General features: G+C 61.5%; 58 protein-coding genes, 1 tRNA gene and 1 pseudogene (1 of these 60 cut by a window edge). 21 read left to right on the plus strand and 39 right to left on the minus strand.

Going from position 1 to position 56,233, the window contains the following annotated elements:
- Positions 1-85 precede the first annotated feature (85 nt).
- On the minus strand, positions 86-1,594 hold the full coding sequence (locus NKI97_RS19475; protein ID WP_352836066.1) for a KAP family P-loop NTPase fold protein: 1,509 nt from the start codon (positions 1,592-1,594) through the stop codon (positions 86-88).
- A gap of 77 nt (positions 1,595-1,671) precedes the next feature.
- On the opposite strand from NKI97_RS19475, the pseudogene NKI97_RS35515 reads away from it, so the two are divergent.
- Positions 1,672-1,893 (plus strand): annotated as a pseudogene (locus NKI97_RS35515) (IS481 family transposase); the annotation flags it as partial.
- Positions 1,894-1,930: 37 nt separating this feature from the next.
- Here the strand turns inward: NKI97_RS35515 and NKI97_RS19480 are convergent.
- Positions 1,931-2,006 (minus strand) — tRNA-Lys (locus NKI97_RS19480).
- 308 nt (positions 2,007-2,314) lie between these two features.
- Here NKI97_RS19480 and NKI97_RS19485 point away from each other — a divergent pair.
- Complete coding sequence (locus tag NKI97_RS19485) at positions 2,315-2,788, plus strand: BA14K family protein (RefSeq protein ID WP_352744256.1); 474 nt, start codon at positions 2,315-2,317, stop codon at positions 2,786-2,788.
- Between the two features lie 85 nt (positions 2,789-2,873).
- Here the strand turns inward: NKI97_RS19485 and glpK are convergent, their stop codons facing one another.
- The 15 genes from glpK to NKI97_RS19560 all read right to left on the minus strand — a co-directional run bounded on the left by glpK (position 2,874) and on the right by NKI97_RS19560 (position 19,307).
- Complete coding sequence (glpK, locus tag NKI97_RS19490) at positions 2,874-4,367, minus strand: glycerol kinase GlpK (protein ID WP_352836069.1); 1,494 nt, start codon at positions 4,365-4,367, stop codon at positions 2,874-2,876.
- Positions 4,368-4,512: 145 nt separating this feature from the next.
- Entirely contained in the window at positions 4,513-6,240 is a 1,728-nt protein-coding gene (locus tag NKI97_RS19495) for an ABC transporter substrate-binding protein (protein ID WP_352682868.1), read from the minus strand.
- Positions 6,241-6,318: 78 nt separating this feature from the next.
- Positions 6,319-6,585, minus strand: a complete 267-nt coding sequence (locus NKI97_RS19500) for a DUF2160 domain-containing protein (RefSeq protein ID WP_031193610.1) — start codon at positions 6,583-6,585, stop codon at positions 6,319-6,321.
- Between the two features lie 173 nt (positions 6,586-6,758).
- The gene (locus NKI97_RS19505) at positions 6,759-7,673 is read right to left on the minus strand and encodes a carbohydrate ABC transporter permease (RefSeq protein ID WP_352448784.1); all 915 of its coding nucleotides are present in this window, start codon (positions 7,671-7,673) and stop codon (positions 6,759-6,761) included.
- Between the two features lies 1 nt (position 7,674).
- The gene (locus NKI97_RS19510) at positions 7,675-8,541 is read right to left on the minus strand and encodes a carbohydrate ABC transporter permease (RefSeq protein ID WP_023674893.1); all 867 of its coding nucleotides are present in this window, start codon (positions 8,539-8,541) and stop codon (positions 7,675-7,677) included.
- Between the two features lies 1 nt (position 8,542).
- The gene (locus tag NKI97_RS19515; protein ID WP_352455722.1) at positions 8,543-9,610 is read right to left on the minus strand and encodes an ABC transporter ATP-binding protein; all 1,068 of its coding nucleotides are present in this window, start codon (positions 9,608-9,610) and stop codon (positions 8,543-8,545) included.
- Between the two features lie 9 nt (positions 9,611-9,619).
- A complete protein-coding gene (locus NKI97_RS19520) occupies positions 9,620-10,699 on the minus strand; it encodes an ABC transporter ATP-binding protein (RefSeq protein WP_352448782.1) in 1,080 nt (359 codons plus the stop codon).
- A gap of 39 nt (positions 10,700-10,738) precedes the next feature.
- A complete protein-coding gene (glpD, locus tag NKI97_RS19525) occupies positions 10,739-12,265 on the minus strand; it encodes a glycerol-3-phosphate dehydrogenase (RefSeq protein ID WP_352836072.1) in 1,527 nt (508 codons plus the stop codon).
- 125 nt (positions 12,266-12,390) lie between these two features.
- A complete protein-coding gene (locus NKI97_RS19530) occupies positions 12,391-13,158 on the minus strand; it encodes a DeoR/GlpR family DNA-binding transcription regulator (RefSeq protein ID WP_023674889.1) in 768 nt (255 codons plus the stop codon).
- 128 nt (positions 13,159-13,286) lie between these two features.
- Positions 13,287-14,699 (minus strand): pyridoxal phosphate-dependent decarboxylase family protein, encoded by a 1,413-nt coding sequence (locus tag NKI97_RS19535; RefSeq protein ID WP_352836075.1) that lies wholly within the window; start codon positions 14,697-14,699, stop codon positions 13,287-13,289.
- 61 nt (positions 14,700-14,760) lie between these two features.
- The gene (locus NKI97_RS19540) at positions 14,761-15,492 is read right to left on the minus strand and encodes a proteasome-type protease (protein WP_352448780.1); all 732 of its coding nucleotides are present in this window, start codon (positions 15,490-15,492) and stop codon (positions 14,761-14,763) included.
- Between the two features lie 31 nt (positions 15,493-15,523).
- Positions 15,524-16,318, minus strand: a complete 795-nt coding sequence (locus NKI97_RS19545; protein ID WP_352448779.1) for a transglutaminase family protein — start codon at positions 16,316-16,318, stop codon at positions 15,524-15,526.
- Between the two features lie 61 nt (positions 16,319-16,379).
- A complete protein-coding gene (locus NKI97_RS19550) occupies positions 16,380-17,321 on the minus strand; it encodes an alpha-E domain-containing protein (RefSeq protein ID WP_352448778.1) in 942 nt (313 codons plus the stop codon).
- Between the two features lie 164 nt (positions 17,322-17,485).
- Positions 17,486-18,898 carry a circularly permuted type 2 ATP-grasp protein gene (locus NKI97_RS19555; protein WP_352448777.1) on the minus strand — a complete coding sequence of 471 codons (1,413 nt, stop codon included), beginning with the start codon at positions 18,896-18,898 and terminating at the stop codon, positions 17,486-17,488.
- Positions 18,899-19,070: 172 nt separating this feature from the next.
- Positions 19,071-19,307, minus strand: coding sequence for an Lrp/AsnC ligand binding domain-containing protein (locus NKI97_RS19560; protein ID WP_023674883.1), 237 nt, complete (start codon positions 19,305-19,307; stop codon positions 19,071-19,073).
- Positions 19,308-19,548: 241 nt separating this feature from the next.
- Between NKI97_RS19560 and NKI97_RS19565 the strand changes: the two genes are divergently transcribed.
- The gene (locus NKI97_RS19565; RefSeq protein WP_352836162.1) at positions 19,549-19,968 is read left to right on the plus strand and encodes a DUF4864 domain-containing protein; all 420 of its coding nucleotides are present in this window, start codon (positions 19,549-19,551) and stop codon (positions 19,966-19,968) included.
- A gap of 9 nt (positions 19,969-19,977) precedes the next feature.
- Here the strand turns inward: NKI97_RS19565 and NKI97_RS19570 are convergent, their stop codons facing one another.
- The 9 genes from NKI97_RS19570 to coaD form a co-directional block, all read right to left on the minus strand.
- On the minus strand, positions 19,978-20,910 hold the full coding sequence (locus NKI97_RS19570) for a hypothetical protein (protein WP_352836079.1): 933 nt from the start codon (positions 20,908-20,910) through the stop codon (positions 19,978-19,980).
- Entirely contained in the window at positions 20,865-21,356 is a 492-nt protein-coding gene (locus NKI97_RS19575; RefSeq protein WP_352836081.1) for a hypothetical protein, read from the minus strand. Before NKI97_RS19575 ends, NKI97_RS19570 begins: the two co-directional genes overlap by 46 nt.
- Before the next feature lie 215 nt (positions 21,357-21,571).
- Positions 21,572-22,702: a tRNA guanosine(34) transglycosylase Tgt gene (gene tgt, locus NKI97_RS19580; protein ID WP_352448774.1), complete on the minus strand. Its 1,131-nt coding sequence runs from the start codon at positions 22,700-22,702 to the stop codon at positions 21,572-21,574.
- 8 nt (positions 22,703-22,710) lie between these two features.
- Entirely contained in the window at positions 22,711-22,980 is a 270-nt protein-coding gene (locus tag NKI97_RS19585; protein ID WP_352448773.1) for a hypothetical protein, read from the minus strand.
- Positions 22,970-24,055 carry a tRNA preQ1(34) S-adenosylmethionine ribosyltransferase-isomerase QueA gene (gene queA, locus NKI97_RS19590; protein WP_352448772.1) on the minus strand — a complete coding sequence of 362 codons (1,086 nt, stop codon included), beginning with the start codon at positions 24,053-24,055 and terminating at the stop codon, positions 22,970-22,972. Before queA ends, NKI97_RS19585 begins: the two co-directional genes overlap by 11 nt.
- Before the next feature lie 12 nt (positions 24,056-24,067).
- Positions 24,068-24,466, minus strand: coding sequence for a hypothetical protein (locus tag NKI97_RS19595; protein ID WP_352705728.1), 399 nt, complete (start codon positions 24,464-24,466; stop codon positions 24,068-24,070).
- Positions 24,463-24,975 carry a peptidylprolyl isomerase gene (locus tag NKI97_RS19600; RefSeq protein ID WP_352448770.1) on the minus strand — a complete coding sequence of 171 codons (513 nt, stop codon included), beginning with the start codon at positions 24,973-24,975 and terminating at the stop codon, positions 24,463-24,465. The genes NKI97_RS19595 and NKI97_RS19600 overlap by 4 nt, the downstream gene beginning before the upstream one ends.
- 29 nt (positions 24,976-25,004) lie before the next feature.
- On the minus strand, positions 25,005-25,595 hold the full coding sequence (locus tag NKI97_RS19605) for a peptidylprolyl isomerase (RefSeq protein ID WP_352448769.1): 591 nt from the start codon (positions 25,593-25,595) through the stop codon (positions 25,005-25,007).
- 75 nt (positions 25,596-25,670) lie between these two features.
- Positions 25,671-26,171, minus strand: a complete 501-nt coding sequence (gene coaD, locus NKI97_RS19610) for a pantetheine-phosphate adenylyltransferase (protein WP_352448768.1) — start codon at positions 26,169-26,171, stop codon at positions 25,671-25,673.
- A 194-nt stretch (positions 26,172-26,365) separates the two neighbouring features.
- Here coaD and NKI97_RS19615 point away from each other — a divergent pair, with 194 nt between their 5' ends.
- Entirely contained in the window at positions 26,366-26,518 is a 153-nt protein-coding gene (locus NKI97_RS19615; RefSeq protein ID WP_352448767.1) for a hypothetical protein, read from the plus strand.
- A gap of 53 nt (positions 26,519-26,571) precedes the next feature.
- On the opposite strand, the gene gyrA is transcribed toward NKI97_RS19615, so the two are convergent.
- Together gyrA and NKI97_RS19625 are read right to left on the minus strand one after the other, a co-directional pair.
- Entirely contained in the window at positions 26,572-29,382 is a 2,811-nt protein-coding gene (gene gyrA / locus NKI97_RS19620; RefSeq protein WP_352836086.1) for a DNA gyrase subunit A, read from the minus strand.
- Positions 29,383-29,530: 148 nt separating this feature from the next.
- Positions 29,531-30,358, minus strand: a complete 828-nt coding sequence (locus NKI97_RS19625) for a helix-turn-helix transcriptional regulator (RefSeq protein ID WP_352448765.1) — start codon at positions 30,356-30,358, stop codon at positions 29,531-29,533.
- Positions 30,359-30,444: 86 nt separating this feature from the next.
- Here NKI97_RS19625 and NKI97_RS19630 point away from each other — a divergent pair, with 86 nt between their 5' ends.
- Both NKI97_RS19630 and NKI97_RS19635 read left to right on the plus strand, forming a co-directional pair.
- On the plus strand, positions 30,445-30,975 hold the full coding sequence (locus NKI97_RS19630) for a hypothetical protein (RefSeq protein WP_352448764.1): 531 nt from the start codon (positions 30,445-30,447) through the stop codon (positions 30,973-30,975).
- A gap of 74 nt (positions 30,976-31,049) precedes the next feature.
- Complete coding sequence (locus NKI97_RS19635) at positions 31,050-31,679, plus strand: MarC family protein (RefSeq protein ID WP_023674869.1); 630 nt, start codon at positions 31,050-31,052, stop codon at positions 31,677-31,679.
- A gap of 8 nt (positions 31,680-31,687) precedes the next feature.
- Here the strand turns inward: NKI97_RS19635 and NKI97_RS19640 are convergent, their stop codons facing one another.
- Together NKI97_RS19640 and NKI97_RS19645 are read right to left on the minus strand one after the other, a co-directional pair.
- A complete protein-coding gene (locus NKI97_RS19640) occupies positions 31,688-32,113 on the minus strand; it encodes an OsmC family protein (protein WP_352448762.1) in 426 nt (141 codons plus the stop codon).
- Between the two features lie 123 nt (positions 32,114-32,236).
- Positions 32,237-32,749: a single-stranded DNA-binding protein gene (locus tag NKI97_RS19645; RefSeq protein WP_352448761.1), complete on the minus strand. Its 513-nt coding sequence runs from the start codon at positions 32,747-32,749 to the stop codon at positions 32,237-32,239.
- A gap of 208 nt (positions 32,750-32,957) precedes the next feature.
- Between NKI97_RS19645 and NKI97_RS19650 the strand changes: the two genes are divergently transcribed.
- From NKI97_RS19650 to NKI97_RS19690, 9 genes are all read left to right on the plus strand, one after another.
- Positions 32,958-33,347, plus strand: a complete 390-nt coding sequence (locus NKI97_RS19650; protein ID WP_352448760.1) for a cupin domain-containing protein — start codon at positions 32,958-32,960, stop codon at positions 33,345-33,347.
- Between the two features lie 82 nt (positions 33,348-33,429).
- The gene (locus tag NKI97_RS19655) at positions 33,430-33,744 is read left to right on the plus strand and encodes an ArsR/SmtB family transcription factor (protein ID WP_352448759.1); all 315 of its coding nucleotides are present in this window, start codon (positions 33,430-33,432) and stop codon (positions 33,742-33,744) included.
- Positions 33,741-34,265: an SRPBCC family protein gene (locus tag NKI97_RS19660; RefSeq protein ID WP_352448758.1), complete on the plus strand. Its 525-nt coding sequence runs from the start codon at positions 33,741-33,743 to the stop codon at positions 34,263-34,265. The genes NKI97_RS19655 and NKI97_RS19660 overlap by 4 nt, the downstream gene beginning before the upstream one ends.
- Before the next feature lie 26 nt (positions 34,266-34,291).
- Entirely contained in the window at positions 34,292-34,897 is a 606-nt protein-coding gene (locus tag NKI97_RS19665) for an ATP-dependent Clp protease proteolytic subunit (protein WP_352448757.1), read from the plus strand.
- A 93-nt stretch (positions 34,898-34,990) separates the two neighbouring features.
- Entirely contained in the window at positions 34,991-35,287 is a 297-nt protein-coding gene (locus NKI97_RS19670) for a hypothetical protein (protein WP_352448962.1), read from the plus strand.
- 694 nt (positions 35,288-35,981) lie between these two features.
- Positions 35,982-38,903, plus strand: coding sequence for an excinuclease ABC subunit UvrA (gene uvrA / locus NKI97_RS19675; RefSeq protein ID WP_352836090.1), 2,922 nt, complete (start codon positions 35,982-35,984; stop codon positions 38,901-38,903).
- Entirely contained in the window at positions 38,903-39,313 is a 411-nt protein-coding gene (locus NKI97_RS19680) for a DUF302 domain-containing protein (RefSeq protein ID WP_352448755.1), read from the plus strand. Before uvrA ends, NKI97_RS19680 begins: the two co-directional genes overlap by 1 nt.
- Positions 39,310-39,780, plus strand: a complete 471-nt coding sequence (locus NKI97_RS19685; RefSeq protein ID WP_352836093.1) for a GNAT family N-acetyltransferase — start codon at positions 39,310-39,312, stop codon at positions 39,778-39,780. The genes NKI97_RS19680 and NKI97_RS19685 overlap by 4 nt, the downstream gene beginning before the upstream one ends.
- A gap of 28 nt (positions 39,781-39,808) precedes the next feature.
- Entirely contained in the window at positions 39,809-40,615 is an 807-nt protein-coding gene (locus NKI97_RS19690) for a DUF72 domain-containing protein (protein WP_352448753.1), read from the plus strand.
- Positions 40,616-40,660: 45 nt separating this feature from the next.
- On the opposite strand, the gene NKI97_RS19695 is transcribed toward NKI97_RS19690, so the two are convergent.
- The 6 genes from NKI97_RS19695 to urtA form a co-directional block, all read right to left on the minus strand.
- Positions 40,661-40,861: a hypothetical protein gene (locus NKI97_RS19695; RefSeq protein WP_023674857.1), complete on the minus strand. Its 201-nt coding sequence runs from the start codon at positions 40,859-40,861 to the stop codon at positions 40,661-40,663.
- Positions 40,862-41,071: 210 nt separating this feature from the next.
- The gene (gene urtE, locus NKI97_RS19700) at positions 41,072-41,767 is read right to left on the minus strand and encodes an urea ABC transporter ATP-binding subunit UrtE (protein WP_126041867.1); all 696 of its coding nucleotides are present in this window, start codon (positions 41,765-41,767) and stop codon (positions 41,072-41,074) included.
- A 70-nt stretch (positions 41,768-41,837) separates the two neighbouring features.
- The gene (gene urtD / locus NKI97_RS19705; protein WP_352836096.1) at positions 41,838-42,584 is read right to left on the minus strand and encodes an urea ABC transporter ATP-binding protein UrtD; all 747 of its coding nucleotides are present in this window, start codon (positions 42,582-42,584) and stop codon (positions 41,838-41,840) included.
- Positions 42,585-42,591: 7 nt separating this feature from the next.
- Positions 42,592-43,824 carry an urea ABC transporter permease subunit UrtC gene (urtC, locus tag NKI97_RS19710; protein WP_352448751.1) on the minus strand — a complete coding sequence of 411 codons (1,233 nt, stop codon included), beginning with the start codon at positions 43,822-43,824 and terminating at the stop codon, positions 42,592-42,594.
- Positions 43,821-45,437 carry an urea ABC transporter permease subunit UrtB gene (gene urtB, locus NKI97_RS19715; protein WP_352836099.1) on the minus strand — a complete coding sequence of 539 codons (1,617 nt, stop codon included), beginning with the start codon at positions 45,435-45,437 and terminating at the stop codon, positions 43,821-43,823. The genes urtC and urtB overlap by 4 nt, the downstream gene beginning before the upstream one ends.
- Positions 45,438-45,537: 100 nt before the next feature.
- On the minus strand, positions 45,538-46,848 hold the full coding sequence (urtA, locus tag NKI97_RS19720) for an urea ABC transporter substrate-binding protein (protein WP_352455694.1): 1,311 nt from the start codon (positions 46,846-46,848) through the stop codon (positions 45,538-45,540).
- Positions 46,849-47,149: 301 nt separating this feature from the next.
- Here urtA and NKI97_RS19725 point away from each other — a divergent pair, with 301 nt between their 5' ends.
- Positions 47,150-47,545, plus strand: a complete 396-nt coding sequence (locus tag NKI97_RS19725; RefSeq protein ID WP_352836102.1) for a hypothetical protein — start codon at positions 47,150-47,152, stop codon at positions 47,543-47,545.
- A gap of 46 nt (positions 47,546-47,591) precedes the next feature.
- Here NKI97_RS19725 and NKI97_RS19730 read toward each other — a convergent pair whose 3' ends face one another.
- Together NKI97_RS19730 and cckA are read right to left on the minus strand one after the other, a co-directional pair.
- Positions 47,592-48,302, minus strand: coding sequence for a purine-nucleoside phosphorylase (locus NKI97_RS19730; protein WP_352836105.1), 711 nt, complete (start codon positions 48,300-48,302; stop codon positions 47,592-47,594).
- A gap of 84 nt (positions 48,303-48,386) precedes the next feature.
- Positions 48,387-50,960 (minus strand): cell cycle histidine kinase CckA, encoded by a 2,574-nt coding sequence (cckA, locus tag NKI97_RS19735; RefSeq protein WP_352540608.1) that lies wholly within the window; start codon positions 50,958-50,960, stop codon positions 48,387-48,389.
- A 203-nt stretch (positions 50,961-51,163) separates the two neighbouring features.
- Here cckA and NKI97_RS19740 point away from each other — a divergent pair, with 203 nt between their 5' ends.
- Positions 51,164-51,916, plus strand: a complete 753-nt coding sequence (locus tag NKI97_RS19740; RefSeq protein WP_352502494.1) for a hypothetical protein — start codon at positions 51,164-51,166, stop codon at positions 51,914-51,916.
- A gap of 83 nt (positions 51,917-51,999) precedes the next feature.
- Here NKI97_RS19740 and dksA read toward each other — a convergent pair whose 3' ends face one another.
- Complete coding sequence (gene dksA / locus NKI97_RS19745; protein WP_023674847.1) at positions 52,000-52,416, minus strand: RNA polymerase-binding protein DksA; 417 nt, start codon at positions 52,414-52,416, stop codon at positions 52,000-52,002.
- Between the two features lie 260 nt (positions 52,417-52,676).
- Between dksA and NKI97_RS19750 the strand changes: the two genes are divergently transcribed.
- The 4 genes from NKI97_RS19750 to NKI97_RS19765 all read left to right on the plus strand — a co-directional run.
- Positions 52,677-53,180 (plus strand): SixA phosphatase family protein, encoded by a 504-nt coding sequence (locus NKI97_RS19750; protein ID WP_352448743.1) that lies wholly within the window; start codon positions 52,677-52,679, stop codon positions 53,178-53,180.
- Between the two features lie 62 nt (positions 53,181-53,242).
- Positions 53,243-54,721 carry a YcjX family GTP-binding protein gene (locus tag NKI97_RS19755; RefSeq protein ID WP_352836109.1) on the plus strand — a complete coding sequence of 493 codons (1,479 nt, stop codon included), beginning with the start codon at positions 53,243-53,245 and terminating at the stop codon, positions 54,719-54,721.
- Positions 54,718-55,812 (plus strand): YcjF family protein, encoded by a 1,095-nt coding sequence (locus NKI97_RS19760; protein ID WP_352448741.1) that lies wholly within the window; start codon positions 54,718-54,720, stop codon positions 55,810-55,812. Before NKI97_RS19755 ends, NKI97_RS19760 begins: the two co-directional genes overlap by 4 nt.
- 86 nt (positions 55,813-55,898) lie before the next feature.
- On the plus strand, positions 55,899-56,233 hold the 5' portion of the coding sequence (locus tag NKI97_RS19765) for a hypothetical protein (RefSeq protein WP_352448740.1). It continues 220 nt past the right edge of the window; only the first 335 of its 555 coding nucleotides appear in the window; its start codon is at positions 55,899-55,901; its stop codon lies off the right edge, out of view.

Raw genomic sequence — 56,233 nt, forward strand, 5'->3', positions numbered from 1 at the left:
GCAAGCTCGAAAGCGCTTGACCTCAACATGCCGAATAGAGAAGTGCTTCAGGACTGCTGCAACCCGGACTTTTTCAACACTATCGTTACGAAGCTTCCTTTAGGCCGAACTCGACCTGCGCCAGCCTACCCGCACTGCGAACAAATCCAGCGAGTTGTCGCTGTATGCTGGGGGCGTCGCGCATGACGCGCACCCCATTCCATTCCGGCGTAAAAGTCATTCTGACGTAATCCGCAGTTGGCGATATTGAATCTGAGTTTCCAAAGTCCATCATCTTTTGCATAGAATCAAATATCTCTGTCGACAATTTGAACGCTTCCGAGATAGAGAACTCACGGGGGGCGAGTTCTCTTTCGTATCTTGGGGAAAGCCCGCGAGCATACCGCATGCCCAGCGCGATTGTGGAGTTGTCTGGCATTTTGACAGAGTCCCACTCGACATTTCCAGTGCGGTAAAATGTGGTTGCAAGGGGGAACAGAAGCACCAGATCGATAGGGATCGTACTACTCCAAATGGTGGTCACGGTTCGAACAATGTCCAGAACATGCTGCACCTCACGAAGCTCCATGCCATACCGATCGGATGCGATTACAAGGAAATCGGATGGGCTTTGTATTGGAGACCTGAGTTTCTTGACGTCTACGTCAGCTAGTAGGGTCTTAATGAACTCGTCCAGAGAGGGCCTTTCAAACACATAGGTTCTATCGAAGAATCTCTTTAGATAGCGGAACCCGTCAAAGTATTCGCCATACGCGCCCGAAATAGTGTGCTTGAGTTGCTCGCTGTTGTTAGCGAAAACGAAAACGACATTATCAACGTCGAACAGGTGTTTCACCCGCTCCAGAAGAGCGATCGCGTATGATGGTCGGCAACGGTCCAACTCGTCGATCAAGACGAACAATGGAAGCTTGACTTCCGAAAGAGCAACAAGGGCCGTTTCTAACTTGATACGAAAATCCAGGATTGCCTCGTTTTTCCGCTGAAAGATTTCGATTAGCTGTTCGGCGCTTTGATCGATTATACGTTCGATCTCGATTGAGGCAACTTCAGCTGCAGACGAGACAACATCATCTATCAGAGATCCCGCCTTTTCAGCTTTCACGATACCCTCTCTGGTCTCATCGGCTCCAGTAACGTGCTCAAGCAACGCATCCACGCTTTCGCCAGTGTATCGTTTGACTAGCGTCTTCGCCGCGCCTGCAACAACTCGTCCAATTATAGGAGTGGCGCTCTTTTTAACTGCGCTCCAAGTCACTGACGCTTTGTCGGACTTTTTCTTTGTGAACGGAGCAAGCGCAGCATCAATCGAAGCTAGTATAGCCACAAATGGATCATCCATATGATCATCCCGCCAAGCATTCACTGTTGCCACGAGGTGTCCAGATTTTTTTAATTGAGTGGCAAATCGGTCGACAAAGAACGATTTTCCAGCGCCCCACTGAGCGTCGATATCGATGACATACGACCCGGTCTTTCCTGCTGCTTGGCGTTCGGTAACTCGAGCTACCAAAAACTGCTGTAAGAATGATGCATCTTGTTTGCGGCCTAGCAGATCGTCGGCCCAAATTGCTTCAAGTTCTTCTTCATTTATCATATGTTCCCCCAACATTTCAGCGCGGACAATTGTCATCCGTGAGCAAGTGTGTCCAGCCAGAATCCCTGACCGGTGTTATTCTCGTCACCGCCTGCGGCCGCATCTGCATTGCATCGAAAGAAAAACAACGTCTCCACCGTGCTCGCCGGTGAAGGCTCGGCATCAAGGAAGTGACGACGGTCATTTGGCTCGTCTCCTTCATGCATCATGATTTGGGATACTTTGATGATAAGACATGCAGGCTCGAACCACTCCAAAACCCCTTCGGGCCAAAAGTGTTACCCATGTCTCCGGTATAAAATGTAACCTATGTGTCCAGAATAGACCATCGGATTTTGGTGAGCGCGATGGGATTCGAACCCATGACCTACTGATTAAAAGTCAGTTGCTCTACCGGCTGAGCTACGCGCTCCCGCGGGCTCAGAAAGGCCGCCCTCGAAATTGCGCGGAACATAGGGAGAGTGCCTCTGCCGGTCAACCAGAAAAAGACGGCTCGCACACCGGGCTTTCCAGCAGTGTCGTCATGCCTTGCGAAGCGCCTCGGCGTCGAGGGAACGGCCTCCCTCCCGCGCAAGGCCGAAGCTCGCGCTTTTGCGGGACAAGCACAAGCAACGAATCGGAAGAACCTTTGCGGATCAGCAACTTGGGATTTTTGGCGGAACAATTTGCGCAACCTGCCCGTTTCCCGCGATAAGGGACATGCGTTTCAAGGAGAAGACCATGAATAGGATCATGTCGGGCCTGCTGGCGACCACTCTTTCGATCTCATTCGCTGCCGCGGAGATCGTGCCAGTCAACGCTCAGCCCAGCTATGCGCCCCCGGCCCAGGGGCTCACCTCGAATATCCAGACCGTCCAGTACGAGCCGTGGCGGAGGCACCGGAATTTCAATCGCGATTTCTCGCGTCGCGATTTCCGTCGCAATTTTGCGCGTGACGACGGCATGTACTGGCGTGGCCATCGCGGCTATCGCGAATATCGTCGCGGCTATCGCCGTCACGGCGACTTCTGGTTCCCGCTGGCTGCGTTTGCTACCGGAGCGCTGATTACCGGCGCGATCGTCAACCAGAATCGTGTCTATCGTGGCGATGCCCACGTGCAGTGGTGCTATGACCGTTATCGGAGCTATCGCGCTTCTGACAACACTTACCAGCCCAATTACGGTCCGCGCCGGCAGTGCCGGTCGCCTTACTGAGTCCCAGATTAGAGGCTGCAAGCCCGCGCCCGAAACGGCGCGGGTTTTTCATTAGTGCGAATCCCGGGCATCGGGGCATCCCTGCCTATTGCGTACTTAGCGTCCTGCGCACAGCGTGGCGCCAACCGGCCAGCTTGGCCGCACGTGTCGAAGCATCCATGTCCGGCTTGAACCGGCGCTCGAGCGCCCAACTCCTGGCGAATTCCCGCGCCTTCGGCCAGACACCGGCCTTCGAGCCGGCCAGCCATGCCGCACCAAGCGCGGTCGTCTCGAGAATTGTCGGCCGGTCTACCGGCGCATCGAGAATGTCGGCCAGCCGCTGCATGGTCCAGTCCGACGCCACCATGCCGCCATCGACCCTGAGGACGGTCTTGGCCGAGGCGGCCTTCCAGTCCTTGCGCATGGCGTCAAGCAGGTCGCGTGTTTGGAACGCAACGGATTCCAGTGCCGCGCGGGCAAATTCCGCCGGCCCCGAATTGCGGGTCAGCCCGAAGATGGCGCCGCGCGCCTCGGCATCCCAGTGCGGTGCGCCGAGCCCGACGAAAGCCGGCACCAGATAGACGTTCTGCGTTGGATCGGCTTCCGCCGCCAATTTGCCGCTCTGCTCGGCCTTGCCGATCACTTTGATGCCGTCCCGCAGCCATTGCACGGCGGCGCCGGCGATAAAGATCGAGCCCTCCAGCGCATAGGTGGTCTTGCCGTTCAGCCTGTAGGCGATGGTGGTCAAAAGCCGGTTCCTAGAACGCACCAGATCGCTTCCGGTGTTGAGCAGCGCGAAGCAACCGGTGCCGTAGGTGGATTTCATCATGCCCGGTTCGAAACAGGCCTGGCCGATCGCCGCCGCATGCTGGTCGCCGGCCACACCGAGGATTCTGATCTCTGCACCAAACAGGCTTTTGTCGGTGATTCCAAAATCATCGGCACAATCCTTCACCTGCGGCAGCATTCTTGCAGGTATGCCGAAAATGGCCAGCAGCTCGTTGTCCCAAGCGTTTTGTTCGATGTTGTAGACCAGTGTGCGTGAGGCATTGGTGGCGTCAGTGGCGTGGACCCTGCCGCCAGTCAGGCGCCAAATCAGGAAACTGTCGATGGTGCCAGCCAGCAGTTCGCCCTTCTCGGCGCGTTTTCTGGCGCCCTTCACCTTGTCCAGCATCCAGGCGATCTTGGTGCCGGAGAAATAGGGATCGAGCAGCAGGCCGGTCTTTTTCGTGAATTTCTTCTCCAGCCCCAGCTTCTTCAGTTTCTGGCATAGCGGCGCGGTGCGGCGGTCCTGCCAGACAATCGCGTTGTGGATCGGCTTGCCGGTCTCCTTGTCCCAGATGACGACGGTTTCGCGCTGGTTGGTGATGCCGATCGCGGCGACTTCCGCTGCGTTGCGGCCGGCTGTCTTCAGCGCGGCGTTCACCGTTTCCACGACGCTTGCCCATATCTCCTCGGGATTGTGCTCGACCCAGCCGGAGGCCGGATAATATTGGGTGAATTCCTTTTGCCCGCTGCCGACGACCATCATCTTGTCGTCGAACAGGATCGCCCGGCTCGATGTCGTCCCCTGGTCGATTGCAAGGATATATCCGGTCATTCTCTCTCCCGTCGAAGCGACTTCAAGGTGCAACGATGTCTCGACGCCGGATGGCGCGGAGCCGTTCACGCAAACAGGGGAGACGGCAACATGCCGCCTCCCCTGAGCATGGCGATGCGGGCGCGGACGCCCGCATCAAACGGTCCTATTGCTGCCAGCTCTTCACCAGCTCGTCGTAGTTGATGGTGACCGGCTTTTCCTTCTCGTTCTCGATCTTGAGCTGAGGAGCGAGATTGCCCTTCTTGACCGCGTCCGCATTCCAGTAGGCGAGGTCATGCTCTTCGGCCATCTTCGGGCCAATATCGCCCTGGACGCCCGACTTCTCGATGCGGCTCATCACCTTTTCCTGCTCGGCGCAGAGCGAGTCCATTGCTTCTTGCGCGCTCTTGGCGCCCGACGAAGCATCGCCGATCGCCTGCCACCAGAGCTGTGCCAGCTTCGGATAGTCCGGCACGTTGGTGCCGGTCGGCGACCACTGGACGCGTGCCGGCGAGCGGTAGAACTCGATCAAGCCGCCGAGCTTTGGCGCACGTTCGGTGAAGCTCTTGTCGTGGATCGTGCTCTCGCGGATGAAGGTCAGGCCGACATGGCTCTTCTTCACATCGACCGTCTTCGAGGTGACGAACTGCGCGTAGAGCCAGGCGGCCTTGGCGCGGTCGGTCGGCGTCGACTTCATCAGCGTCCAGGAACCGACGTCCTGATAGCCGAGCTTCATGCCGTCCTTCCAGTAGACGCCATGCGGCGACGGCGCCATGCGCCACTTCGGCGTGCCGTCGTCGTTCAGCACCGCCTTGGCGCTGGCGTCGACCATGCTGGCGGTGAAGGCGGTGTACCAGAAGATCTGCTGGGCAACCGCGCCCTGCGCCGGAACTGGCCCCGATTCGGAGAAGGTCATGCCTTGGGCTTCCGCCGGTGCATAGGCCTTCAGCCAATCGAGGTACTTCTGGATGGCATAGACGGAAGCCGGACCATTGGTGTCGCCGCCGCGCGCCGTGCAGGAACCGACCGGACGCGAATTCTCGTCGACCTTGATGCCCCATTCGTCGACGGGCAGACCGTTCGGAATGCCCTTGTCGCCATTGCCGGCCATCGACAGCCAGGCGTCGGTGAACCGCCAGCCGAGCGAGGGGTCCTTCTTGCCATAGTCCATATGGCCGTAGACCTTCTTGCCGTCGATCTCACGCCCGGTGAAGAACGCTGCAATGTCCTCATAGGCCGACCAGTTCACCGGCACGCCAAGGTCGTAGCCGTATTTGGCCTTGAAGTCCGCCTTGTTCTTCTCGTCGTTGAACCAGTCGTAACGGAACCAGTAGAGGTTGGCGAACTGCTGGTCGGGAAGTTGGTAGAGTTTCTTGTCGGGCGCGGTGGTGAACGAAGTGCCGATGAAATCCTTCAGGTCGAGATTCGGGTTGGTGACATCCTTGCCGTCGCCTGCCATCCAGTCGGTCAGGTTGCGCACCTGCTGGTAGCGCCAGTGCGTGCCGATCAGATCGGAATCGTTGACCCAGCCGTCATAGAGGTTCTGGCCGGTCTGCATCTGGGTCTGGATCTTCTCGACGACGTCGCCTTCCTGGATGACGTCATGCGTAACCTTGATGCCGGTGATGGCCGTAAAGGCCGGCGCCAGCACCTGCGATTCATACTGATGCGTGGCGATGGTTTCGGAAACCACCTTGATATCCATGCCGGCGAAAGGTTTCGCGGCATCGATGAACCATTGCATCTCGGCTTCCTGGTCGGCGCGCGAAAGCGTCGAAAGGGGCCCGATTTCCTTATCGAGGAAGGCCTTGGCCTCGTCCATTCCGGCATAGGCATTGCTTGCCCCGAGCAATAGGACAAGCGCAGTTGTTGATGTCAAGAATTGCCGTCGCATGTATTTCCTCCACTGTTAAAGTTCAAAGTGCGATCTGGATCGGCGGCCGGCACGCCGCCGTTCCAACAGTTTCCCCCTCTATACGTAGCGGAACACGCCGACGGCGTAGACCACGGAGAGAGCGAGAGCCCACCACAGATTGGGTCCGACTAGACCCAGCCAAGCGAGATGGATAAAGGCGCTGCCAAGCAGCGACAGGAACAGGCGGTCGCCACGCGTCGTTTCGAACCGCAGCACGCCGACGCGCGGATTGCCGCCCGGCGAGACGTATTCCCACACCGCCATGCCGCAAAGCAGCAGAAAGATGGTTCCAAAGAAGGCCGCGGTCGGCCACGTCCAAGCCATCCACGAAAAATCGACGTTGGACGAGAGGTTAAATCCCCACAGGCGGATATTAGCCGGATCGCTGAAGCCTACCGTTATTGCCACGAAATCGATTTGAAGTGCCACCCAGGCCACGACGACTATGGCGAGAAGCAGCACGGCCCACCACCATGGGCTTCTGTCGACCTGCTCCATCATACCCTCCCCAGGGCAAAGCCCTTGGCGATGTAGTTGCGCACAAACCAGATGACGAGCGCGCCAGGAATCAGCGTCAGCACGCCGGCTGCGGCGAGCAGCCCCCAATCCATGCCGGCGGCCGAAACGGTGCGGGTCATGGTCGCGGCGATCGGCTTGGCATCGGTTGTCGTCAGCGTACGGGCGATCAAGAGCTCCACCCACGAGAACATGAAGCAGAAGAAGCACGCCACGCCGATGCCGCTCGCAATCAGCGGCATGAAGATCTTGATGAAGAAGCGCGGGAACGAATAGCCGTCGATATAGGCGGTCTCGTCGATCTCCTTGGGTACGCCCGACATGAAGCCTTCGAGGATCCACACCGCCAGCGGCACGTTGAACAGGCAATGCGCCAGAGCCACGGCGATGTGGGTGTCGATAAGGCCGAAGGCCGAATAAAGCTGGAAGAATGGCAGCGCGAACACCGCCGGCGGCGCCATGCGGTTGGTCAGCAGCCAGAAGAACAGATGCTTGTCGCCGAGGAAGCGATAGCGCGAAAAGGCATAGGCAGCAGGCAGTGCCGCAGCCACCGAAATCACCATGTTCATAACCACATAGGTGATCGAGTTGATGTAGCCCGAATACCAGGACGCGTCGGTGAAGATGGTGCGGTAATTCGCCAATGTCGGTGCGTGCGGGTAGAGCGTCAGCGACGAGACGATCTCGCCATTGGTCTTGAAGCTCATATTGATGAGCCAGTAGATCGGCAAAAGCAGAACGATGATGTAGAGCGTCGGCACGATCCACCACCAACGCGACTCCTCGCCGCGACGGCGCATCAGCCGTGCGATCTCGTCCTGCCGTAGCGTGCTGGCGAGCCCTTCCGAAGCTGTCGTCTCGCTCACCCTATCGGCTCTCTCTTCGGTGCGGCTCATCTCAGCGCTCCGCGTCGTAATTGGTCATCACGGTGTAGAACACCCATGACAACAACAGGACGATAAGGAAGTAGACCAGCGACATCGCCGCCGCCGGGCCGAGGTCGAACTGGCCGAGCGCGGTCTTGACGAGATCGATCGAAAGAAAGGTCGTCGAGTTGCCGGGTCCGCCGCCGGTCACCACGAACGGTTCGGTGTAGATCATGAAGCTATCCATAAAGCGCAGCAGCACGGCGATCAGCAGCACGCGGTTCATCTTCGGCAGCTGGATGTAACGGAACACCGCCCAGCGCGAGGCACCGTCGATCTTGGCCGCCTGATAAAAGGCATCCGGGATCGAGACCAGGCCGGCGTAGCAGAGCAGAACGACGAGGCTGGTCCAATGCCAGACGTCCATGATGATGACCGTGACCCAGGCGTCATATGGGTCTTGCACATAATTATAGTCGATGCCGAGCGCGTTGACGTAATAGCCGAGCAGGCCAATGTCGTTGCGCCCGAACACCTGCCAGATGGTGCCGACGACGTTCCACGGGATCAGCAGCGGCAACGCCATCAAAACAAGGCAAACAGGCACGCCCCAACCCTTCTTCGGCATATTGAGCGCAATGAAGATGCCGAGCGGCACTTCGATCGCCAGGATGATGAAGGAGAAGACAAGGTTGCGGATCATCGCCTGCCAGAAGCGGCTGGAGGAAAGCAGTTCCTCGAACCATTCCGTGCCGGCCCAGAAGAAGACGTTATTGCCGAAAGTGTCCTGCACCGAATAATTGACGACCGTCATCAGCGGTATGACCGCCGAGAACGCCACCAGCAGCAGCACCGGCAGCACCAGGAACCAGGCTCTGTTGTTCCAGGTCTTTTCCACTTCAGGCTCCCATCTCGACGCGCCAGGAATCGGCATAGATGTTGATGCCGGCCGGGTCGAACCGCACCTTCGGATCAGCCGGAACTGTCTCGTCCTCGCCGATGACGGCGGCGATCTCGCGTCCTTCGAGATTGGCACGGACCACCTTATGGCGGCCGACGTCCTCGACCTTGCTGACCCGGACGGCCATGCCCTGGCTGCCCAGGCGCACATATTCGGGACGGATGCCGAGCTCGATGGCGCCGCCGCCCGCCTTGGGCACGCCCGGCAGTTCGATCTGCTGCGAGCCCAGCTTCGCTGTCTTGCCGTCGATCGCCACCGGCATGACATTCATGCCGGGCGAGCCGATGAAATAGCCGACAAAAGTGTGGCGCGGGCGCTCGAACAGCTCCGCCGGTGTGCCGATCTGCACGATTTCGCCGTCATACATGACGACCACCCTGTCGGCGAAGGTCAAGGCCTCGGTCTGGTCGTGCGTGACGTAGACCATGGTGTAACCGAAGCGGCGGTGAAGCTGCTTCAACTGCGAGCGCAGCACCCATTTCATATGCGGGTCGATGACGGTCAAAGGCTCGTCGAACAGGATGGCATTGACGTCGGAGCGCACCAGCCCGCGTCCGAGCGAGATTTTCTGCTTCTGGTCGGCGGTCAGTCCGCGCGCCTTTCGTTTGGCCATATCGGCCAGCCCGGTCATCTCCAGCGTCTCGCGCACCTTACGGTCGACGTCGGCCTCCGGCACGCCGCGATTGCGCAGCGGGAACGCCAGATTGTCGTAGACGGTCATCGTGTCGTAGATCACCGGGAACTGGAAGACCTGGGCAATGTTGCGCTCTTGGGTCGACAGATTGGTCACGTCCCTGCCGTTGAACAGCAGCTGGCCGTGCGAGGGATGCAGCAATCCCGAAATGATGTTGAGCAGCGTGGTCTTGCCGCAGCCGGATGGGCCGAGCAGCGCATAAGCGCCGCCATCCTCGAAGGTGTGGTGCACTTCCTTCAGCGCGAAATCGGCATCCGTGCGCGGGTTCTGCAGATAGGAGTGGCGGATATGATTGACGTCGATGCGCGCCATCGCTTCCTCCTAAGCCGCCAGCTTCGGCGCGGCCATCGCGCGGCCGTGCTCGTCGAAGACCATGATGTGGCGCGGGTCGATGAACACCTCGACCTCCTCGTCCGGCTCGAAGTCGCGAATGCCGTGGGTCAGCATGACCCAGCGCGCATCGGCAAAATCGAGATGGATGAAGCTTTCCGATCCGGTGATCTCGGTGATCGTCACCTTTGCGCGCACCGGCACTGCGGCGGCGTTGGGCCGATCGAGGGACAGATGATGCGGCTGGAAGCCGATCGTATAGATCGCATCGGCGACGCCGAAGAGTTCCGCCGGCACCGGCAATTTCACGCCGCCCTCGAGCAGGAAATCCAGGCCCTTCTTGGCAAGCACGATGGTGTTGAGCGGCGGATCGGCGAAGGTTCTCGCCGTCACCAGATCGACCGGTTTGCGGAACACTTCGATGGTCGGCCCGAACTGGGTGATGCTGCCCTCGGAAAGCGTTGCCGTGTTGCCGCCGAGCAGCAAGGCCTCGTGCGGCTCGGTCGTGGCATAAACAAAGATTGTACCGGCGGCCGCGAAGACTTTCGGCAGTTCCGCGCGTAATTCTTCACGCAGCTTATAGTCGAGATTGGCGAGCGGCTCGTCGAGCAGCACGAGGCTGGCATTCTTGACGATGGCGCGGGCCAGCGCGGTGCGCTGCTGCTGGCCGCCCGACAGACTGAGAGGCGTCCGGTCGAGATAGGGCGTTAGTTTGAGAAGGGCGGCGGCATTGCGCACCTCCCTGTCGATCGTTGCCTGATCCGTGCCGGCCACCCGCAGCGGTGAGGCGATGTTTTCGTAGACCGTCATCGCCGGATAATTGATGAATTGCTGGTAGACCATGGCGACGTTGCGCTTTTGCACCGGCATGCCGGTGACATCCTTGCCATCGAACCAGACCGAGCCCGAGGTCGGCACGTCGAGGCCCGCCATCAGCCGCATCAGGCTGGTCTTGCCGGAGAGCGTCGGCCCGAGCAGGACGTTGAGCGAGCCGTGCTGAAGCGTCAGCGAGACGTCGCGGATATGTTCCGCCGCACCCACCGTCTTCGTCACGTTTCTCAGTTCAAGCATGATGCCTCCTCCCAGGCTTTCTGCATCGGTCGGCCGTTCCTATTCGGCAGCCGCTACGTGCTGCCGGCTTATTCCGCGCATGAACTCGTCGAGCACTGCCGCCTGCTCACAGCTGAGACGCAGGCCGCGCTTGGTCCGGCGCCACAATACATCCTCGGCAGTCATCGCCCATTCGTTTTCGACGAGGTAGCGCACCTCGGCTTCGTAGAGATCGGCGCCGAAGTTACGGCCAAGATCGACGTTCGACTTGGCGAGGCCCAGCAGCTTCCTTGCGCGGGTGCCGTAAAGCTGGGTCAACCGGCGGGCCAGCCGGGCGTCGAGGAACGGGTACGCCGTTTTCAGTTTCGCCACCTCGGCATCGAAGCCGGTGACGGGAAAGTCACCGCCGGGCAGCGGCGCGTTTGCCGTCCATGGTTTGCCGCGCTTGCCGAGAAAACCCTCGATCTTCTCGAGCATCGATTCCGACAATCGGCGGTAGGTCGTGATCTTGCCGCCAAAGGCGTTGACGATCGGGGCGGCACCCTCGCCTCCATCGGCCTTCAGCACATAGTCTCGGGTGGCTTCCTGCGCCTTTGAGGCGCCATCGTCGTAGAGCGGTCGCACCGCGGAATAGGTCCAGACGATATCCGACGGCTTGACCGGCTGCGCGAAATATTCGCTTGCCGCAGCGCAGAGATAGTCGATCTCGGCGTCATTGATCCTGACGTTGTGCGGATCGCCGGGATAGTCACGATCGGTCGTGCCGATGAGCGTGAATTCGTCCTCGTAAGGGATGGCGAAAATGATGCGCCCGTCCTTGTTCTGAAAGAAATAGGCGCGTGGGTCGTCGAATTTCTTGCCCACGACGATATGGCTGCCTTGTACGAGGCGGACATTGTGCACGTCGTTCAAGCCGACGGTGGCCGACAGCACCTGATCGACCCACGGGCCGGCGGCATTGACCAGCAGCCGCGCCTTGACCTCCTCGGTATCGCCGGTCCGCACATTTTCAAGCCTGACCATCCAGAGATCGCCTTCGCGGCGTGCGCTGACGACCTTTGTTCGGGTTCGAATGGTTGCGCCGCGCTCGGCAGCGTCGCGGGCGTTCAACACAACCAGCCGGGCATCGTTGACCCAACCGTCCGAATATTCGAACGCCTTTCGAAACAGCGGCTTCAGCGGCTTGCCGGCCGGATCCTTGGCCATGTCCAGCGTTTTCGTCGGCGGCAGCAATTTGCGCCCGCCAATATGGTCGTAGAGGAAAAGCCCGAGCCGGATGAGCCAGGCCGGACGCAGTCCCTTGGCGTATGGCAGCACGAAGCGCATCGGCCAGATGATATGCGGCGCGTTCCTCCACAGGACCTCGCGTTCCATCAACGCTTCGCGCACCAGACGGAATTCGTAGAATTCGAGATAGCGCAAGCCACCATGGATCAGTTTGGTCGAGCCGGAAGAGGTCCCGCTGGCCAGATCGTTCATCTCGGCAAGAAAAACCGAAAAGCCACGTCCAACGGCATCGCGGGCGATGCCGCAGCCATTGATGCCGCCACCGATGACGAAAATGTCATGAATCGGTGATGCGCTCAAAGAATCCTCCCTCGATTTCGCATTGCAGCATTTTTGGGTTCTTGCGAAACCGTAGAGGAATTATTTCGAAATGATAACGAATGTCAAACGAAATATGACAGGCGGAAGATGCCGCAACGGCATCTCTAGGATAGCGACGTTTCGATCAGCTGAACTTCTGCCTCCTGGCAGATCTTACGCACCGACGGGATGTCGCAACGATCGGTGATAAAGGTGTTGACCTGCGACAGATGGCCGATGCGGACGGGCGCGGTGCGCTCGAATTTGGTCTGGTCCGACACCAGGATCACATGTCGGGCGTTGGCGATGATCGCCTGAGCCACCTTCACCTCGCGAAAATCGAAGTCGAGCAGTGCGCCGTCATGGTCGATGGCCGAGGCGCCGATCACCGCAAAATCGACCTTGAACTGCCTGATGAAATCGACCGCGGCCTCGCCGACCACACCGCCGTCGGAACCGCGCACGACACCGCCGGCGATCACCACCTCGATCGAAGGATATATGCGCATCCTGTTGGCAACATTGATGTTATTGGTGATGACCATCAGGCCGCTGTGATCGAGCAGCGACTTGCTGACAGCTTCCGTCGTTGTCCCGATATTGATGAACAGAGACGCGTTGTCGGGGATCAGCCGGGCTGCTGCGCGGCCGATCGCCTCCTTCTCCTCGGCGGCGATCTTGCGCCGAGCCTCATATTCCATGTTCTCGATGCCGGAGGGGAACAATGCCCCGCCATGGATGCGGGACAAAAGCCGCTGGTCGCAGAGATCGTTGAGATCCTTGCGGATCGTCTGCGGCGTCACGTTGAAATGCGTCGCCAGCTCCTCGACCAGTACGCGGCCATGGTCCTTGGCCATCTGGATGATTTCGGAATGACGCGGCGACAGATACATCTAGCAACCTCTCATTTTCGTTTTCCTCGTCTATAGCTGAAAACGAAAGCCATGAACAGGTATGGGCCGGCTAATGAAAATCGGGCGACTGCAGAGAGAAAAGCTCCGGCGCAATCTCGACGAGGGTATCAACTCAGCCCCCGCGCGATCTCAGTGACGACCTCGAAAGCAGTATCGACGTCCGCCGCAGTCGTTTCGAACTGCCCGACCTGAAAGCGGATCGCCACCTGCCCGTCCACCCGGGTCTGCGTCAGGTAAATGCGGCCGTCATCGTTGATCGCGTTGACCAACCGCAAATTGTGCTCGTCAGAGTCGATGGCCGCAGCTGCGAGATGGCGGAATGAGAATAGCGACAGCATCGGTTCCGTGACGATCTCGAAATCCGGTTCCCGAGCCAGCCGCGCGGCGAGGCTCTCGCTCCAGGCGACATGGTTGCGGATCATGTTCCGCAGATTTTCCAAGCCATGCGCACGCAGCAGGAACCAAAGTTTCAGAGCGCGGAACCTCCGTCCGAGCGGCACCGACCATTCGGAGTAGTTGATGACCCCGTCGCGGCCATGCGTTTTCAGGAATTCGGGCTTGATCGCCAGCGTGCGGACCAGGTCTTTCGGCTGGCGAATGAACTGCATCGAGCAATCGAACTGTGCCCCCAACCATTTATGCGGGTTGAAGACGATGGAATCGGCATTTTCGGCGCCGGTCCAGAAATGCCGGAACTCGGGGCAGATCATGGCGGAGCCGGCCCATGCGGCATCGACATGCAGGTAGAGCCCATGCCGCTTCGCCACCTCGGCAACAGCCGCCACATTGTCGGTGCCGCCGGTACTTGTGCCGCCGACGCTGGCGATGATGCCCGCCGGCAGCATGCCGTTTTCGCGGTCGGTAACGATCGCGGCTTCCAGAGCCGCCGTCTGCATGGCGCGGAAGCGTCCGGCGACCGGAATGCGCACGAGGTTCGCCTCGCCGATGCCCGACACCCAGATCGCCCGGTCGATAGAAGTATGGACTTGGTCGGAAGAATAGATCCGCACGACCGGCTGCCCTTGCAAGCCGTTCTTGTTGCCTTGCCAGTCGAGCGCGCGCTCGCGCATGGTCAGTACGGCGGCAAGCGTCGCCGATGAAGCCGAATCCTGCATGACGCCGGAAAATCCCTCCGGCAAACCAAGCGCCTGCCGCATCCAATCGACGACCCGCGTCTCGAGCTCGGTTGCCGCCGGCGAGGTCTGCCAGAGCATGCATTGCGCGGCCATCGCGGAAACCAGATACTCGGCCACGACGGAGACCGGTGCCGCATTGGCCGGGAAATAGGCGAAGAAACGCGGATGCTGCCAGTGCGTCATGCCAGGCAGGATCTTTTGTTCGAAATCGGCGAAGATTGCCTGCATCGTTTCACCGTCTTCCGGCGGCGCGGCATCGACGCTTTTGAAGATTTCGCCCGGCTCGACAAGCGGCCGCACCGGTCTCTCGCGAAGGCTGTTTCTGTAGTCGACGCCCCATTCAGCCGCTCGTAGCGACCACTCGCGGAATTCGTTGCTATTCATCTTCTTCGCCTCCGTGGCGCCTCATCGAGCCGCGATCAAAGAGCACGAAAAACGAAGGTTTTCATTCGGGAAAATCAGGCAGACTGGCAAAGGCGGTCTTCAGCGCGTTCGACCAGCTATCCGAGATCGTACGATAATATTGATCGTCCTGGGTTATTCGCTTTTTGAGGCCGACCTTGAAAGTGTCCTTTTCATAGAACAGCAGGTCGAGCGGCAGGCCGACCGACAGGTTCGACTTCAGCGTCGAGTCGAACGACACCAGCAGCAATTTCACCGTCTCGGCGAAACTCATCGTCTTTTCATAAGCGCGGATAATGATCGGCTTGCCGTATTTGGTCTCACCGATCTGGAAGAACGGCGTGTCGTCGGTCGATTCGATGAAATTGCCTTCCGGATAGATCATGAACAGGCGCGGCGCGCTGCCCTTGATCTGACCGCCGAGGATGAAGGAGGCGTTGAAGTAGGAATCCGCCTTTTCGCCAGCCGGCGACGAACTGGCGATGACCTCCTTGACGGTGTCTCCGACCAACCGGACTGTCTGGTACATGGAGGGCGTTTCGAGCAGCGTGGCACGGCGCTCCGCCACTGCCTTGGTGCGTTCGTCGAGCAGGCTGACCACGGCCTGGGTCGTCGCCAGATTGCCGGCCGACATCAAAACGATGACGCGCTCGCCCGGCTCTTCCCAGACATGCATCTTCCTGAAGGTCGAAATTGAATCCATGCCGGCGTTGGTGCGCGTGTCCGACATGAACACGAGCCCGCGATCGATCTTCAGGCCGACGCAATAGGTCATCGAATCTCTTTGGCAACAATCTTGCCGGGGATTACTGCTCCACGGTGACGGTGACCGCAAGCTGTTCTTCCGCCTGTCCCAGCCGAATTCCAGATACCGGCGTGGCGTCGCGATAATCGCGGCCGGTCGCCACCTTCACATAGCGCTCATCCGGAGAAATGCCGTTGGCGACATCGAAGGCGACCCAGCCGAGGCCCGAGACATGCGCCTCGGCCCAAGCGTGGCTTGCCGCCTGCTCGATGGCCGCATCCATCATCAGGTAGCCGCTGATATAGCGGGCTGGAAAATCCATGGCACGCGCCGCGGCAACGAAGATGTGGCTGTGGTCCTGGCAAACGCCGGTCTTGAGCGCCAGGGCCTCTTCGGCCGGCGTCGTCACGTTGGTGGTGTCCGGCGTATAAGCGACGCGCTCGCCGATCACCGCCATCAACCGGTGCAGCCTTTCGATGTCGGTACCCTTGCCGACCGAGGCAGCAAGCTCGCGAATGCCGCTTCCGATCGTCGTCAGCGGCGTTTCCTGGCCGAACAGCCAGAGCGGCGCGAAACCCTGGTGCGGTCCGCAGACGCCAGCGGTGTCGCGCGTCACCACTTCGCCGGCTGCTTCGACGGTGATGAAGTCGCGCTCGCCCTCGACGCTCAACAGCCGGGTATCATTGCCGAAATGGTCGGTGAAGCGCACTTCCTCGCGTGCGCCTTCGATCCTCAGCGCCCAGGACAGCACCGTCTGGGTGCGCCCGTTCACCGGGAGCAGCCGCAAACGCTGCAACAGATAGTGCACCGGCGCATCGTAGCGGTATTCCGTCAGGTGGGTGATCTTCAGCCGCATCGCACTCGTCCCTGGAGCATGAGCTTTTCCGAAAACCGGTCTCCGCTTTTTGGGGTCATGCTCAATAGAACCTGTAATCCTGCGCGATCTCGTCGCCGAGCCTGGTGTTGTCGCGGATGAAATTGGCCAGGAATTCGTGCAGGCCGGCGTCGAAAATATCCTTGATCGACCCGGCCGTCAGCATGGCCTGGGTCTTGGCAGCCGTCGCATGGCAGGCGTGGCGCTCCCCATAGTCGTCACCCAGGAATTTGAGATGCTCCGTCAGGAAGCGGTAGCAAAAGGTCAGCGAGCGCGGCATGCGGACGTTGAGGATCAGATAATCGGCGATGTTGCTCGGCTTGTAGTCGGCATCATAGACCCAGCGATAGGAACGGTGCGCCGACACCGAGCGCAGGATCGATTCCCATTGGTAGTTGTCGAGCGTCGAGCCGACCCAGGAGATCGACGGCAACAGCACGTAGTATTTCACATCCAGGATACGCGCGGTGTTGTCGGCGCGTTCGACATAAGTGCCGAGCTGCGAGAAATCGAAAATCTCGTTGCGCAGCATCGTGCCGTAGAACGAGCCGCGGATCAGCGCCGTCTCGCGCTTAATTGCGTCGAGCGCGTTGGGCAGGTCGCGCTCGTCGATCGGCTTGGCCAGCATCCGCTTCAGCGACATCCAGGCTTCGTTGATGCTTTCCCAGGTTTCACGCGTCAGTGCGGTACGCACCATGCGGGCATTGTTACGGGCCGTGTCGATAGACGACATCGTGCTGGACGGGTTCGATGTGTCGCGCAGCAGATAGTCGGCGACATTGGCGGCGGTGTAGTCGGAATATTTCTGCGTGAAGCTGGCGTCCGAACCGGCGCTGAGCAGCACCGAATTCCACTCCTCCGAAGCGTTCTGAGTACGAGTCAGCGCCATGCGCAAGCCGGCATCCACCAGCCGCGCCATGTTTTCCGCCCGCTCGATGTAGCGGTTCATCCAGTAAAGCCCGTTGGCGGTGCGGCCGAGAAGCATGTCAGGCGGTCCTGTGGTGAATAGTGAAAGGTGAATGGTGAATGGTGACTATCCAGATTCCAGGGCACGATTCCGCGCGCTTCACTTCAGGGCATTTCACCAACATTAACGACGCATATCCTTATCTATTCACTATTCACTATTCACTACTCGCTACTTCCACTCTAATCATCCAACACCCACGTATCCTTCGTGCCCCCGCCTTGCGAGGAATTGACGACCAGCGAGCCTTCCTTGAGCGCTACTCGGGTCAGCCCGCCGGGCACGATCTGGATACGGTCGGAAACCAGCACATAGGGGCGCAGATCGACATGGCGCGGCGCCAGCCCCTTGTCCGTCAGGATCGGACAGGTCGACAGTGCCAGCGTCGGCTGAGCAATGTAGTTCGACGGTTTTGCCGCGAGCTTTTTGGAAAAATCCTCGCATTCCTTCTTGGTCGCCGCCGGACCGACCAGCATGCCGTAACCGCCGGACCCGTGGACCTCTTTGATAACCAATTCATCGATGTGCTCGAGCACGTATTTCAGGCTGTCCGGCTCCGAGCAGCGCCAGGTCGGGATGTTGCCGAGCATCGCCTTGCGGCCGGTGTAGAATTCGACGATCTCGGGCATGTACGAATAGATCGCCTTGTCGTCGGCGATGCCGGTTCCCGGCGCATTGGCGATCGTGATGTTGCCGGCGCGGTAGACGTCCATAATGCCCGGCACGCCAAGTGCCGAGTCGGGGCGGAAGGTCAGCGGATCGAGGAACGAGTCGTCGACACGCCGGTAAAGCACGTCGATCTGCTTGTAGCCCTCGGTGGTGCGCATCGCGACATGGCCATCGACGACGCGCAGATCCTGCCCCTCGACAAGCTGCACGCCCATCTGGTCGGCAAGGAAAGCATGTTCGAAATACGCCGAGTTGAAGCTACCCGGCGTCAGCACGGCAATGGTCGGCGCGCCCTTGGTGCTTTGCGGCCGCACTGCCGCCAGCGACTGGCGCAAGAGCTGCGGGTAATTCTCAACCGGCCGCACCTTGATCTGCTGGAACAGCTCGGGAAAGAGCTGCATCATCGTCTCGCGGTTCTCCAGCATGTAGGAGACGCCGGACGGCGTGCGCGCGTTGTCCTCCAGCACGTAGAACTCGTTCTCGCTAATGCGTACGATGTCGACGCCGATGATGTGGGTATAGACGCCGGCCGGCGGCCGCACCCCGATCATCTCGGGCAGGAACGCCTCGTTCTTGGCGATCAACTCCTTCGGCACCCGGCCGGCGCGCAAGATCTCCTGGCGATGGTAGATGTCGTCGAGAAAGGCGTTCAGCGCCTGGACGCGCTGCTCGATGCCTTGCGTCAGCCGTCGCCATTCATTGCCCGAAATGATGCGCGGAACGATATCGAAGGGTATCAGCCGCTCCGATGCTTCCTGCTCGCCGTAGACGGCGAAAGTGATGCCTGTCTTACGAAAGACGCGTTCGGCGTCCTGCATCTTCTCGGTAAGTCTGGCCGGGTCCTGTTCCTTCAGCCAGCGATCGTAAGCCGAATACGGTTTTCTCAGCCCGGAAACTTCCGGAAGCATTTCATCGAACGCTGCCAATCGCATACTCCCCTGTGGCGCCATTTCACTGGCCTCGCTGGAGAAAATCAAGCGCAATCGGTGATTTGTTGGGCGCCGGCGATCAGTATATCGCACTTGCCTAAAATTAAGGCAGCACCAATAGGGCCTTGATCAGGCTTTGCCTGGTGTCCGGGCAGATGCCGGATGGGGATCAAAACGCGCGAAAGGTGACGACCGTGAACGTGTCCTTGATGCCGGGAAGAATCTGCACTTTCTCGTTGACGAAGTGGCCGATGTCTTCCTCGTCGTCGACATAGAATTTGGCGAGCAGGTCGTAGTTTCCGGCTGTCGAGTAGATTTCCGAAGCAATCTCGGCATCGGCCAGGGCGCTGGCAACGTCGTAGGCCTTGCCCAGATCGCACTTTATCTGCACGAAAAATGCCTTCATTGCCTGGTCCTGCTCACATCGCACGCTCTAGGTATAATCGAGCGGCCCTTGTGGCAGACTGCCGTTCGCCTTTCAAGCATCGGCAATCGCTCAGGCTGTTCTCGCCTCGACAATGCATCTCGGTCTGGACACGGACTGCCACGCCGAATGTTTGCGCTCGGCTGAAACCCTGAAGCACTGCAAAGCGTATGGTATCATGTACCTTCAGGCAGCGATTTCTCAGGGACAACGGAGACAGGCCATGCGCCGCGCGTTTTTCGCATTCGCAGTCGTTCCATTCATTTTCGCATCCCAGGCCTTTGCTGGCGACGCCGAAGTCAAAGCGGCGCAGACGGTCATCGATGGGCAGTTGAGGGCCTTCATCGCCAATGACGGAATGACGGCCTACAGCTTTGCCGCACCGAATGTGAAACGCGTCTTTCCGACCGTCGATACCTTCATGAACATGGTGACAAAAGGCTATCCGCCGGTGCGCCAACCGCAGACCTACTCCTTCGGCAAGGTTCGCGAGACGAGCCCGACCTCGATCATCCAGCAAGTGCTGATCGTCGGCCCGGATGGCAAGGACTACGGGGCGGTCTACACGCTCGAACTACAGCCTGACGGCAGCTTTCGGATCACCGGCTGCAGCCTGCGTGCGTCCACGTCGCTCAGCACCTAAAGGGTTGTTTCAATCCTGTCGCCGATAGAGCGTCCAACTCAGGCCTGAAAACCCCCAATGCCTCGACGCATCGGCCCGTTCATACGCCAGAGCGCATGCGGCCGTCGGTTGGACATGTTCGGCTTGTTTGTCCACGTCCCCCTCGAGGACCAGCCAGGCGGGCCGTTCGGTGCACATCCCGTCGTCTGGAACCAGCAATGCCCGACGATCCATTCGCGCCGCAAAATAGTCGACGACAATGGGGGTGCGGAAATTGCCGTCGCTGGCATAGGTGGTTGCGCCGTTCCTGGTCATTTCATCGACGATAGCGGCGTAGGAGCCGCGTCCATATTGATAGAGCTGGAGCAGCGACGAAATGCTTCCACTCACCACGATCGCAAGCGCTCCCATCGCAAGTAGCCTTGCAGTCCCGCGAGCATCCAGGCCGCGGCCAATCATCTCGCCGGCCCAGAGCAGCAGCAATGTTCCGCTGATGATGAAATAGCGTGGGAACTCGAGGTTGGGCAGATGCGCCGCCGCCATGAGCAAAGGCAGTCCGATAATCCCGATCGCATGAAGGCTGGCTCGGCGACCGCGCCAGACACCGGCGGAGAGGCCGACAAGACAGCAGGCGGCAACGATGTAGGGCCCGTCGCCGAACCAGGGTGGCAGCCCGAACAGAGAGCGGATCATCCCGCCATAGCACTGCGCGAAGGCGGCAATCGAGAACGGCGAAACACCACCGACACTGAAGCCGAACAGCCTGCAGCCGACAAACACGCCGACAGCCAGCGGCAGCACGGCAAGCAAGCCCGGCAGGAAGATCGACGCCAGGTCCGCAACGACACGGCCGACCTTCGCCGTACGCTGCCAGGCGAGCCAAGCGGTCCAGATTGCGAGGACCGCCACCATTCCGATCATGGTGAGATGGCACAGGAAGCCGAAAAGGATCGCCGCTGCCAAGGCCGCGCCAGACCACCGTCTATTGTCGAGCCGGCGCTCCAGAAAACCACCGAAAGCAGCGTGAACAGCACAAGGCCGGCATAGCCGCGCGCCTCCGAGCCGTAATGGACCATTGGGTAGCTCACGGCAAACAACAGGCTTGTGGCGATCATCGCCTGTCGTCCGCGCGATGCGGCGCTCGCTGCCGCCGCAGCGATCGTGGCAACACCTAATGCTATCGACAGACCTCGCTGCATCAGCGGCGAAGCATCGGGGCCAATGAGATAGAGATAGACCGAGTTGAGGAAATGATTGTTGTCGTGATTGACGCGCCAGAATATCTGGTCGATCGAGGTCAGCGGCTCGATCAGCGCAAAGCTCCAGATCTCGTCCAGCCAAAGGTCGCCGCGCGCGCCAAGCGAGCGCAAGACCAGGCCGGTCACGGCGATCATCAGAGCGGCAAGCAACGACCCCGCCGTCCATTGCTGGACAGCCACGGAGGGCGAAGGTGCAGCGATGCCGTTCGTCCGCACCGGCGTGCCAGGAACTGAAACTTGCCCCGAAACGAACAGGTTCTTGATCCTCGCCCGATGTCGTCCGGCAATGCTTATTAGGCAGTCGTTTCAAAACAGTTCATGGCAGGGGCAACTCCTCCCTGGAGCCGGATTCCTGGCGGGCATGCCTACCGGACGGCGAGGTCACCGTTTGCCCATTGCTGCGTGATGATCTCGGCTTGTTCGGCGAACCTGCCAGCCTCGATCGCTTCACGAATGTCGCGCATCAGCTGCTGGTAATAGGACAGATTGTTCCAGGTCAGGAGCATCGCCCCAAGCGCCTCTTGCGAGCGCACCAGATGGTGCAAATAGGCCCGCGAATAGTCGCGTGCGGCCGGGCAGTCGCTTTCCTCGTCGAGCGGACGCGGATCGTCGGCATGGCGGGCGTTGCGCAGATTGACCTTGCCGCGCCGTGTGTATGCAAGGCCGTGGCGCCCTGCCCGCGTCGGCATCACGCAGTCGAACATGTCGATGCCGCGCGCCACCGACTTCAAAATGTCGTCCGGGGTGCCGACGCCCATCAGGTAGCGCGGCCGGTCAGCCGGCAGCTCCGGGCAAGTGATGTCGAGCATCTCCAGCATCACCGCTTGCGGCTCGCCGACAGCCAGCCCGCCGATCGCATAGCCCTTCAGCTCCATTGCCTTCAGCGCCTGCGCCGAGCGCAGCCGCAGATCCGGCACGTCGCCGCCTTGCACAATGCCGAACATCGCCTTGCCGGGCTGCTCGCCGAATGCCGTCTTGCAACGCTCGGCCCAGCGCAACGACAACTCCATGGCACGCTCGATCTCGTTCTGCTTGGCCGGCAGCGCCGTGCATTCGTCGAGCTGCATCTGGATGTCGGAATCGAGCAGCCCCTGGATCTCTATCGAACGCTCCGGCGACATCTCGTAGGCGCCGCCGTCGATATGCGAACGGAAGGTAACGCCGTTCTCGGTCAGTTTCCGCAGCTTCGACAGCGACATCACCTGGAAGCCGCCGCTGTCGGTCAGGATTGGATGCGGCCAGCGGGCGAATTCATGCAGGCCGCCGAGCCGCGCCACGCGCTCGGCGCCGGGTCTTAGCATCAGGTGGTAGGTGTTGCCGAGGATAATGTCCGAGCCGACGCCGCGCACCTGATCCATATACATGGCCTTCACCGTGCCGCCGGTACCGACCGGCATGAAGGCAGGCGTGCGGATTTCCCCGCGCGGCATGGTGATTGCACCACGCCGCGCCCTGCCGTCGGTCGCCAGCACCTTGAAGGTGAATGCGTCAGTCATTGAATTCCCTAGCCATCGAACTCCTTGTCGAATACCGGCGCGTCCGGGGCTTGCTTGTCGAGTGATTGCCGGTAGCGGATGCAGCCGCGCATGAATTTCGGCCACGGCGGCACGGCAATCGCCGGCTCGGTCTTTTCGGGCAAAAGTGACCAGAGGTCGGGATGATGCCAGCACAGATCATGGCCGGTGGCGTCGCGGTGTTGGCGGATGCCGGCGCGCAGTTTCCTGACCTCGGCGATCAAGGCTTCCCGGTCGAAGGTTTCCAGGTCATCGTCCATTACTATCCTCCCTGAACAGAAGACTTGCGTCTCCATAGGAATAAAACCTGTAGCGGTTCTCGATGGCATGCGCATAAGCCGCCCGCATCGTCTGCAAACCGCAGAAGGCCGAAACCAGCATGAACAGCGTCGAACGCGGCAGATGGAAATTGGTCATCAGCATGTCTGCGGTCTTGAAACGATAGCCGGGCGTGATGAAGATGTCTGTCGGGCCTGACCATGCGGCCAGCCAGCCGTCCTCGCCGGCCGCGCTCTCCAATAAGCGCAGCGATGTCGTGCCGACAGCGATAATGCGCCCTCCTTTTGCTTTCGCCGCATTCAGCGCCTCGGCGGTTTCCGGGCTGACCGAACCGGTTTCGGCGTGCATCTTGTGGTCGGCGGTGTCGTCCGCCTTCACCGGCAGGAACGTACCGGCGCCGACATGCAGCGTGACGAAACGGCGCTCTATGCCCTTGGCGTCGAGCCTCGCAAACAGCTCCGGCGTGAAATGCAGCCCTGCCGTCGGCGCGGCGATCGCGCCCTCCTCCCTCGCATAAATGGTCTGATAATCGCTGCGGTCGCGTTCGTCGTCGTCACGCTTCGAGGCGATGTAGGGCGGCAGCGGGATGTGGCCGACAGCGTGCAGCACCTCGTCGAGGAACGGACCTGACAGGTCGAAGCCGAGCAGCACCTCGCCGCCTTCCCCCTTCTCGATCACTGTCGCATCGAGCTGGCCGAGAAAGCAGGAATTGGCGTCATGACCGAAATGGATGCGATCGCCGGCGGCGATGCGCTTGCCCGGACGCATGAAGGCTAGCCACCGGTCGGGCGCCATCCGCATATGCAGCGTGGCTTCGACCTGCGCTGCTGCTTCGCCGCGCCGCCTGATGCCTTTCAGCTGCGCCGGAATGACCTTGGTGTCGTTGAAGACCAGCACATCACCGGCCTTGAGCAGGGACGGCAGGTCGCGCACCGTCCGGTCCTCGAGCCCCTCAGCCGGCCTGACCACCAGCATTCTGGCGCTGTCGCGCGGTTCGGCTGGGCGAAGCGCGACGCGCTCTTCCGGCAGATCGAAATCGAAAAGATCGACGCGCAAGAAATCCCCGCCTCAAGGTTCCGGGCAGGTCACCGCCCAGGCGCCGACACTGTCTATGCTCAGCGTACCGCCCATTGCGAAGCTGGACTGCTCGCTGGCCTTGACCAGCCGCAATTTGGCCACGATCGAGCTGAGGCCCTCATCAGTGAGATCGATCAGCATGCGCTCGTCGTCTTCGAATGCCTGTCCCACGATGACTTTCGTTGAGCCTGGCTGTCCGTCCGTGGTCCATGTCTTGCCGCCGGCATCCAGCCACACACGCGCCACCGCAATGACGGCCGTGTGTCCCATCAAAACATCAATCGATGCCGCGCCGCCGTCGGCGCTGCAGACGATCGATTCCGTCGCCAGCGCCGGAGTGGCCGCCGCGACGAGCACAAATGCGATGGCCGCGACAGCCCGGCCGGTCATTTCACGTCGGCCGCGACCTTGAGCGACACGATCTTGTCAGGATCCTGCACCGGTTCGCCGCGCTTGATCTTGTCGACGTTGTCCATGCCTTCGATGACCTGGCCCCATACCGTGTACTGGCGGTTGAGGAAGGCGGCATCGTCGAAGCAGATGAAGAACTGCGAATTGGCCGAGTTCGGGTTCTGCGAGCGCGCCATCGAGCAGGTGCCGCGGCCGTGGTTGGCGTTGGAGAACTCGGCCTTCAGATCGGGTTTGTCGGAACCGCCAGTGCCGGCGCGCGATGGCGCGAAAGACGGCTTGTTGGAATTGCCGAACTTCACGTCGCCGGTCTGCGCCATGAAGCCGTCGATGACGCGGTGGAAGACCACGCCGTCATAGGCGCCTTCGCGGGCCAGCTCCTTGATACGGCCGACATGGCCGGGCGCCAGATCTGGATACAATTCGATGACGACCTTGCCCTTGGTCGTGTCCATGATAAGCGCGTTCTCGCGGTCCTTGATTTCGGCCATGTCAGAAATATCCTTTTGAACAATTGGGGTTACTTGCCGTCCGCGGCGATGCGCACCTTGATCATGCGATCGGGGTCGGTCACCGTCCCGTTCTGCGCCTCGTCGCCTTTCTTGATGTGGTCCACCAGCTCCATGCCGCTGACGACATTGCCAACGATGGTGTACTGGCCATCGAGCGGCGGTGCCGGGGCGAACATGATGAAGAATTGCGAATTGGCGGAATTCGGATCGTCGGAGCGGGCCATGCCGACCACGCCGCGCTGGTAGTGCTCGGTGCTGGAGAATTCGGCCGGCAGGTCGGGAAGATCGGAGCCGCCGGTGCCGACAGCGTCGGCATTGAAGCCGCGCTTCATGTTGCCGAACTTGACGTCGCCGGTCTGCGCCATGAAGCCGTCGATGACGCGGTGAAAGGCGACGTTGTCGTAGGCGCCCTGGCGCACCAGCTTTTTGATCTGCGCGACGTGCTTCGGCGCAAGGTCGGGCCTCAGCGCGATGGTCACGTCGCCGTCCTTCAGCGTTACGATCATGGTGTTTTCCGGATCGGCGGCAAAGGCCGACACGGATGCGGTCACAAGACCGGCAAGCACGGCAAGCAAGAAGGCAAGCTTTTTCAGCTGCATGGGATCCTTCTCCGAATATCTTCGTTCATGCATGTCGTTACCCAAAGCCGGGTTCCACTTTTGGGTGACATGCATTTATTTCGCGAATTTGGCGGTGAGCGCACCGGCCACGGCCGCCGGCACGAAGGGGCGGATGTCGCCTCCCATCGAAGCTATCTGGCGCACAAGTGTGGCGGTAATGGTGCGCACTGAAGGGCTGGCGGGCAGGAACACCGTCTGCAGCTCCGGCGCCATGGTCTCGTTCATGCCGGCCATCTGCATCTCATAGTCAAGATCGGTGCCGTCGCGCAGGCCGCGGATCATGATCGAGGCGCCATGCTTCCTGGCCGCATCGATGACCAACCCGTCGAAGGCGACTACTTTGATACGCGCACCGTCGCTGCCGAATTCCGCCTTCGCGGCCGTTTCGATCAGGCCAACCCGTTCCTCGAAGGAAAACAACGGCTTCTTCCCGGGATGGATGCCGATCGCCGCATAGATTGTATCCGCCACGGCCAGCGACGCCTTCAGCACGTCGAGATGGCCGTTGGTCAGCGGGTCGAAAGAGCCGGCATAAAGGGCGATGCGTTCGGTCATGGCAGGTGCTTCTAGCGAGCCTCTCCCCTAAAGGCAAATCCGATCGCCAGCCCGCCCCATGAACCTTTGGCCGACGTGAACGACAGATGAATGTGCCGCTCACAACAGTTTCACGCAGTGTTCACTAAGTTGCAGCTGCAGGAGATGAAACCAAACACCCATCTAATCGTTGTTAGGCGCAGGAGAACACGCACATGCTGATCTACATGCTCGCCACCGCAATGACCGCCGCCATGCTGATCGCTACCGTATTCGGGTTGCATCAGGAAGCACAGCGCGTCCGCGCCAAGGCCAATACCAAGCGGTTCGAAGGCTTCGGCAACCGCAAGCCTTATCGCCACCTCTAGATTGCGGGTGTCTTCACACGCCGGCCCATAGGGCTGGCGTCGTCGTGCCAAACTCACTCGACGGATGTATCGGGCTCCCTACCTTCGGCATCGGCAACAGCGCCGCTTTCAGCATCGACACTCTCTTCGATCTCTTCATCCGCTTGCGGTTCTGAAATTCGCTCCACCGAAACGACCTTCTCGCCCTCTGCGGTATTGAAGATGGTAACGCCCTTGGTGGCGCGGCTGGCGAAACGAATGCCGTTCACTGGAACACGGATAACGGTGCCGCCATCCGAAACCAGCATGATCTGATCGTCATTGCCGACCGGGAAGGTCGCCACCAGGCGGCCGATTTCGGCCGTTTTCGAGACGTCGGTGGCGCGAATACCCTTGCCGCCACGGCCAGTCAGGCGGAAATCGTAGGACGATGAACGCTTGCCGTAGCCATATTCCGTCACCGTCAACACGAACTGCTCGTGCGCCTTGAGGAATTCATAGCGGTCGTCGGAAAGCTCCGCCTCTTCGCCGACCTCTTCATTGGTGAGCTGGATTTCTTCCTCCTCGCCGGCCGCGATGTCAGCAGCGAGCCGGCGTTCGGCCACCACCCGCTTGAGGTAGGCGGCACGTTCCGCCGGCGGCGCATCGACATGCTCGATCACCGCCATCGAGATCACCCGGTCGCCATCGGCCATCGCAATGCCGCGCACGCCGACCGAATTGCGGCTCTGGAAGACGCGTACGTCGCTGACCGGAAAGCGGATGCACTGGCCGGAACTTGCCGTCAAAAGCACGTCGTCATTGTCGGTGCAGGTCTCGACGCCGAGGATCTCGTCGCCCTCCTCGTCCAGCTTCATGGCGATCTTGCCGTTGCGGTTGACCTGGACGAAGTCTGACAGCTTGTTGCGACGCACGGTGCCGCGCGTGGTGGCAAACATGACGTCGAGTTCGCCCCAACTCATCTCATCCTCCGGCAGCGGCATGATCGTGGTGATGCGCTCGCCCTGTTCGAGCGGCAGCATATTGATCAGCGCCTTGCCGCGCGATTGCGGGTTGCCGATCGGCAGGCGCCAGACCTTTTCCTTGTAGACGATGCCGCGCGAGGAGAAGAACAGCACCGGCGTGTGCGTGTTGGCGACGAACAGCCGGGTGACGAAATCCTCTTCCTTGGTCGACATGCCGGAGCGGCCCTTGCCGCCGCGGCGCTGCGCCCGGTACAGCGACAGCGGCACGCGCTTGATGTAGCCGGAATGGCTGACCGTGACGACCATGTCCTCGCGCTGGATCAGGTCCTCGTCTTCCATGTCCGCCCCGCCCTCGGCGAGTTCGGTGCGGCGCGGCGTGCCGAACTCGTCGCGCACTGCCATGAGCTCGTCCTTGACGATCTGCTGGACGCGGGCGCGGGACGAGAGGATGTCTAGGTAGTCCTTGATCTCGTCGCCGATCGTGTTCAGCTCGTCGGCGATCTCGTCGCGGCCGAGCGCGGTCAGGCGCAGCAGGCGCAGTTCGAGGATGGCGCGCGCCTGCTCCTCGGAGAGATTGTAGGTACCGTCCTCGTTGATGCGATGGCGCGGGTCGTCGATCAGAAGAATCAGCGATTCCACGTCGCCCGAAGGCCAGCGCCGCTCCATCAACTGCTCGCGCGCCGTCTGCGGGTCCGGAGCGCTGCGGATCAGCTTGATGACTTCATCGATGTTGGCAACAGCGATGGCAAGGCCGACCAGCACATGGGCGCGGTCGCGCGCCTTGCGCAGCAGGAATTTCGTGCGCCGGCTGATCACCTCCTCACGGAAGGCGACGAACGCCTTCAGCATGTCGGTCAGAGTCAGCAATTCCGGCTTGCCGCCGTTCAGTGCCACCATGTTGGCGCCGAAGGACGTCTGCAGCGGGGTGAAGCGGTAAAGCTGGTTGAGGATGACATCGGCGACCGCGTCGCGCTTCAGTTCGATGACGACGCGGTAGCCCTGGCGGTCGCTCTCGTCGCGAATGTCGGAAATGCCTTCGATGCGCTTGTCGCGCACCAGCTCGGCCATCTTCTCGATCATCGACGCCTTGTTCACCTGATAGGGAACCTCGGTGATGACGATCGATTCACGATCGTTGCCGCGCGCCTCGACGTTGACGCGGCCGCGCATGACGATGGAGCCGCGGCCGGTCGAATAGGCGCTGTAGATACCGGAGCGGCCGAGCACGATGCCGCCGGTCGGGAAATCCGGCCCCGGAATGATCTCCATCAGCGCCGGAAGGTCGATGGCCGGATTATCGATGAGGGCAATGGCGCCGTTGCAGACCTCGCCCAGATTGTGCGGCGGGATGTTGGTGGCCATGCCGACGGCGATACCGCCGGAGCCGTTGACCAACAGGTTCGGGAAGCGCGCCGGCAGGACTTTCGGTTCGCTGCCCGACGCATCGTAAGTGTCCTGGAAATCGACGGTGTCCTTGTCGATGTCTTCCAGCAACTCATGCGCGACCTTGGTCAGCCGCGATTCCGTGTAGCGCATCGCCGCCGGCGGATCGCCGTCGATCGAGCCGAAATTGCCCTGCCCGTCGATCAGCGGCACGCGCAGCGACCAATCCTGCGCCATGCGCACCAAAGCGTCGTAGATCGAGGCGTCGCCATGCGGATGGTATTTACCCATCACGTCGGCGACCGGGCGTGCCGATTTCACATATTTGCGGTTCCAGTGATAGCCGCTCTCATAGGCGGCGTAGAGGATGCGGCGATGCACCGGCTTGAGGCCATCGCGCACGTCCGGCAGCGCGCGGCTGACGATCACGCTCATGGCGTAATCGAGATAGGAGCGCTGCATCTCCTCGATGATGGATATCGGCTCGATGCCGGTGGGGCCGCCGTCGGCGCCGCGCGGTGTCTTTTGGTCGGTCAAATCGGATCACAATCTAATCAGGAATCACTTGGTGCTTATATAGGAAGCCGGCCCGAAACTCCAACAATCGTGGCAGTTTTCCAGTGTGGTTTTTAGCGGCAAATTCAAAAGGATAAACCAATTGCGACGATATGGCCGTGGCACCCTTTCACGGGCGTCGCCGGCGGGCGCGATAAGTACCCGGCGCCTCGCCCATCAGCCGCCGGAAACGGCGATTGAAGGTTGATAGATCGTTGAACCCCGCCGAAAAGGCAATCGCCGAAATCGCCTGATCCGACGTCCGCAGCCGCACGGCTGCCCTGTGCAGCCGCGCTCTCAGCAGGAACTGGTAGGGCGTCATGCCGGCAACGTGCCGGAAGGTGCGCAGGAAATGGTAAGGGCTGGTGGCGGTCTCGTCGGCGAGTTCGGCAAGCGAGATCGGCCGGTCGGCATCGACTTCGATGCGCCGCACCGCTTCGGCGACACGCTTCTGGTCACGGCGGCTCGGCGTCCGTCCCCGATCCGTAGCGCTGCAAGCCGCTGTTACCGCGGCACCGGCAATGCGCAGGGCGAGTTCCTCGAACGCGCCGGTGTCAGCCATCTCGCGCGCCGCCTCCGCTTCGGCAAGCAGCGGCACCAGCGCCGGCAAGGGCGGCAGGCGCGGCGTGCCGAAATCGAGCGTCTTCGTGCCCGGCACGTCGGCGACGATCCGCTCCATATAGGCCGGCCCGAAATGGAAGGAGAGGCAGCGGTCGCCGGCGCCATGCTCGTGACCGCATTCATAGCATGTGCCGGGATTGCCGAGCAGGAGCGCGCCCGGCGCCAGCATCGCCGTGCCCTCGCGCGTACGATAGCGGAAGGTGCCGTTGGTTACGGCGGCAACGCAGAAATCCCGATGCTCCTCCTCGAATGGCCTGTCGGCGGCGCTGGCGGTGCAGATGACATCCGACACCTGCCAGCCTCGGCCCGACGCCAGCCTGTGCGCGCTCGTCGTCATCGCCGAAACATAGCAACTTTTCCCAAGCGCAGAACCCCTGTCGGCCTCTATGCTTGCCGGTCTCCTGACAAGATGAGAGCGAAGCCATGTCCAATTCCTTTGCCAAGGCCCTGCACAGCGATGGGCCCGTACCGGCCCTTGCCGAGAAACTGAATCTTTATGGCCGCTTCGTCGGCGCCTGGACGTTCGACGCCACGCGCCATCTCGAGGACGGTCAGGTGCTGACCGGGCGCGGCGAAGTGCATTTCGGCTGGGTGCTCGAAGGCCGCGCGATCCAGGACGTATGGATCCTGCCTGCCCGTGACGCCGGCCCCTCGCCCTCGCTCGGCAAATGGACCTTCTATGGCACGACGTTGCGCGTCTACGATCCCGGCGTTGACGCCTGGCACATCTTCTGGAGCGATCCGCGCAATCAGTACTACAGCCGCCAGCTCGGCCGTGCCGAGGACGACACCATTATCCAGCAAGGCGCAGACGGCACCGGATCTGCTGTGCGCTGGAGCTTTTCGCGCATCACCGAACATTCGTTCCGCTGGCTGGGCGAACGCTCACAGGACGACGGCGCCACCTGGCGTCTCGAAGTCGAGTTTCTGGCGCGCCGGGCCGTCAGCCCCTGATCCGTACGGTTTCCACTGGCTCCGCTTTGCTCTACCAATCCCGTTATCCGGCTTTGCCGGCGGGGAGGGTCAGCATGCCGAGCTTCGACAGCCTGTTCAACGCCTTCGTCACCATACTGGTGACGATCGATCCGCCCGGCCTGGCGCCGCTCTTCCTCGCCGTGACCCGCGGCATGAACCGCGAGGAGCGCAACCAGGTCTCCGTGCGCGCCTCGGTCATCGCCTTCCTGGTAATGGCGTTGTTCGCAATCGCCGGCGCGTCGATCCTGTCAGTCTTCGGCATCACTCTGCCGGCCTTCCGCGTCGCCGGCGGCTTTCTGCTGTTCTTCATCGCCTTCGAAATGGTGTTCGAGCGCCGGCAGGACCGCAAGGAGAAGATCGGCGACGTCGCCATCACCAGGGACATGATCCACAACATCGCCGCCTTTCCGCTGGCGATCCCGCTTATTGCCGGTCCCGGCGCGATTTCGGCGACCGTCCTGCTCTCAAGCTCGTTTCAGGGTTTGGGCGCGCAGACAGCCCTTGTCGGCATCATCGCCATCTGCCTCGTCATCACCTACCTGGTGTTCGTGCTGTCAGAGCGCATCGACCGTATCCTCGGCCAAACCGGCCGTTCGATCCTGACAAGGCTGCTCGGCGTCATCCTGGCGGCGCTCGCCGTACAGTTCGTCGCCGACGGCATCAAGGCGCTGATGGCGACGTAGGAACAGCCCTACTTCGCTGTCGTTTCAATGACTTCGAAGTCGTGGGTAATCTCGGCAGTCTTGGCCATCATTGACGAGGCCGAGCAGTATTTGTCGATCGAAAGCCCAATCGCCCGCTTCACCTTGTCGTGTGATAGCGCCCGGCCCTTGACGACAAAATGCATGTGAATGCGGGTGAACACCCTGGGATCGGCTTCTGCACGGTCGGCATCGAGTTCGACCACGCAATCTTCGACCGCCTCGCGCCCCTTTTCGAGGATATGGACCACGTCATAGGCCGAGCAGCCGCCAGTGCCGATCAGCACCAGTTCCATTGGGCTCGGCCCCGGCGTCTTGCCCTCCGGCCCGAACGCAGTGCCTAGCACCAGCTTGTGCCCACTGGCGGACTCGCCAACGAAAGTGCGCTCCTCGACCCACTTGACCCTTGCCTTCACCTGATACGTCCTTTCACCGCTCAAACGCACAACGTCCCGAAAATCCAAGACAGATTTTCGGGACGCCATTTCGTGGCCAAGGTGCCGGCGCTTTTCGTCGCAAGGGCAGTCCGCCCCGAGAAATCAGAACGGGATTTCGTCGTCCAGCTCGCGCGACGAACCGCCGCCGCCGCCCTTGTTGGCGCCACCGCGATTGAAACTTTCGCCCGGGCCGGACTGGCCGAAATCGGAACCGCGGCTCGCACCACCACCGGCATAGTTGCCGACCTGGCCGCCGCCCTCGCCCCGCGCATCGAGCATCTGCAGCTCGCCGCGGAATTTCTGCAACACGATTTCGGTCGTATAGCGGTCATTGCCGGTCTGGTCCTGCCATTTGCGCGTCTGCAGCTGGCCCTCGACATAGACCTTCATGCCCTTCTTCAGATACTGCTCGGCCACCTTGGCGATCTGGTCGTTGAAGATCACGACATTGTGCCACTCGGTCTTTTCCTTGCGCTCTCCGGATGTCTTGTCGCGCCAGCTTTCCGACGTCGCGATGCGGATGTTGACGACCGGGTCACCCGAATTCAGGCGGCGGATTTCAGGGTCCGCCCCGAGGTTGCCCACCAGAATGACCTTGTTGACGCTACCCGCCATGATACTTCTCCGCGCTCATCCGAAACCGAATTTTTGTCGCCGCACCTTACAGGCTATGGACAATCCCTGCCTGCCGTCGCTGCCTTTTCCCACAAGGTTTTTGTTCTCTTTTCGTTCTATAGGAGAGGCCCTGCACTGTCAATAGTTGTCAGTAAGAAGTAGTGTCTTGGCGTCGAATTTCCACAGACCATGGGATCGAGGCGACCGCATGAAGATGGTCGAGCATGACGATCAGCCGCAAGAAGAATGGCGGACGGGAGTAAAGACCCGCATGCATGTCTCTGCCCGCAACGGCGCAACTCAACTTTGCATATTCGAACAGTGGGTCGAACCGGCGGTTGGCGCCCCGACACATTGGCACCCGGTCGAGGAAGTGCTTACCGTCATCGCTGGCAGGGCCGAGATGTGGATCGACGAAGAGCATCTCGTCTTGACTGCGGGACAGTCGCTTGTTGTCGCCGCGCACAGGCAACATGGCTTCCGAAACATCGGCTCCGAATTGCTTCACATCCATGCCGTGCTCGCGTCACCAGTTTTCGAGGCGACGTTCAAGGGATCCCCGGACATGGTGAGACGCTGGCTTCCGGCGAGTTTGTAAAACCTCGCCTGTCTTAAAAAACACCGCCTGTCTTAAAAAACACGGCTTGCCAAACAGATAAGTATTGACTTATGCTTTCGGCATGATCGAAGCAGACATTTTTCGGGCACTAGCGGATCCAACGCGTCGCGCCGTCTATGAGCGGCTCGCCGACGGCGAGATGACGGTGTCGGAACTGCGCACTGGCATACCGGTATCGCAGCCGGCGGTATCGCAACATCTCGCAGTGCTGCGCGGCGCCGGCCTCGTGGTCGAGCGCCGGGCCGGTCGCAACGCCTATTACCGCGTCGATCCGAAGGGGCTTGCGCCACTGCTCGGCTGGATCGAACGCTACCGTGCGTTCTGGCCAGAGCGCATCGAAAGGCTCAAGACGGTTTTGAAGGACATGGACCAATGACCAGCCGAGGCAAAGAACGCGCCGAAATGGCCGCAGACAAGATCGAGTTCGAGTGCGAGCTGCCCGAACCGCCGGAAAAGGTGTGGCGGGCGCTGACGGTGCCGGACCTGCTCGCGGCCTGGATGATGCCGAACGACATCAAGCCCGAAATCGGCAACCGCTTTGCCTTTAAAGCGCCGAATGCGCCGATCGAGTGCGAAATCCTCGACGCGGATCCCGGACGGCTGCTGCGCTATTCCTGGCGGGAGCGGCCGGCGCCCGGCGATACGCAGGTGCCGCCCGGCAGCCCCCTGGACAGCGCAATGAACGACAGCCCAGTGGACAGCATCGTCACCTTTACGCTCTACCGCACCGTTTCCGGCGGCACGCATCTGCGTATCGTCCATGATGGTTTTGCTCGGGCAGCAGTGCCGGAGATCGCGATGGCAGGCGCCGGTTGCCGGCTTTCCTTTGAAGCGCGCACTCCCAGGCACAAGCAGGTCGCCGCAAACACCCCGCGCCTCTTCCTGCGCGCGGCCTGAACGACAACAGTCAACGGAGACAACCGATGAGCGGCCTTGCCAATCTGGTGCCGATGGTGATCGAGCAGTCGAGCCGCGGCGAACGTGCCTTCGACATATTTTCGCGGCTGCTGCGCGAGCGCATCGTCTTCATCAACGGGGCGATCGACGACGGCACCTCGGCGCTGGTCTGCGCCCAGCTTCTGTCGTTGGAATCCGACAATCCCGACAAGGAGGTCTCGCTCTACATCAACTCGCCGGGCGGCGTGGTGACCAGCGGTTTCGCCATCTACGATACGATGCAGTATATCAGCTGCCCGGTCTCCACCGTTTGTATGGGCTTCGCCGCCTCGATGGCCTCGTTCCTTTTGATGGCCGGCACACCGGGGCGGCGCATCGCGCTACCCAACACTAGCATCGTGCTGCATCAGCCTCTCGGCGGCTTCCAGGGCCAAGCCTCCGACATCCAGCGCCATGCCGAGGGCATCCTTCGCACCAAGCGGCGCATGACCGATCTTTACGCCCACCATTGCGGCCGCACCTACGATGAAGTGGAACGCACGCTCGACCGAGACTTTTTCATGACCGCGCAGGAGGCCAAGGATTGGGGCCTCGTCGACCATGTTTTCGGTACTCGCAAACAGGCCGCGTGAGGCACCTTCCAACGGAACTGAGCGATATGAGCGCCGGCAACTTTCAGCGCCGTTGGTCTGGCTTCGGCGCTATCGCCGCACTATAGTCCGGTGATGATCGCGAACCGTTTATCCAGCGTGTTATGCCTTGCCGTCGCCACCGTTGCCGGCACGAACATGCTGGTGGGTATGGCACTTGCCCAAGATAATTCGACGTCTTCGCAAAAGGGCGCCCTGCCCGGTGTGACCAGCGATTATCGCATCGCCGAGCCAGCGCCGCAGCCTGAGCCTGACGACGTGGCTCCAGGCAACGGCAACGGCACCTTCAAGATTGGCGATACCGACGTTCGGATTTCCGGCAGCATCACCATCGATGTCGCTACCGGCGGGATCAGGCCCTCCAGCCGCTAAGTTCGCCTGGTGTGAACCACAAATATTGCGCTTCAAACGAACAGCCCCGCCATTGCTTTTGCAACTGACGGGGCTTCTTGGATCTGAAATCCAAATTGCCGGGAGTGTACTGCCGGCTTTTTATTTCGGATGCTTCGCGGCATTCAGCCGACGATCCGACTAGCAGTCTCTGATTTTATGGGGATCGGCAGGTCCGTTTGGCGGGCAGCGAAAACGCCTGACCCTGGCCACTTATACCTGCCGCGGCTCCAGCGACACGTGGAGCCTCAAGGAACAATCCGGTGGAGTCATGCCTCTGCTCTCCTTCTGTTCGTTGCGACTGTCGTCGAAGCGCTCATCGCATAACCCGCGGCGTCTCGCAGGCTAGCCCCAGGCCGCGAGGCCATCGAAAGACGGCCGGCTTCGTTGACAATTGGATTCTGCCCCCATGACGCGGGGACGTCAACCTTGAATAGCCGGGTTGCCGAAAAATGTGATCGCGAGACGCTTTGTGAAGCCGGCTGCGCGGGCAGCTTTTGTCAGGAGCGTGTTCGGCCTTTGTTCTTTCCGCTTGCCCGTTCGCGCGAAAGGCGGTTAAACGCTTTGGTCGAGAGTTGTGGCGTCTCTCGAAAAGGCGGCGAAATTACCTACATAGGGGATGGTCGGGAAAACCCGCCCATCCCACGAATTCCAGATTCTGAGGCGGCGACCGGCGATGGCCGACCATAAATATCTCTCCATTCGCGGGGCACGCGAACACAATCTGAAGAATGTCGATCTCGACCTGCCGCGTGACAGCCTGATCGTCATGACCGGCCTGTCGGGGTCGGGCAAGTCGTCGCTTGCCTTCGACACCATCTACGCCGAGGGCCAGCGCCGCTACGTCGAGAGCCTTTCGGCCTATGCACGGCAATTCCTCGAAATGATGCAGAAGCCTGACGTCGACCAGATCGACGGCCTGTCGCCGGCCATCTCCATCGAGCAGAAGACCACCTCGAAGAACCCACGTTCGACGGTCGGCACCGTCACCGAGATCTACGATTATATGCGGCTTTTGTTCGCCCGCGTCGGTGTACCCTATTCACCGGCCACCGGCCTGCCGATCGAGAGCCAGACGGTTTCGCAGATGGTCGACCGGGTGCTTGCTGTCGAGGAAGGCACCCGGCTGTTCATTCTGGCGCCGATGGTGCGCGGCCGCAAAGGCGAGTACCGCAAGGAACTGCTGGAGCTGCAGAAGAAGGGTTTTCAGCGCGTCAAAGTCGATGGCGTCTTCTATGAGATCGCCGACGTGCCGGCGCTGGACAAGAAGTACAAGCACGACATCGACGTCGTCGTCGACCGCATCGTCGTGCGCGGCGATCTGGCGACGCGGCTCGCCGATTCCATCGAGACCGCGCTGAAGCTGGCCGACGGGCTGGCAGTGGCGGAATTTGCCGACAAGCCGCTCGACGCCAGCCAGACCGGCGAGGATTCGGTCAACAAATCGAAGAACGAGACGCATGAACGCATGCTGTTCTCGGAAAAGTTCGCCTGCCCGGTATCCGGCTTCACCATTCCCGAGATCGAGCCCAGGCTATTCTCCTTCAACAATCCGTTCGGCGCCTGCCCGACCTGCGACGGGCTCGGCAGCCAACGCGCCATTGATGCCAGCCTGGTCGTGCCCGACGAGAATGTCTCGCTGCGCGCCGGCGCCGTCAGCCCTTGGGCGAAGTCGAGCTCGCCCTACTATGCGCAGACGCTGGAAGCGCTGGGCATTGCCTATGGCTTCAAGCTCGGCGACAAGTTCAAGGATTTGAGCGAGGAGGCAAAGCAAGCCGTCCTGCACGGCACCGGCGAGCGCGAAATCACCTTCCATTATGATGACGGTCTGCGCTCCTACAAAACGACGAAAACCTTCGAGGGCGTCATCCCCAATCTCGAGCGCCGCTGGAAGGAAACCGAATCCGCCTGGATGCGCGAGGAGATCGAGCGCTTCATGTCGGCCACGCCCTGCCCGGCCTGCCGCGGCTATCGGCTGAAGCCCGAGGCGCTCGCGGTCAAGATCGCCGGCAAGCACATTGGCGAGGTCACCGAGCTGTCCATCCGCAAGGCCGACCAGTGGTTCACCGATCTGCCCGCTTCGCTCAACGACAAGCAGAACGAGATTGCGGTGCGCGTGCTCAAGGAAATCCGCGAGCGGCTGCGCTTCCTCAACGATGTCGGTCTCGACTATCTGACGCTGTCGCGCAACTCCGGCACGTTGTCGGGCGGCGAGAGCCAGCGCATCCGGCTGGCTTCGCAGATCGGCTCCGGCCTGACCGGCGTGCTCTATGTGCTCGACGAGCCGTCGATCGGCCTGCACCAGCGCGACAATGCCCGCCTGCTCGACACGCTGAAGCATCTGCGCGACATCGGCAACACGGTCATCGTCGTCGAGCATGACGAGGACGCCATCCTGCATGCCGACTACGTCGTCGATATCGGCCCGGCGGCCGGCATTCATGGCGGCCACATCATCGCCCAGGGCACGCCGCAGCAGATCATGGCGACGCCCGCTTCGATCACCGGTAAATATCTGTCGGGCGAGCTCGAAGTGGCGACGCCGGCAGCGCGGCGTGAGGCCAAGAAGAACCGCCGGCTGAAGGTCGTCGGCGCGCGCGGCAACAATCTGAAGAACGTCACCGCCGAAATCCCGCTCGGCACGTTTACCGCCGTCACCGGCGTATCCGGCGGCGGCAAGTCGACCTTCCTGATCGAGACCCTGTTCAAGGCGGCGTCGCGCCGCATCATGGGCTCGCGCGAGCATCCGGCCGAGCATGACCGCATCGAGGGGTTGGAATTCCTCGACAAGGTCATCGACATCGACCAGTCGCCGATCGGGCGCACCCCGCGCTCCAACCCCGCCACCTACACCGGCGCCTTCACGCCGATCCGCGACTGGTTCGCCGGCTTGCCGGAGGCGAAGGCGCGCGGCTACCAGCCGGGCCGCTTCTCGTTCAACGTCAAGGGCGGCCGCTGCGAGGCTTGCCAGGGCGACGGCGTCATCAAGATCGAGATGCATTTCCTGCCCGACGTCTATGTCACCTGCGACGTCTGCCACGGCAAGCGCTACAACCGCGAGACGCTCGACGTCCTGTTCAAGGGCAAGTCGATCGCCGACGTTCTCGACATGACGGTCGAGGAAGGCGTCGATTTCTTCGCTGCCGTGCCCGGCGTGCGCGACAAGCTGGAGACGCTGAAACGGGTCGGCCTCGGCTACATCCATGTTGGCCAGCAGGCAACGACTTTGTCGGGCGGCGAGGCGCAGCGCATCAAGCTTGCCAAGGAACTGTCGCGCAAGGCGACCGGCAAGACGCTCTACATTCTCGATGAGCCAACCACCGGCCTGCATTTCCACGACGTCGCCAAGCTGCTTGAAGTGCTGCACGAGCTGGTCGACCAGGGCAACACGGTCGTCGTCATCGAGCACAATCTAGAGGTGATCAAGACCGCTGACTGGGTGCTCGATCTTGGCCCCGAAGGTGGCGACGGCGGCGGCGAGCTGGTAGCGTCCGGCACGCCGGAGGACATCGTCCGCGAAAAACGCAGCTATACCGGCCAGTTCTTGAGGGAATTGCTGGAGCGGCGCCCCGGAGGCAAGCGCGAAGCGGCGGAGTGATGGCAAAGAACGGTCTCATCACGGTCCAAAGCCGCTTCGGCGTGGCCGAGACGATCGATCGCCTGGTCGGGACTGTGGAAGGTGCAGGATTGCTGGTCTTCGCCCGCATTGACCACGCCGCCGGTGCGCGCAGTGTCGAAGCTTCCCTGCGTCCGACCCAGCTTCTGATTTTTGGCAACCCGAAAGGCGGGACGCCGCTGATGCAGGACCGGCAGCTTGCCGGCATCGATCTGCCGGTCAAGGCACTGGCTTGGGAGGATAAGCAAGGCAAGGTCTGGCTCTCCTACAATGACGCGCACTGGCTCGCTGAGCGCCACGGCTTGGGCGACGCCAGTCGCAATGCCGTCGCCGCGATAGCGGCCGGCATGGACAAGGTGATTGCGGCCGCTGCCGGCGCGGGCCAGTTTTGATCATGAGAGCCGCTCGGGCCGATGATCTCCCCACGGTGATCTCGCTCACCACCGACGCCTACGCGCCCTACACTGCCCTGTTCGGAGCGCCGCCGATCCCCCTCACCGAGGATTATGCGCCGCGCATCGAACGCGGCGAGGTCTGGCTTTCGGAGCACGACGGAAAGCCGGCCGGCTTGATCGTTCTCGAACGACATGCGGACCATACAATGATCTTCAGCGTCGCCGTTGCGCCCGCCTTTCAGGGCAAGGGTTTCGGCATCGGGCTGCTCGACTGGGCCGAGCAACAGACGCGCCTGTGGAGCTTGCCTGAAATCCGACTCTACACCAATGCCAGAATGGAACGGAACGTTTCGTTGTATAATGCCTACGGCTTTCGCGAAACGGGTCGCCGGCCCAATCCATATCGGCCAGGATGGACGGTCGTCGACATGGCGAAAGCCGTCGAGACGACCGCCATCGCGTGATCCTTTTCTGCAAACCGGGAGGACGACCATGACTCAATCAGGAACAATCCGCGCCGGCATGGGCGGCTGGACCTTCGAGCCGTGGGACACGTCCTTCTACCCGGACAAATTGTCGAAGGCCAAGCAACTGCATTATGCCAGCCGGCAGGTGCCCACTGTCGAGGTCAACGGCACCTATTATTCGAGCTTCAAGGAGCCGACCTTCGTCAAATGGGCCAACGAGGCGCCGGATGGTTTCGTCTATTCGCTGAAGGGCAACCGCTTCGTCACCAACCGCCGCGTGCTCGGCGAGGCCGGGGAATCGATCATGCGCTTCCTCGGGTCGGGCGTCGCGGCACTTGGCGACAAGCTCGGGCCGATCCTGTGGCAGTTCGCGCCGACCAAGAAATTCGACCCGGACGATTTCGAGGCCTTCCTCAAGCTGTTGCCGGAAAAGCAGGACGGCGTTGCGCTGCGCCACGCCGTCGAGGTGCGCAACGACAGCTTCGTCGTGCCGGAGTTCGCCGCCTTGGCGCGAAAGCACAAGGCCGCCATCGTCTATGCCGACCACGCCAAATATCCGGGGATTGCCGACGTCACCGGCGATTTCATCTATACCCGGCTGCAGACCGGCAGCGACGACAATCCCGATTGCTACACGCCAAAGGCGCTCGATGAATGGGCGGCGCGCGCAAAAACCTGGGCGGAAGGCAAGGTGCCGGCCGACCTGTCGCGCGCCGATCCTTCAACCGACGCGCCGGTCAAGCCACGCGATGTGTTTGTCTACTTCATCACCGAGGGCAAGGTCCGCGCTCCATTCGGCGCCATCGCGCTGATGAAGCGGGTCGCAGGCTGACGCCCCGCTGTCGGTGGTCCGCCTGGCTTGGTCCTAAACTACCGGCTATGCGGCGCGTTCGTCCGGACGCCGATCAACCCTGACGATCTCGTTGAAAGCATCGAGATCGACATAGAAGACCTTGGTGATCTCCGCGATGAGTTCGTCATGGTCATACCCCTGCGATTTCAGAATGTTGATGGCTGTCAGGATATCGACGCGCTCCGTGAGCCGTCGTTTCTGGTAGTCCTCGACATAGCGCTCCATCGTCTGGCCCTGGCTCCCAAGCACCCGAAATGTTGGACGACAACAGATCGCTGGAAGGGCTTGCGCGCAAGCGTGCGGACGCAGCCGCGCCTTCCCCTGATCTGCCAAGTTGAAACTGCTACGGAAAGCGGCCGACTCACCAGGCCAAGCAAAATCTAGCACGCAATCTGCAGCGCGCCAGAGTTGCAAAGTAATGGAATCAATAAGAATTCAGACAGTCAGGAATTTGCGGACGTCCGCCCGGTCGAGATCCTCGGCGGGGCCGGTATGGACGATCTGACCGCGGTCCATGATGTTGACCTCGTCGGCCAATTCCCGGCAGAAGTCGAGATATTGTTCGACCAGAAGCACGGCGATACCGGCCTGGTCGCGCAGATAGCGGATGGCGCGGCCGATGTCCTTGATGATCGACGGCTGGATGCCTTCGGTCGGCTCGTCGAGCACCAGCAGCTTCGGCCGCATCACCAGCGCCCTGCCGATGGCAAGCTGCTGCTGCTGGCCGCCGGAAAGATCGCCGCCGCGGCGCGCGAGCATCTGCTTCAGCACCGGAAACAATTCGAAGACGTGACCGGGAATGTTGCGATCGGCGCGCTTCAACGGCGCAAAACCCGATTCGAGGTTTTCCCGCACCGTAAGCAGCGGAAATATCTCCCTGCCCTGCGGCACGAATGCGATGCCCGACCGGGCGCGATCATACGCCGCGCTCCGGTCGAGCGCCTTCCCCTCGAAGGCAACGCTTCCGCTCGTCAGCCGGTGATGGCCGACGATCGATCTCATCAAACTGGTCTTGCCGACGCCGTTGCGGCCGAGCACGCAGGTGATCTTGCCGGCGCCGGCCTTCAGCGAGACGCCGCGCAGCGCCTGGGCAGCGCCGTAGTGCAGCGTGGCATTGGAGACTTCGAGCATGGTCAGCGCTTTCTCCAACGCGTGAAGAACGAAAGGTCGAAATGATGGAACGGAACGCGCCAGACCATGTTCATCTCCCCAGATAGACTTCGACGACGCGCTCGTCGGCCGAAACGAAGTCGAGGCTGCCCTCGGAAAGCACCGAGCCTTCGTGCAGGCAGGTAACCTTGACGCCGAGCTCGCGCACGAAATGCATGTCGTGCTCGACGACGATGACAGAATGGTCGCGCGCGATATCCCGGAGCAGCCGCGCGGTTTCCTCGGTCTCGGCGTCGGTCATGCCGGCAACCGGTTCGTCGACCAGCAGCAGCTTCGGATCCTGCGCCAGAAGCATGCCGATCTCGAGCCATTGCTTTTGGCCGTGGCTCAGATTGGCGGCGAGTTCGTCACGCTTGTCGCCAAGCCGGATGATGCCGAGGATGTCGTCGATCTGCCGCACGTCCGCGGCCGAGCGACGATGGAACAGTGCCGGGAAGATCGAGCGCGGGCCTTTCAGCGCCAGCATCAGATTGTCCTCGATCGTGTGGCTTTCGAAGACGGTCGGCTTCTGGAATTTACGGCCGATGCCCATCATGGCGATTTCGGCCTCGTCGTGTTTGGTTAGGTCGACCTCACCATTGAAGAAAACTTCACCCGCGTCGGGCCGCGTCTTGCCGGTGACGACGTCCATCATCGTCGTCTTTCCGGCGCCGTTGGGGCCGATGATCGCCCGCATCTCGCCCTTGTCGAGCACCAGCGAAAGGTTGTTGATGGCGCGAAACCCGTCGAAGGAAACCGACACGCCGTCGAGATAGAGGATGGTGTTGCTCTTCGACATCAGGCCATCACTCCGCCGGCTGCGGTTCGGCGCCGGAGGCCGACCAGTCGCCCGGCCTTCTCGCCGCCGAGCGGTCGGTTTTCGGCGGCACCGGCGCATCGGGATCGATGCCGGCTTCTTCGGCAACCGAGGCCGCCCGCAGCGCCTTGGCGTTGCCGCGCCAGGAATCCCACATGCCGATGATGCCCTTGGGCAGGAACAGCGTGACGGCGACAAACAGTCCGCCCAGCGCAAACAGCCAGAATTCAGGCAGCACGCCGGTGAACCAGGATTTACCGGCATTGACCAGAAGCGCGCCGATGATCGGCCCAACGATGGTGCCGCGCCCGCCGACGGCCGCCCACACCACCACCTCGATCGAATTGGACGGCTCGAATTCGCCAGGGTTGATGATGCCGACCTGTGGCACGTAAAGCGCACCGGCGATGCCGGCCATCACCGCCGACACGGTGAAGGCGAACAGTTTGACGTTCTCCGCCCGCCAGCCGAGGAAGCGTGTGCGGCTTTCGGCGTCGCGCACCGCCATCAAAAGCTTGCCGTACTTGGAACCGACGATTGCCCAGGTGACGAAGACGGCAAACGCCAGCATGACGGCGCTGGCCGCGAACAGCGCCGAGCGCGTCATGTCGGCCTGCACGTTGAAGCCCAAAATGTCCTTGAAATCAGTCAGGCCGTTATTGCCGCCGAAACCCATGTCGTTGCGGAAAAAGGCAAGCAGCAGCGCATAGGTCATCGCCTGGGTGATGATCGACAGGTAGACGCCGGTGACGCGGCTGCGGAAGGCAAACCAGCCGAAGACGAAGGCGAGCAGGCCGGGCACCGCAAGCACCATGATCGCGGCAAACCAGAAATGGTCGAAACCATACCAGAACCATGGCAATTCCTTGTAGTTAAGGAACACCATGAAATCCGGCAGCAACGGATTGCCATAGACGCCTCGCGAGCCGATCTGGCGCATCAGATACATGCCCATCGCATAACCGCCGAGCGCGAAGAAGGCGCCGTGGCCGAGCGAGAGGATGCCGCAATAGCCCCAGACGAGATCGAGCGCCAAGGCGAGCAGCGCGTAGCAGAGGTATTTGCCGGTGAGCGCAACGATATAGGACGGCACGTAAAACGCACTTGTCGGCGAGACCGCAAGATTGAGCAGCGGCACGATGATGGCGACCGCCAGCAGGATGAAGATGGTGATGGCGACACGGCGGTCGGCGCCGGCGGCAAAGAAGCGTCCCGTGATCATGCTTCCACCGACCTGCCCTTTAGCGCGAACAGACCGCGCGGGCGTTTCTGGATGAACAGGATGATCAGCACCAGGACGACAATCTTGCCGAGCACTGCTCCGGCATAAGGCTCGAGGAACTTGTTGACGATGCCGAGCGAGAAAGCGCCGACCAGCGTGCCCCAGAGATTGCCGACACCGCCGAAAACGACGACCATGAAGCTGTCGATGATGTAGCCGCGGCCGAGATTGGGCGAGACGTTGTCGATCTGGCTGAGCGCGACACCGGCGATGCCGGCAATGCCGGAGCCGAGTGCAAACGTCAGGGCGTCCACCCACGGCGTCCTGATGCCCATCGAGGCAGCCATGCGGCGATTGGCGGTGACGGCACGCATCTGCAGCCCCCAGGGCGTGCGTTTCATCACGTAGAGCAGCACCGCGAACACGCCGAGCGCGAATACCAGGATCCAGAGCCGGTTCCAGGTCACGGCAAGCTGGCCGATATTGAACGAGCCGGACATCCATGACGGGTTGCCTACCTCCTGGTTGGTCGGTCCGAACATGGTGCGTACGGCCTGCTGCAGGATCAGCGACACACCCCATGTCGCCAGCAGCGTCTCCAGCGGCCGTCCATAGAGGAAGCGGATCAGCCCGCGCTCGATGACAAGGCCGACGAGCGCCGCCACCAGGAACGCCAGCGGCAGGGCGATGACCAGCGACCAGTCGAACAGACCGGGAAAGGAATTACGGATAACCTCCTGCACGACGAAGGTCGTGTAGGCGCCGAGCATGACCATCTCGCCATGCGCCATGTTGATGACGCCCATGACGCCGAAGGTGATGGCCAGGCCAATCGCCGCCAGCAGCAGCACCGATCCAAGCGATATGCCATACCAGATATTCTGGCCGGCATCCCACAGCGCCAGCGTCGAATTGATGTTGGCGATCGCCGCGGTCGCCGCGTCCTTCACCGCACCTTCGGAGCTGGCCTCTACCGACGTGAGCAGCGACACCGCATCGCGGTCGCCGCGCGCACCTATGAGCGCGATCGCCGCCAGTTTGTCGGCCTCCGGCCTGTCGGAAACGAGAATCGACGCGGCGCGGGCCTGTTCTAGCAGCGCCTTGACGCTTGCCACGCTCTCATTGGCGATCGCGGTGTCGAGCGGCTCGATGTTTGCCGCGTCCGGCGTCTTGAACATTGTGTCGGCGGCGGCAATGCGCACGGCCGGATCCTTGGAGCCAAGCGTCAGTGTGCCCAGCGCGTCGCGAATGACGCGGCGCAGCGTGTTGTTGACCTTGATCTTGCTGATGTCGGCCTTGGCAGCTTCGCCCGATCTTTCGCCGGTAAGCGCATCGAGCAGCTCGATGCCGTCGCCGCTCTCCTTGCCGACAAAGACCAGTGAATCGGCCTTGCGCACGTAAAGGCTGCCCTCCGCAAGCGCGGCAAGCGGCCGTTCTACGGCCGGATCGCCGGAAGCCGCAAGCTCCCGCACCACGGCTTCTATCGCCGGAAAATTGGCGGCGGTGCCGAATTTGGCGATGACCACGCGCAGATCTGCTTCGCTGGCGTTCGACGGCACCAGCGTCCCCAGGAGAAGGAGCAGCATCAGGCCAATCGCGCGGATCAGGATCATTGGTTTCTGGTGGCTCTTGAAGGTTGAATGTCGCCTCCGGGCAGGCTGGAGGAGGAGCCTGCCCGGAGGCTTGCGGGTCTGGGAGGACAGACCGGGAGGATCAGTTGGTTCCCTTGCCGCCGCATTTGCCGGTGGCAACGTTGAAGTTGCCGCAGGACAGAGGCGCGCGCCAATCGGAGATCAGGTCCTTGGAGTCAGGCAGATAGTCGGACCACTCGTCGCCCATCACCAGGCCCGGCGTCTGCGAGACGGTTTCGAACTGGCCGTCGGCCTGGATTTCGCCGATCAGCACCGGCTTGGTGATGTGATGGTTCGGCATCATCGTCGAATAACCGCCGGTCAGGTTCGGCACCGAGACGCCGACCATGGCGTCGATGACCTTGTCCGGATCGGTGGTGCCTGCCTTCTCGACCGCCTTCACCCACATGTTGAAGCCGATATAATGGGCTTCCATCGGGTCGTTGGTGGTGCGTTTGTCGTTCTTGATGAATTTGTGCCAGTCGGCGATGAACTTCGCGTTCTCGGGCGTGTCGACGCTTTCGAAATAGTTCCAGGCGGCGAGATGGCCGACCAGCGGCGCGGTGTCGAGACCGGCGAGCTCTTCCTCACCAACCGAGAAGGCCATGACCGGAATATCCTCGGCCTTGATGCCCTGGTTGCCGAGTTCCTTGTAGAACGGCACATTGGCGTCACCGTTGACGGTCGAGACCACGGCGGTCTTCTTGCCGGCCGAACCGAACTTCTTGATCGCCGAGACTTCGGTCTGCCAGTCGGAGAAACCGAACGGCGTGTAGTTGACCATGATGTCTTCGGCGGCAACGCCCTTCGCCTTCAGGTAGGCTTCGAGGATTTTGTTGGTGGTGCGCGGGTAGACGTAGTCGGTGCCTTCGAGCACCCAGCGCTTCACCGAACCGCCGTCCTCGCTCATCAGATAATCGACGGCCGGAATGGCCTGCTGGTTCGGCGCCGCACCGGTGTAGAACACGTTGCGTTCGCTCTCCTCGCCCTCATACTGGACGGGATAGAAAAGGATGTTGTCGAGTTCGCTGAACACCGGCAGCACCGATTTGCGCGACACCGAGGTCCAGCAGCCGAACACCGCCGCGACCTTGTCCTTGGAGATCAGCTCGCGCGCCTTTTCGGCGAACAGCGGCCAGTTGGAAGCCGGATCGACGACCACCGCCTCGAGCTTCTTGCCGAGCAGGCCACCCTTGGCATTCTGCTCTTCGATGAGCATCAGCATGGCGTCCTTCAGCGTCGTCTCCGAGATCGCCATGGTTCCCGACAGCGAATGGAGGATGCCGACCTTGATGGTGTCGTCGGCCGCCTTGGCGGGAACGCTCATCAGCAGGCCGGCGGTGACCACGCCGGCCGAAAACATTTTTGTTATTGTCGAGAAACTGCCCCTCATACTTTTAAACTCCCAAGCTGGTTAACTGCATCGGAACAGACCATGCAACGGCTGTGCCAATCACCGGCGAAAGATCGGAGGGTTTGAGATTTCCCAGCCCTGTCAGTCGGTTAATGTATTAGCCGCAGGAGATGAACCTCGCCTGCCAGGTTTGAAATGAGAAAAGATCACTCGTACCAGCCTAAGTTTTACTCATATACAGGCCAATGCCCGAATTTTGAGCAGCATCATATGAGCGCTGGCGAGGATTGCAGCGTCGCAGCGAAATGGGGCAAGTTCGAACCCTTAAACGAGCGACGCCATGGCCTTCCGAACGTCTTGCATTTTCATCACCATGCTTCTGCTGGCGACGACGACCGTAGCGCGCGCAGGCTTCAGCGACGGCAAGCTGCCGGACGGCTCATATCATTGCGAAGTCTATCTGCTAGGCATGTTCCTCAGCCTCGGCGACATCACCATCAACGGAAACGTCTATAGCGGTCCGGTTAGCTTCGGCACCGCGCCGCAGAGTTATGACTACCAGATGGATGCAGACGGGGTGATTACCTGGCTGGGTCCGCTGGGCGGCTACACCAGCGGTGGCAACTCGATCTCGCTTACGCAAGCGACGCTGGAAAGCGGAACCACCCCGTCCTTCGACATCATCATGAAGCAGCCAGACGGCGCCTTTACCGCCTCGACCTGCACGAAGCGTTGAAAAGTACGGAACCTGGCGAGCTTCCCTACTCCGAAGTAGAAGCCGCCTAGCTCTCCGCCGCCATGTCGAGCGCCAGCCGGGTCATATCGGTGAAAAGCCCCTGGCGTTCGGAATAGTCGGTCTGCTCGCCGGTTGCCACATTGTCGACGACGGTCAGGATGGACAGCGCCCGGGCGCCGAAATCGGCCGCAATGCGGTAGAGTGCGCTGGTTTCCATATCCACGGCGAGCGCCCCCTGTGCCTGTGCTTCGGCAAAGCGTTCGCGCCCCAGCGGATGATAAAAAATATCGCTGCAGATCGTCAGTCCGGCCCGATGGTCGATGCCGAGTTCCGCAGCGCGGGCCAACGCCTGGGCCAACAATGCAGGATCGGGGCCGGCATCGGCACGATAGAGCCCAAAAACCTGGCCGCTCTCCGAATTTTCGCCGCGCACCGATTGTGCGCTCACCAGGCTGCGCAGCGCCATCTCGGCGGTCAGGCCACCGCAGGTGCCGGTGCGGATCAACGTTTTCGCACCGTAGAAGTCCAGCAGCTCGTGCACGTAGACCAGGAATGACGGGACGCCGATGCCGGTGGACTGGACGCTGACAGGCTTGCCGCGAAACAACCCGGTAAAGCCGAGCGCGCCGCGGCGGCGGTTGACGCAGCGCGGCGCTTCCAGAAAGGTCTCCGCCATCCATTCAGCGCGCTGCGGGTCGCCCGGCAGCAGCACCGTGCTTGCGTAGTCGCCTTTGCTAGCCTCGTTGTGTGGCGTCACGGCATGCTTTCCAAAAACCCGTCGCCCGTTTCGCCTGTAATCATGGCAGTCTCACGACAATGCGCAAGCGGAGCGTTGGAAGGGTCAGGATTCCAGCATGTCCTTTACGATCGTGGCCAATTGCTTGAGCGAAAACGGCTTCGGCAAGAAGCCGAAATGCGCGTCGGCCGGCAAGTTCTTGGCGAACGCGTCTTCGGCATAGCCGGACACGAAGATAAACTTGATGTCGGGCTGCCGTTTGCGCAATTCGCCAAGCAGCGTCGGGCCATCCATTTCCGGCATCACCACGTCCGACACCACGACGTCGACCTTGCCGCCGAGCGCTTCGTAGACTTCAAGCGCCTCGACGCCCGACGACGCCTCGTGGACGGTGTAGCCGCGCGATTTCAGCGCCCGCATGCCGCCCATGCGCACGGCGTCCTCGTCTTCAACCAGCAGCACCGTGGCCGAGCCCGACAGATCCTTGGCTGAGTCGGTGATCTTGGCAGGGGCGGCCGGCACTTCTCCAGCCTCGCCCGCCTTCCTTGCCTCCGCAATGTGCCGCGGCAGGAAGATGCGGAACACCGATCCCTTGCCGACTTCGGAATCGCAGAAGATGAAGCCGCCTGTCTGCTTGATGATGCCATAGACCATGGACAGGCCGAGTCCGGTTCCCTTGCCAACCTCCTTTGTCGTGAAGAAGGGCTCGAAGATCTTTTTCAGCACATCAGGCGCGATGCCGCTGCCGCTGTCCTCGACCTCGACCAGCACATAGTCGGCCGGAGTAAGTTCGCGGTAGGAAAAGGTCTTGCACTCTCCGGCGCTGACGTTGCGGGTGCGCACCGTGAGGTCGCCGCCGGCCGGCATCGCATCGCGCGCATTGACCACCAGATTGACCACCACTTGCTCGAACTGCCCGATATCGACCCTGACCGGCCACAGGTCGCGGCCATGGTCGATCTTGAGCTTGATATCGTTGCCGACCAGCCGGGCAAGCAGCATTCTGAGATCGGCGAGCACGTCGGTCAGGTTGAGCACCTCCGGCCGCAGCGTCTGCTTGCGCGAGAAGGCCAGCAACTGCCGCACCAGCGAGGCCGCCCGGTTGGCATTCTGCTTGATGTTCATGATGTCCGGGAATGACGGATCGGACGGCCGGTGGTTGGTCAACAGCAGGTCCGAGGCCATGATGATGGCGGTCAGCACATTGTTGAAATCATGCGCGATGCCGCCGGCGAGTTGGCCGACCGCCTGCATCTTCTGGCTCTGCGCCATCTGGCCCTCGAGGGCCTTTTGCTCAGTAGTCTCCACGGCATAGACGATGGCCGATTCCTCGGCGCCCTCGCCACCGGTACCGTCTGCGACCGCGTTGACGTAGAAGCGTATGTGGCGCTCCTCATTGCCGGGCAGCACCGTATCGATCGGCTCGATGTCAGCCTGTTGCTGGCGTGCCTTTTCAAAGGCCGCGGCGAAAGCCGGCCGGTCGCGCTCGTGGATCACCGTATCCAGCCGCACACGCCGATCGACCGCGTCGCGGTCGACGACCGAGGAAAACAGCGACAGGAATGGCGCATTGGTGCGCAGGATGCGGCCGGCATGGTCGACGCCGGCTATCGCCATCGGCGTCGAGTTGAAGAACCGCGTGAAGCGTATTTCCGATGCGCGGAGGTCGGCCGAAGCGTCCTCGCCTTGCGTCCGGTTGAGCACGATGGTGCGAGTCGGGCCGTTGAGACCCTCTCGGCTGGCCGAGACACGATGCATGAAGCGCACCGGCAGCGCCTCGCCGGTCATCGTCGTCAGATCGAGGTCGATAACGGCATTGCGCGTGGTACCAGCGTCGGCCTTGACCGAACGGACCAGCGCCATGCCGTCCCCGGCGACGATCTCCGGCAGCGTGATGGCGCCGGGAGTGAAGCTGGCCAGGTCGATGCCCAGCCACTCCGCAAGAGTCGCGTTGATATAGGTCACGCGGCCTTCCTGGTCGGCCGAAAAGAAACCGGCCGGCGCATGGTCGAGGTGATCGATCGCCTTTTGGAGGTCGAGAAAGAACCGCTCCTGCTCGGCCCGTTCCCGCGAGATATCGGCAAGCTGCCAGGCAAGCATGGGCAGCCGCTGGCCGGGAACGCTGAAGGCGCGGGCCCGAACGCGGTACCAGCGCGCGCCCGGTTCGGCGCCTGGCCGAATGGACTGCGCGAGCCGAAACTCGCCGTCGCCCGGCTGGCCGTCCCGCAGGCCTGACGCCAGCCGGTATATGGTCACCGAGGCCTCGGGAACGTCTGAAAGCAAACCTTCGACGGTCTTGAGGTCGGCGGCCGACTCGGCACCCGTCATATCGGCATAGGTCCGGTTGGCGTAGATGATACGGCCTTTGGTGTCGGTGACCAGGAGACCTTGCGACATCGAATCGACGAAAGCTTTCGACAGTTCGTCGCTTGTCGAGCGCGGCGTGATGTGCACGAAGCCGATCGCAGTGGCGAATAGAAAGCCGACGCCGATCATCGCCAGCACGCCAAGCATGCCAAGCAGGAATGGATCGCCAAGGCGCTCGCGGAAAAGGCCGAAGACGATCGCTGCCCCAGTCAGGACGACGATGAAGACGATGAGCCGGGTGACCGCTCCCGGTCGCGTGTTCTGGTCGACGATAGGTACCGGATAGAAATCGCCGCGCGCTTCCTTGGCCATGTGCCCCCTGCTCGTGAATTCCGGTGTCGGTTGAATCATATTCTCAGGGTTGGGAAAAGGCCCGGCTGCAGATGTCCGCTAAAAATGACGCCGTTCGGCTCCCGGCGTTTCAAGCTGTTCACGAAGCGTGAAAGGCAACTTGCGGTGGCCTGCCGCAACAGTCTAGTGTCGCTTCTCTTCGAAAGCTGATTTTGGGGGAACCAATGCTGCAATGGCTGGATGGCGTGGCGGGTCCTGGTTATGCCGCAGCAATCCTATGGACGTTTGCAGTACTTGTCCTTCTGCTCATCATTCTTCTTATCATCAGGCTGATCCGCAGCCTGACGTTCGGGACATTCGTCGCCGGCGGCAGGAACCGCAAGACGCGGCTGGCTGTCATGGATGCCACAGCGGTCGACAGTCACCGGCGGCTGGTGCTGGTGCGCCGTGACGATATCGAGCACCTGCTCTTGATCGGTGGTCCGACCGACGTCGTCGTCGAGCGCGACATCAGGCTCTCGGCGTTGCGGCGCCCGGCATTGACCGGAGACAACGGCCACCAGCCGGCAGCAAGGTCTGCTTCGACCACAGCCGCGCCGGTGAGGCAAGCGCCACCGCAGCCGGCAAGCGTAACCGCGACCCCTGTCCGAGCCCGCCAGACGGCGACGATGCCGGCAACAATGCCGGCGCCGGCGCCGAAACCGGCATCGAACGTCACGCCGTTGCCAAGTTATGGATCCGTCAACGCCAGTGCCTCGCGGCATGCGCAGCCGCCGGCAAGACAGGACTCCCCGGCAAGATACGAGCCGCCGGCACAGCACGAGTCGATTGACGATGCGCTGATGAAGGAGCTGGAGGTTTCCCTCGACGAGCCACGCTTCAGCCAAACGCCGAGCAAGCCGGTGGCGAAGGCATCACCCTCTCTCGACGACGAGATGACGAAGCTCCTCGGCGAGTTGTCCAATCAGAAAAGATAGGCCGATAGCGAACGGCCAATGAAAATGGCCGGAAAACCGGCCATTGTGAACGCTTTACCGATGCCGCTGTTTTTCCCGGCGATTCAGTCGTCGCGGTAGACCTTCTCGCGCCGCTCATGGCGCTCCTGTGCCTCGATCGACAAGGTGGCGATCGGGCGCGCGTCGAGCCGCTTCAGCGCGATCGGCTCGCCCGTCTCCTCGCAATAACCGTAAGTGCCTTCGTCAAGGCGCTGGAGGGCCGAATCGATCTTGGAGATGAGTTTTCGCTGGCGATCGCGGGCGCGAAGTTCGATGGCGCGGTCGGTTTCTGAGGAGGCGCGATCGGCGAGGTCGGGGTGGTTGGCGTTTTCCTGCTGCAGGATTTCGAGAGTTTCGCGCGCTTCGCGCAAGATGTCGTTCTTCCAGGTGACGAGCTTCATGCGAAAGTAGGATTTCTGCCGCTCGTTCATGAACGGCTCGTCTTCGGAGGGTACGTAATCGGCGGTAACGATGTCGTTCATTCGACTCACCCAACAAACCCCAAATTTGGCGCCTATATATTCGCGGACCGAAAGCTGCACAAGGTCAATCGACAACAGTTTCACGCAATTGTTAGTCTCGGACAAACCAGCATCGGCGATGCCCTTTTTGCGAAGAATACGACCGAATCCGTACATGATTCGCTATGCTTGAGGGGTGCTTGCCATTGCGCACGGAGCTCTTCTGATGGCAAATCCTGCGGCGTGCTGACGGGTTCGGTGCCCGGCACAACGGGGACCCGGTGATCAGACTTTACCTCCTGAGGCATGCGAAGGCCGGCTGGGCGCTGCCTGGCGTGGCTGACTTCGACCGCCCGCTCGATCCATCCGGCTTCGCCGATGCCGAAGCGATGGGCGTGCTGATGCGTTCGCGCAAATATGCACCGGCCCTCACCCTTTGCTCAAGCGCCAGGCGCGCCCGCCAGACGCTGGAAAGCTTGGCTGGCCATACGGACACGGGCCGGGTGCTGTTCTGTGACACCCTCTACAGCGACGATGCCGCCGCATACCTCACTGCCATCCGGCAGAATGGCGGGCTGGATGCCTTGCTCGTCATCGGCCACAATCCGATGATTGAGGATCTCGCCATGGCGCTCTCAGGCGACGGCGACGAGACCGCGCGGGCCATGCTGAACCACGGCTTCCCGACCTCCGCACTTGCGGTGGTCCGGTTCAACGGCAGACTTGCCGAGGCTGCGCCAGGCACCGGCTATCTCGAAGCCTTCCTGACGCCTGCCGATATCTGAGGCCATTTCAAAGCCGCGCATCAAAGCCTATATCGGATCCTGACCGGCCCGCGAGAACAGATTTGGCATCATCGCTGACGACTTTTACCGACGAGGCGAAGATTGCCTTGGATACGTTGTCAGGCCGCGCTGCCGGGCTTTTCGCTCCGTCACTGCGTCTTGGCGTGACCGGGCTGTCTCGCGCCGGCAAGACGGTGTTCATCTCGGCCCTTGTGCACAATCTGGTCCATGGCGGACGCTTGCCGCTGTTTGAGGCACAAAAATCGGGGCGCATCGCCCGCGCTTTTCTCGAAGAGCAGCCGGACGACGCCGTACCACGCTTCCAGTACGAGGATCACATCGCGGCTCTTGTCGACGACCGCGTCTGGCCGGATTCGACGCGTGCGATTTCCGAACTGAGGCTGACTATCGAATACGAATCGGCCTCTGGCTGGAGCCGCATGTTTTCCGCCGGCAAATTGTCGGTCGACATCGTCGATTATCCCGGCGAATGGCTGCTCGACCTGCCGCTGCTCGGCAAGTCCTACGCCGATTTTTCGCGTGAGGCCTTCGAGATGGCCGTGTTGCCGGTGCGTGTCGATCTTTCGCGGGAATGGCAGGCGCTCTCCGCCTCCGTCGACCCCAACGCCGACGCCGACGAGATGACGGCGCGCCGTCTCGCCGAGAGCTTCGCCGCCTATCTCAAGGCCTGCAAACTTGACGAGCGGGCGCTTTCGACCCTGCCGCCCGGCCGCTTCCTGATGCCCGGCGATCTTGAAGGCTCGCCCGCTCTCACCTTCGCGCCGCTGCCGAATCTGGGCGGCCGGCGCGCCCGCTCGGGATCGCTGCAGGCTATGATGGAGCGGCGCTACGAGGCTTACAAGACGCATGTCGTCAAGCCGTTCTTTCGCGAACACATCACGCGTCTCGACCGCCAGATCGTGCTCATCGACGCATTGCAGGCATTGAATGCCGGCCCCGGTGCGATGGCCGATCTGGAGCGCGCGGTCACCGAAATCCTGTCCTGTTTCCGGCCCGGCCGGGGCAACTTCCTGACCGACCTGTTTTCGAGGCGTATCGACCGCATATTGGTGGCCGCGACCAAGGCCGACCATCTGCACCACGAAAGCCACGACCGGCTGCAGGCGATCGTGCGGCGGCTAGCCGACCGAGCCGTGGCGCGGGCGAATTTCACCGGCGCCGACGTCGACGTCGTCGCTATGGCTGCCATGCGCGCGACCCGGGAAGGCACGGTCAAGCAGGGCCGCGAGACTTTGCCGGTCATTATCGGCACGCCATTGCGCGGCGAAAAAATCGATGGCAAAACCTTTGACGGAAAGACCGAAACAGCCATATTTCCCGGTGACTTGCCGGAGAAAGTTGATGCGGTGTTCGACGTTTCCGAATCGACCCGCCCGCAGAACAATGACGACCCCGCGATCCGCTTCGTGCGCTTTCGCCCGCCGAAACTCGAGCGCACCGCCGAGCGTGTGACGCTGTCGCTGCCGCATATCAGGCTCGACCTCGCGCTGCAGTTCCTGATCGGAGATCATCTCGCATGAGTGCGCCCCGCAGACCGGCGGCCTTTCGCATAGAGCCGGAGCCCCAGCAGAAGGAAGATTCGACGGCTCACCATGCTGCGTCCGAGGCCGCGCCGGCGCGAAAGCCGCGTACCGTGACGGCGGATCTTGCCGTGGTCACACCGGCGGAGATCGACGTCTTCGACGAGCCTGATATCGTCGCTGCCGAACCGCCGCCGGCGATTGCGCCGCGAAAACGTTCGCCGCTTGGCAGCCTGTTCTTCGGCGCGCTGGGCGTTCTGGTTTCGCTCGCCGTCGGCCTCTGGACCGACCAGCTGATTCGCGACCTGTTCGAGCGCGCCGAGTGGCTGGGCTGGCTGGCTGCCGCTATGGCCGCGATCGCCATCCTGGCGCTTCTGATCATCCTCGTGCGCGAATTCATGGCGATTGCCCGCCTTGCCGAGGTCGAAAAGTTGCAGAAGCGGGCGCTCGATGCGATTGCCCGTGACGATCCGAAGGCCGCCCGCGCCGTGGTCGACGAGTTGTCGGTCTTTGTCTCGGCCAAGCCTGAAACCGCGGCAGGCAGGCGCTCGCTGGCCGAATTGCGCGGCGAGATCATTGACGGCGGCAATCTGGTGCGGCTGGCCGAGACCGAGATACTCGGCCCGCTCGATGCCCGCGCCAGGGTGATGATCCTCGAAGCGGCGAAGCGCGTCTCCCTGGTGACCGCGGTCAGCCCCCGCGCGCTGGTCGACGTCGCTTATGTCGTGTTCGAAGCCGGCCGGTTGATTCGCCGGCTGTCGGAGCTTTATGGCGGCCGCCCCGGCACGCTTGGCTTTTTTCGCCTGGCGCGCAGCGTTCTGGCCCATCTCGCGGTCACCGGGTCGATCGCCGTCGGCGACAGTTTCGTCCAGCAGATCGTCGGCCACGGCCTTGCCGCCCGGCTCTCGGCCAAGCTCGGCGAAGGCGTCGTCAACGGCATGATGACTGCGCGCATCGGCATTGCAGCGATGGAAACCGCAAGGCCCCTGCCCTTTTACGCAGTCAGGCGGCCCGGATTGGGCGATTTCCTCTCCGCGCTGACCTCCTTTGCAGCAAAGAAAGAAAAAGAAACGTCCGCTTCCGGAACGTGACTATTGCCTTGGGGTGACAAAGCATTAACCAATCTTGTCCATGGTCGGAAGCGTCCAACCAGTCTCTTTGTTGCCGGGTGTCGTCGATGAAAAGCGTTATTCTGTCCAGCGGGCTGCCCGTGGCGCTCGCGCTTGTCGCAACCGTCGGCATTGCCGGAAAGACCTCGGCGGCGGAACCGGACAAGCAGTTCTTTCGGTCGGTCGAAGGCAAATGGGTCGGCCCCGGGGAAATCGTTGCCGGCAAATACAAGGGCACGAAATTCACCTGCAGCTTCATCGGCTCGACGCCTGACGGCAAGGTCGGCATGTCGCTCGACGGCGGCTGCCGGGTAGGCATGTTCACCCAGCAGATGTCGGCAACGATCGAACACAAGGGCCGGCAGGGCTACAAGGGCAGCTTTATGGGCGGGGCCGCCGGCTC

Origin of the sequence: Mesorhizobium sp. M0296, from assembly GCF_040321675.1 — a bacterium.
GTDB lineage: Bacteria > Pseudomonadota > Alphaproteobacteria > Rhizobiales > Rhizobiaceae > Mesorhizobium.

Bases quoted from the DNA above. Each gene is read 5' to 3' on its own strand.
- NKI97_RS19740 (WP_352502494.1), top strand. From the start codon at position 51,164: ATGCTGCAATGGCTGGATGGCGTGGCGGGTCCTGGTTATGCCGCAGCA.
- NKI97_RS19485 (WP_352744256.1), top strand. From the start codon at position 2,315: ATGAATAGGATCATGTCGGGCCTGCTGGCGACCACTCTTTCGATCTCA.
- NKI97_RS19505 (WP_352448784.1), bottom strand. From the start codon at position 7,673: ATGAGCCGCACCGAAGAGAGAGCCGATAGGGTGAGCGAGACGACAGCT.
- NKI97_RS19680 (WP_352448755.1), top strand. From the start codon at position 38,903: ATGGCAAAGAACGGTCTCATCACGGTCCAAAGCCGCTTCGGCGTGGCC.
- NKI97_RS19515 (WP_352455722.1), bottom strand. From the start codon at position 9,610: ATGGCGCGCATCGACGTCAATCATATCCGCCACTCCTATCTGCAGAAC.
- cckA (WP_352540608.1), bottom strand. From the start codon at position 50,960: ATGGCCAAGGAAGCGCGCGGCGATTTCTATCCGGTACCTATCGTCGAC.
- urtB (WP_352836099.1), bottom strand. From the start codon at position 45,437: ATGATCCTGATCCGCGCGATTGGCCTGATGCTGCTCCTTCTCCTGGGG.
- NKI97_RS19550 (WP_352448778.1), bottom strand. From the start codon at position 17,321: ATGCTTCTCGGCCGCACCGCCAACGGGCTTTACTGGATGAACCGCTAC.
- NKI97_RS19605 (WP_352448769.1), bottom strand. From the start codon at position 25,595: ATGCAGCTGAAAAAGCTTGCCTTCTTGCTTGCCGTGCTTGCCGGTCTT.
- NKI97_RS19595 (WP_352705728.1), bottom strand. From the start codon at position 24,466: ATGACCGGCCGGGCTGTCGCGGCCATCGCATTTGTGCTCGTCGCGGCG.
- tgt (WP_352448774.1), bottom strand. From the start codon at position 22,702: ATGACTGACGCATTCACCTTCAAGGTGCTGGCGACCGACGGCAGGGCG.
- NKI97_RS19630 (WP_352448764.1), top strand. From the start codon at position 30,445: ATGTCCAATTCCTTTGCCAAGGCCCTGCACAGCGATGGGCCCGTACCG.
- NKI97_RS19520 (WP_352448782.1), bottom strand. From the start codon at position 10,699: ATGCTTGAACTGAGAAACGTGACGAAGACGGTGGGTGCGGCGGAACAT.
- NKI97_RS19760 (WP_352448741.1), top strand. From the start codon at position 54,718: ATGAGTGCGCCCCGCAGACCGGCGGCCTTTCGCATAGAGCCGGAGCCC.
- dksA (WP_023674847.1), bottom strand. From the start codon at position 52,416: ATGAACGACATCGTTACCGCCGATTACGTACCCTCCGAAGACGAGCCG.
- uvrA (WP_352836090.1), top strand. From the start codon at position 35,982: ATGGCCGACCATAAATATCTCTCCATTCGCGGGGCACGCGAACACAAT.
- NKI97_RS19695 (WP_023674857.1), bottom strand. From the start codon at position 40,861: ATGGAGCGCTATGTCGAGGACTACCAGAAACGACGGCTCACGGAGCGC.
- NKI97_RS19560 (WP_023674883.1), bottom strand. From the start codon at position 19,307: ATGAAGGCATTTTTCGTGCAGATAAAGTGCGATCTGGGCAAGGCCTAC.
- NKI97_RS19670 (WP_352448962.1), top strand. From the start codon at position 34,991: ATGATCGCGAACCGTTTATCCAGCGTGTTATGCCTTGCCGTCGCCACC.
- NKI97_RS19660 (WP_352448758.1), top strand. From the start codon at position 33,741: ATGACCAGCCGAGGCAAAGAACGCGCCGAAATGGCCGCAGACAAGATC.
- NKI97_RS19625 (WP_352448765.1), bottom strand. From the start codon at position 30,358: ATGACGACGAGCGCGCACAGGCTGGCGTCGGGCCGAGGCTGGCAGGTG.
- urtC (WP_352448751.1), bottom strand. From the start codon at position 43,824: ATGATCACGGGACGCTTCTTTGCCGCCGGCGCCGACCGCCGTGTCGCC.
- coaD (WP_352448768.1), bottom strand. From the start codon at position 26,171: ATGACCGAACGCATCGCCCTTTATGCCGGCTCTTTCGACCCGCTGACC.
- glpK (WP_352836069.1), bottom strand. From the start codon at position 4,367: ATGACCGGATATATCCTTGCAATCGACCAGGGGACGACATCGAGCCGG.
- NKI97_RS19615 (WP_352448767.1), top strand. From the start codon at position 26,366: ATGCTGATCTACATGCTCGCCACCGCAATGACCGCCGCCATGCTGATC.
- NKI97_RS19545 (WP_352448779.1), bottom strand. From the start codon at position 16,318: ATGCGGCTGAAGATCACCCACCTGACGGAATACCGCTACGATGCGCCG.
- NKI97_RS19495 (WP_352682868.1), bottom strand. From the start codon at position 6,240: ATGCGACGGCAATTCTTGACATCAACAACTGCGCTTGTCCTATTGCTC.
- NKI97_RS19725 (WP_352836102.1), top strand. From the start codon at position 47,150: ATGGCCTTCCGAACGTCTTGCATTTTCATCACCATGCTTCTGCTGGCG.
- NKI97_RS19655 (WP_352448759.1), top strand. From the start codon at position 33,430: ATGATCGAAGCAGACATTTTTCGGGCACTAGCGGATCCAACGCGTCGC.
- NKI97_RS19565 (WP_352836162.1), top strand. From the start codon at position 19,549: ATGCGCCGCGCGTTTTTCGCATTCGCAGTCGTTCCATTCATTTTCGCA.
- urtA (WP_352455694.1), bottom strand. From the start codon at position 46,848: ATGAGGGGCAGTTTCTCGACAATAACAAAAATGTTTTCGGCCGGCGTG.
- NKI97_RS19690 (WP_352448753.1), top strand. From the start codon at position 39,809: ATGACTCAATCAGGAACAATCCGCGCCGGCATGGGCGGCTGGACCTTC.
- NKI97_RS19650 (WP_352448760.1), top strand. From the start codon at position 32,958: ATGAAGATGGTCGAGCATGACGATCAGCCGCAAGAAGAATGGCGGACG.
- NKI97_RS19535 (WP_352836075.1), bottom strand. From the start codon at position 14,699: ATGAATAGCAACGAATTCCGCGAGTGGTCGCTACGAGCGGCTGAATGG.
- urtE (WP_126041867.1), bottom strand. From the start codon at position 41,767: ATGCTCGAAGTCTCCAATGCCACGCTGCACTACGGCGCTGCCCAGGCG.
- NKI97_RS19475 (WP_352836066.1), bottom strand. From the start codon at position 1,594: ATGATAAATGAAGAAGAACTTGAAGCAATTTGGGCCGACGATCTGCTA.
- NKI97_RS19665 (WP_352448757.1), top strand. From the start codon at position 34,292: ATGAGCGGCCTTGCCAATCTGGTGCCGATGGTGATCGAGCAGTCGAGC.
- urtD (WP_352836096.1), bottom strand. From the start codon at position 42,584: ATGTCGAAGAGCAACACCATCCTCTATCTCGACGGCGTGTCGGTTTCC.
- NKI97_RS19530 (WP_023674889.1), bottom strand. From the start codon at position 13,158: ATGTATCTGTCGCCGCGTCATTCCGAAATCATCCAGATGGCCAAGGAC.
- NKI97_RS19635 (WP_023674869.1), top strand. From the start codon at position 31,050: ATGCCGAGCTTCGACAGCCTGTTCAACGCCTTCGTCACCATACTGGTG.
- NKI97_RS19540 (WP_352448780.1), bottom strand. From the start codon at position 15,492: ATGACCTATTGCGTCGGCCTGAAGATCGATCGCGGGCTCGTGTTCATG.
- NKI97_RS19585 (WP_352448773.1), bottom strand. From the start codon at position 22,980: ATGGACGATGACCTGGAAACCTTCGACCGGGAAGCCTTGATCGCCGAG.
- NKI97_RS19600 (WP_352448770.1), bottom strand. From the start codon at position 24,975: ATGGCCGAAATCAAGGACCGCGAGAACGCGCTTATCATGGACACGACC.
- NKI97_RS19500 (WP_031193610.1), bottom strand. From the start codon at position 6,585: ATGGCTTGGACGTGGCCGACCGCGGCCTTCTTTGGAACCATCTTTCTG.
- NKI97_RS19645 (WP_352448761.1), bottom strand. From the start codon at position 32,749: ATGGCGGGTAGCGTCAACAAGGTCATTCTGGTGGGCAACCTCGGGGCG.